Below are 48,844 nucleotides of genomic sequence, written 5' to 3'. Positions count from 1 at the left end.
CCCCCGCCCTCCCCCGAAAGGGGAGGGAGCAGACCCCGATTCAATTCGGCCAGCACCGTCTCCGGCGTGAACGGCGGCGCACGAAACCGCACCCCTGTCGCATCGAAGATCGCATTCGCGATCGCCGCCGTCCCCGGCACCGACGACGACTCCCCCGCGCCCAGCGAAGGCTCACCTGGCCGCGGCATGTGCATCACCTCGATCACCGGCACGTCGCGGAAATTGATGATCGGGTAGCTGCCCCACTCGCGGCTCGCGACCACGCCCGAGGGCAACACGCCCGGCAGCTGCGCGCCGCCCCGGGCTTCGCCCGGCTGCTGCGGCGCGAACTGCACCTGCTCCTTCAGCGCGCGACTCGTGGTCTGGATCACGTTGCCGTGCACCTGATGCTCGACGCCCGCCGGGTTGATCATCAGGCCCGCGTCGTGCCCCACGACCACGCGGCGCACATGCACCTCGCCGGTCTTGCGGTTGACCTCCACGTCGGCCACCCACGCGGCCCATGCGGCGCCGAAGCCCGGCCACTTGCTGTGGATGTAGCGCGCATACGCAAAGCCCTGGCCGAAGAGGATGTCGCCGCCCTCGCCCAGTCCGCCGTCGGCGTTCTCCTGCGGCCCGGTGCGCATGCGCCAGCCGGCCTTCTGCGCAGTGGCCTGCACCAGCTCGACCGCACGCGGATCGTCCAGATGCCGCAGGCGGAACTGCACGGGGTCGACACCGGCGGCCGTCGCCAGCTCGTCGATGTACGACTCGTGCGCGAACGAACTCGGCAGCGCCGACACGCCGCGCAGCCACGAGGCGCGCACGATCGGCGCCATGTCGTTGACCTTCACGCGCAGGTTGTCGTAGCTGTACGGCGGGCGCGCGGTACGGTCGCCCATCTCGTAGGCCTGCGCCACGGGATCGACCGTGCGCGTGAGCAGCAGCGCCAGCGTGGGCGCCCCGTTCGACGGGTACGAAGTCTCGAAGTCGTAGGCGGCAACGCGGCCGTCGGCCATGAGACCGCCGTCGATCTCCATGAGCTGCGCGGCGCCCTTGGGCTCCCAGGCGTGCTCCTGTTCGCGCGAGAGCTGCACGCGCACCGGTGCGCCCACCGCGCGTGCGAGCAACGCGGCATCGGCCGCCACGTCGTCAGCGCCATTGCGGCCATAGCAACCCGCGGCCTCCATGCGCACCACGTCGACCTGCACATCCTCCACGCCCATGAGCTTCGCGAGGTCGGCGCGCAGCACATGCGGGTTCTGCGAACCGGCCCAGCAACGCAGCTGCATGCCGCTGCCGTCGGCCGGCTGCCAGTCGGCCAGCGCGCACGACGGTCCGATGGACGCATGCATCTGGTACGGCCACACGTAGGTGCGCGGCATCGGCTGTGCGACATCCGCGAGGCCGCCATCGACATCGCCTTCGTCGACCAGCAGCCGCTGCGTCGAAGGGTTGTCGCGCAGGGCCTGCGCCACGTCGCTCAGGTCGGGCATGCCCGGCCAGGGCTTCCACGTGACGCGCAGTTCGCGCATCGCCTGCTCGGCGTGCTCCTCGCGCTCGGCGACGATGCCGACGAAGTCGCGCACAACCACCACGGCACGGATGCCGGGAATGTGCGCGATGGACGATTCGTCGACCGCTTCGAGCGTGTTGCCGATGAAGTCGCCATGGTCCGCGCCCGCATACGGCGGGCGCACCACGCGACCGTGCAACATGCCGGGCACGCGCATGTCGTGCACGAACACGAGGTCGCCCGCGAGCTTGGCCGGGATGTCGACACGCGCCTGGCGCGTGCCGACGAGGCGGTAGTCGGCCGGGTCCTTCGGCGTCGCCTGCGGATCGAACCGCAGCACGGTGCGCTGCCCGGCGACAAGGTCCGCGTAGTTGACGTGGCGCTCAGGCGCCTCGGCCACGCGGACCACGCCATGGCGCACCTGCAGTGCCTGGACCGGCGCACCGAGCCGTTCGGCCCCGCGCGCGAGCAGCCAGGCGCGCGCCTGCGCGGCGGCCAGGCGCAGCGGCTGCGAATGGATCTGGATCGACGCGCTCGCGATGGTCGCGCCCTGGTTCGGCGCGCGCGCGGTGTCGCCGAGCATCATGCGCACGCAGGGCATGCCGAGGTCGAGCTCTTCGGCCACGATCTGCGCCAATGCGGTCTGGATGCCGGTGCCGAGGTCGACGTGGCCGTTGAGCGCGGAGACGCTGCCGTCGTCCCACAGCGCGAGCAGCACCTCGTCGCCTTCGATGGGATTGCTGGCGATGAAGGCGGGCTGGCCCTTGACGGGCGGCGGTGGAGGCGGCGCGTCGCGCACGACGAGCAGCACGCCGTTGGCGGCGAGGAATTCGGCGCGCGTCGTCGGCAGGTCGGCGCGACGCGTCATGCAGCCCCGGCGTCCGGCGCCGTCGCGCGCAAGCGCACCGCCGCACGCTGCACCGCATCGAGGATCTCGATGTGCGTGCCGCAGCGGCACAGGTTGCCCGACAGCTCGCTGCGGATGCGCGCCTCGCTGGCGTGCGGATCGCGTGCCAGCAGCGCAGCGGCCTGCATGACCATGCCGTTGAGGCAGTAACCGCACTGCGCGGCCTGTGCGTCTTCGAACGCGGCCTGCACCGGATGCCAGCGCCCACGCATGCCCAGGCCTTCCAGCGTGGTGATGTCGCGCCCCGCGACGCCATGCGCGGGAATCACGCAGGACCGCGCGGCCACGCCGTCGACATGCACCGTGCACGCACCGCACTGCCCGAGCCCGCAGCCGTACTTCGGCCCGTTGAGCCCGAGGTCGTTGCGCAGCAGGTGCAGCAGCGTGGCTTCGCGCGGCACGCCGGCGAGCGCGTGGGCCCGGCCGTTGACCTGCAGATGCAGCGGCTGCTCAGCGCCGCAACTGGCCGTCACGGGTGTACATCTCCAGGTCCACGAAGGTCGAGCCGTTGTGGTTCTTCGCGCTGTAGTCGACGGGGAAATCGCCGAAGCGCGTGCTGCCGATGCTCTCGAGCCCGGCGATGAAGCTGTCGCGGGTGAGCGCCTTGCCCGCGCGGCGCAGGCCCTCGACCATCACGCGCGCGACGATGTAGCCCTCCAGCGCGGTGTAGCTGTCGATCTTCTGGCCGAACTCGGCGCGATCGCGCTGGTAGTCGGCCACGATGGGCACGCGCTGCGCGCTTGGCGGGGGCACGATGCTGGCCGTGACCAGGCCAGCGAGCTTGCCGTCGAGCCGCTTGGCGGAACCGGCGGCGTCGGTGATGCCCACCGAGAGCGTATACAGCGGTGCGCCCGCGCCGCTCGCGCGGTAGTCGCGGATGAAGACCTCGGTCATGCGACCGGCCATGATCATCACGACCGCGCCGGGGCGGCCCTCGGCCAGACCGCCGATCACCTGCTTCGCGTCTTCGGCCGCGATGGCCATGGGCAGCGTCTGCACCACCTTCACCTTGTATTCGGCCGCGAGCTGCTCGCAGGTGGCGAGGTTCGACTTGCCGAAGGCGCTGTCCTGGTAGACCACGGCGATCGACTGGATGCCCAGGGTCGAGAGGTGGCTGATGATCTTGCGCAGCTCCAGGTCGTAGCCCGCGCGCACGTGGAACAGGTAGCGGTTGGTCCTGGTGCGGAACGAGGTCGTGCCCACCAGCGGCGCGAACATCGGCACGCCGGCCTTCTCCGCCAGCGGCATCGCGGCCGCGAGGTTGCCCGTGGCGACGTAGCCGGTGAGCGCGAAGACCTTGTCCTCGTCGATCAGCTTCGCCGTGTTGGCGGCCGTCTTCGCGGGCTCGTAGGCGTCGTCGTAGGTGACGAGTTCGATCTTGCGGCCGCTCACGCCGCCCGACTTGTTGACGCGGTCGAAGTACAGCTGGATGCCCGCGCGGTAGTCGACGCCGAAGTCCTTCGCCGGGCCGCTGAATACGGCCGACTGACCGATGCGGATGGTGGTGTCGGTCACGCCGTTGTCCGCGCGTGCGGGGCGCAGCAGGCCCGGGCCGAGCGCCAGGGCCGCGCCGCCCGCCATCAGGGTGCGCCTTGAGATCGAAAGCTTCATGCGTGTCTGTCTCTTTGTTGTTGTCGTCGTTGTTGCCGCGCTGCCCGGCGGCTTTGTCGTCAGCCGACCTGGATGTCGCCAGACTGGATGCGCTTCACGCCCTTGGCCGTCATCTGCTTCCAGGCGGCGGCCAGCGAGCCGTTGAGGTCGATGCCGCGCGTGGCGTCTTCGATCACATAGGCCTCGAAGCCGGCCTTGCGCGCGTCCATCGCGGTCCAGGCCACGCAGAAGTCGGTGGCCAGGCCCGTGACGAACACGGTCTTGATGCCGCGCGCCTTGAGGTAGCCCGCCAGGCCGGTGGCCGTCTTGTGGTCGGCTTCCTCGAAGGCGGAGTAGCTGTCCATCTCCTTGTGAAAGCCCTTGCGGATGATGAGCTGCGCGGTCGGCACCTTCAGGTCCTTGCCGAGCGCGGCGTCTTCGGTGCCCTGCACGCAGTGGTCGGGCCACAGCACCTGCGTGCCGTAGTTGAGCTTGGTGGTCTCGAAAGGCTTCTTGCCCGAATAGGTGCTCGCGAAGGACGCATGGCCCGCCGTGTGCCAGTCCTGCGTGACGACGATGTTCTCGAACGCGGGCGCCAGCGCGTTGATGACCGGGATCACCTCGTTGCCACCCTTCACCGCCAGCGTGCCGCCGTCGAGAAAGCAGTTCTGCACGTCGACCACGATCAGCGCGGCCTTGCCGCCGGGCCTGATCTTGCCGGCCGCGAAAGCGGAAGAAAGGCCGAAACTCCCAAGACTGCCGACGAGCCCCAGGGCAGCGGCGGACTTCAAGACGGTTCTGCGATGCATGGTGTGGACTCCGGTGGTGGAAGGAAACGGTCAGACGCTGAGGTAGGCTCGCCGCACTTCTTCGTTGGCCGCCAACTCGGCCATCGTCGCGTGATAGCGGATCTGCCCCTTCTCGAGCACGTAGGCGCGGTCGGAAACCAGCTCCGCGAAATGCATGTTCTGCTCCGACAGCAGGATGCTCACGCCCTGCGCCTTGAGCTCCAGGATCATGTTCGCCATCTGCTCGACGATGACCGGGGCCACGCCCTCGGAGGGCTCGTCGAGCAGCACGAGGTAGGGGTTGCCCATCAGCGTGCGCGCCACGGTGAGCATCTGCTGCTCGCCGCCGCTCATGCGACCGCCCGGGCGGTTCGGCATTTCGCCCAGGTTGGGAAACAGCTGGAACAGGCGCTCGGGCGTCCACAGCGGCGCGGCCGTGCCGTCGGCCCACTGGCGCGCGGGCTGCTTGCCGACCTCGAGGTTCTCCATCACCGTGAGGTCGGTGAACACACGGCGGTCTTCGGGCACGAAGCCCAGGCCCAGGCGCGCCGCGTGGTGCGGCTCACTCTTGGAAATATCGTGACCGAGGAAACGCACCGCGCCGCGGCGCTTGGCGAGCATGCCGATCAGCGTCTTCAGCGTGGTCGACTTACCCGCGCCGTTACGGCCCATGAGCGCGACGACTTCGCCGCGCCGCACTTCGAGGTCGACGTCGTAGAGGATCTGCGCGGCGCCGTACCAGGCGCACAAGGCCTTGGCTTGCAAGAGGGGTTCGTGCGTGCTCATGCTGTCACTCCCAACGCTGCGGCTTTCTCCGCGATCTTTTTCTCGAAGGTCTTGCCACTGCCGAAGTACACCTCCTGCACCTTCGGGTGGTCGCGGATTTCGAGCGGCTTGCCCTGCGCGATGAGGCGCCCGCGCGCGAGCACGATCATGCGGTCGGCATACGCGAACACCACGTCCATGCTGTGCTCGGTGAAGAGCACGGCCATGCCGCGCTGGATGACGAGGTCCTTGGTCAGCGCCATGAGCGAGTTGCGCTCCTTGGGCGCCATGCCGGCGGTGGGCTCGTCCATCAGCAGCAGCTTGGGCGAATTGGCCATGGCGATGGCGAGCTCCACACGCTTCACGTCGCCATACGCAAGCACGCTGCAGGGCCGGTCGGCCTGCGCCTTCATGCCGACCTGGTCGAGCAGCGCCAGCGCCTCGTCGCGCTTGTGGTCGGCCGCGCGGCGCCACATCGAGAACAGCTTGTGGTCATGCGAGAGCAGCGCCATCTGCACGTTCTCGACCACGGTGAGCGAAGCGAAGGTTTCGGCGATCTGGAAGGTGCGGCCCACGCCCTTGCGCCAGATCTCGCGCGGCTTGCGGCCCACGAGCTCGTGGCCGTCGAGCGTGATCGAGCCCTGGTCGGCCTTGAGCTGGCCGTTCACCATGTTGAAGGTGGTGGACTTGCCCGCGCCGTTGGGCCCGATGAGCGCGAGCAGTTCGCCGGGCGGCAGCTCGAAGCTGATGCCGTCCACGGCCTTCACGCCGCCGAACGATTTCCCCAGGTTCGTGACTTTGAGGAGGCTCATGCCTTCACCTCCTTGAGCTTGGCATCGGCTTCATCCTTCGGTGCGCGCCACCGGTCGACGAGTTGCTTGATCGATCCGGCAATGCCCTGCGGGAACAGCAGCACCAGGATCAGGATGATGGCGCCGAGCATCGCGCGCCAGTAGTCGGTGTTGCGCGCGACGGTGTCATGCAGCCAGGTGAAGGTGACGGCGCCGACCACCGGCCCCGCCAGCGTCTGGATGCCGCCCAGCAGCACCATCACGAGGCCGTCGACCGACTTGCCGACCGACAGGCTCTCCGGCGAGATGCTGCCCTTCGAGAACGCATAGAGCGCCCCGGCCAGACCCGCCACGGTACCGGCGATGACGAAGGCCGCCCACTGCATGCGCTTGACGTCGATGCCGATGGCGTCGGCACGCAGCACCGAATCGCGCCCCGCGCGCAGCGCATAGCCGAAAGGCGAGAACAACACGCGGCGCAACCACCACACGCCCGCGCCGACGAGCACCAGCGTGAGCCAGTAGTAGACCTGCTTGTTCGACAGCCACTCGGACGGCCACACGCCGGTCAGGCCGTTGCTGCCGCCCGTGAAGCTGTCCCACTGGTAGGTGATGGCCCAGGTGATCTGCGCGAAGGCGAGCGTGAGCATCGCCAGGTACACGCCCGACAGTCGCACCGCGAACCAGCCGTAGACGAAGGCGCCGAGCGCGGCCACCAGCGGCGCGACGACCAGCGCCAGTTCCATCGGCAGGTGCAGCGCGCGCACCAGCAGCGCCGCGCCGTAGGCACCGAGGCCGAAGTACGCGGCGTGGCCGAAGGAGTGCATGCCGGCCGGGCCCATGATGAAGTGCAGGCTGGTCGCGAACAGCGCGGCGATCAGCAGGTCGATCATCAGCACCGTGGTGTAGGGCGAGCCGGCCGTCAGCAGCGGCAGCGCGGCGAGCACCAGCGCAAGCCCGGCGGCGGCCACGACATAGGCGGTGCTCGGACGGCGCAGCGGTTCTTCCTGCATGCCGACGTAGCGGCTCGGCGCCTGCGGCCGGCCGAACAGACCCCACGGGCGCCAAACCAGCACGGCGGCCATCACGAGGAAGTCGACCATCAGCGTGAGCTTGGAGAACGACACGTCGATGCCGAAGATCTGCACCACGCCCAGCCAGATGCACACGGCCTTGATCTCGGCGATGAGCAGCGCGGCCACGTAGGCGCCGGGCAGCGAGCCCATGCCGCCGACCACGACGACGACGAAGGCGGCGCCGATGGTGTTCAGGTCCATCTCGAGCGTGGCGGGTTCGCGCGGCAGCTGCAACGCGCCACCCAGGCCCGCGAGCAACGCGCCGAGCGCGAACACCGCGGTGAACAGCCAGGCCTGGTTGACGCCCAGTGCGCTGACCATCTCGCGGTCTTGCGTGGCGGCGCGCACCAGCGTGCCGAAGCGCGTGCGCGTGAGCAGCAGCCAGACCAGGCCGAGCACCACCGGGCCAACGACGATCAGGAACAGGTCATAGGAAGGAAACTGGCGACCAAGGATCTCGACCGAACCCTTCAGGCCCGGTGCGCGCGGTCCGAGCAATTCGTCAGGCCCCCAGAGCCACAGCACCGCGTCCTTGATGACCAGTACCAGCGCAAAGGTGGCGAGCAGCTGGAACAGCTCGGGCGCCTTGTAGATGCGGCGCAGCAGCAGCACCTCGATGAGCGCGCCCAGCACGCCCACCGCGATCGCCGCGATCAGCAGCGCAGGCCAGAAGCCCACGCTCGGGCCGAGCTTTTCGACCAGCGTGTACGCGACGTAGATGCCCACCATGAAGAACGACCCATGGGCGAAGTTGACGATGCGCGTCACGCCGAAGATCAACGAGAGACCGGCCGCCACCAGGAACAGCGAGGACGCGCCAGCCAACCCGTTGAGCAACTGAACAACGAAGCCTGAAAAGCTCATAAGGACCCTGAGGAAACTGGAGACACCGCGCCTCGCCGCCAACGATCAGTGGCGACAGGCGCGTTGCGGGAGCCGCGCAATCAATCGGCGGGGCGCATCTTCTTCACTTCTTCATCGGTGGGCTGGAACTTCGCGCCATCGAGGTAAACGTAGTCGACCATCACGCCCTTGCCGCCGTCGTTCTTGGTCTTGCCGACGTACGCGCCCATGGTGGACTGGTTGTCCTGCGCGCGGTAGCTGATCTTGCCGAAGGGGGTGTCCAGTTGCAGGCCCTTGAAGGCGGCGACCAGCTTCTCGGTGTCGGTGCTGCCGGCCTTCTTCACGCCGGCCGCGATCGAGTAGATGGCGCTGTAGCCCACCACCGAACCCAGGCGCGGGTAGTCCTTGAACTTGGCCTGGTAGGCGTCGTTGAAGGCCTTGTGCTCGGCCGTCTTCACGCCGTACCAGGGGTAGCCGGTGACGATCCAGCCGTTGGGCGCTTCGTCCTTCAGCGGGTCGAGGTACTCGGGCTCGCCGGTCAGCACGCTCACGACTTCACGGTCCTTGAAGAGACCCCGCGTGTTGCCTTCGCGCACGAACTTCGAAAGGTCGGCGCCGAACAGCACGTTGAAGATCGCATCGGGCTTGGCGTCGGCCAATGCCTGCGCCACGCTGCCCGCATCGACCTTGCCCAGCGGCGGAGCCTGCTCGGCGACGAACTCGACGTCGGGCTGGGCGGCCTTCAGCAGGGTCTTGAAGGTGGCGACCGACGACTGGCCGTACTCGTAGTTGGGGTACACGATGGCCCAGCGCTTCTTCTTGAGCTTGGCAGCCTCGGGCACCAGCATCGCGACCTGCATGTAGGTCGAGGGGCGCAGGCGGTAGGTGTACTTGTTGCCGTTGCTCCAGACGATCTTGTCGGTCAGCGGCTCGGCGGCGAGGTAGAAGAATTTTTTCTGCTTGGCGAAGTCGGTCAGCGCCAGGCCCGTGTTCGAGAGGAAGGCACCGGCCAGCACATCGACCTTCTCGCGCGAGATGAGTTCTTCGGCCACGCGCACGGCATCGCCGGGGTTGGCGTTGTCGTCGCGGCTGATGAGCTCGAGCTTCTTTCCGTTGACGCCGCCCTTGGCGTTGATCTCGTCGACCGCGAGTTCCATGCCCTTCTTGTAGGGCTCGAGGAAGGCGGGTTGCGCCTTGTAGCTGTTGATTTCACCGATCTTGATCACGCCCTGCGCATGCGCGGGGACCAGGGCCGAAGCCAGCGTGACGACGGAAGCGGCGCAGAAAACATGGCGCAAAGGATTCATCGGGAAGCTCCTTGGTTTCGAACAACAATAAAAACGCGATACGGTGACGATGCGAAGACAGCGCGCTCAGCGCAGACCGTCTTCGCCCTTGATCTCGCTGACCTGCAGGCCGCCGATGCGCGGCAGCGGGCGGCCGCTGTCGGTGACGGCCACGGCGACGACGATCTCGTTGGCGCGCGGCGCATCGGCCACGCGGGCCTCGATGGCATCGAAGTGGCTGCGCACGAAGGCCGCATCCTTGTGACCGAGCGGCACGTCGATGGGGGTGCCCAGCGTGCCCTGCTTCTTGGCCGAAGGCACGAGCGCCGCGCCCTTCTCGACCGCCACGCGCAACGGCGCGCCGAGCTTGGGGTGCAGGATCGCGGCGGCATGTTCCAGCTCGCCGCGCTCGCCGACGATGGCGGCCTTGCCGTAGCTCTGCGCCTGGCCGGGTTCGATGCCCAGCGCCTTCACGGCCTTCTGGCCCAGCAACGCGCCGAGCTCCTCGCCGATGGCGATCAGCTCGTCGAGGTTCTCGCTGTAGCGGCCGGCGTAGGGGTTCTCGATGACGGCGATGGCGACGGCGCGGCGCGTGGGCGGCGTGATGTCCTGGCCCATTTCCTTGCGGGTTTCATCGACCTGGATGACGAGCTTGCGGATGTTGGCGGTCATGTTCTGTGAGTCCTTGTCTTGTCTCTTGGTATCTGAGCGTGTGGAATCAGCGCAGGCCGTCCCACTTGCTGATGTCCTTGGCGAGCAGGCCGCCGACGCGCGCATGCACGCGATAGCCCGTACTCATCGCGAGGATGAAGACGATCTCGTCGGCTGCGGGTGCACCGGGCACGCGCACCTCGATGGCATCGAACTGGCCGCGCACGTAGCTGGCGTTGATGTTGGTGAGCGGCACGTCGAGCGTGGTGCCGGGCGCGCCGACCTTCTTGGTGGAGGGCACGATCGACAGCGCGTTGCCAGGCTGGCCGGTCTTCTCCTCGGCCTTGCCGGCCGTGTAGGCCGCGCGGCTGCCTTTCCAGCCGAGCAGTTCGCGCATCGCGTAGCCGCCGGGCACATGCCACAGCGCACCGTGCTCCAGCTCGCCGTCGGCACCGACGATGGCGCCCTTGCCGTAGGTGGCGAGTTGTTCGAGGGGCACGTCCATGGCGGCGTGCAGCCTGTGCGCCATGTCGACGCCCACGGGGTCGAGCAGCGCCATCATCGGCAGGATGTCGGGCTCGTAGCGGCCCGCGAAAGGATTGGTCAGCACCGCGCCGATGGCACCGCGCACCAGCGGCGTTTCGGCACGCGGTCCGAACTCGTGGTGGATGTGCTCGACATGGGTGAAGACGCGACGGATTTCGATCATGAAAAAGAACCTTGCTTTTCGTTAAGCAAATACTGAACCAACTGCTTCGGGCAGCGCGACGTCCAGCGACTTCGAGCATAAGGGTTCCACCAGCCGCCACTGCCCCTGGCAAACGATGAGAACGGCCCACACGAGCCCCCGTTTCCGCAGGACTTCGGCGCACGCCGCGCCCGCATCGAGTGCATGGTGCACCTGCGCGGGCGCAAGCGGTGGCACATCGACGGTGACGAGGGTGTCGCCGAGGTCGCTGTCGTCCTTGCATTCGCTGGCGGGCAGGCGCTGGATGGCGGCGTCGTCGACATCGACCGCGTTGGCGATCACGGTGGCGGCGGCATCGGCCTGCGCCGCGGTGGCGGCCAGCACCGTCACGCTGTCGGCGATGCCCAGCGAGAAGCTGCGGCCGCGCCAACCGCTGGTGGCGACGCCGCGCACGGGCTGGTCGTCGTGCAGCTCGAACTGGCCGTCGGTGGTGAGGATGCCGCCGGCGTCACGCCAGTCGAAACGCGCGAGGTCGGCGAACACGCCCACGCGCGCGGCGTGGCCGGGCGCGAGATGCAGCGCGATGTCGCCGCCGTTGTTGATCCACGCGCGCTCGATGCCGGGCCGGTCGTAGAAGGCGATGAGCTCCTGCGCCACGCTGCCGGCCACGGCCGCCATGGGCGTGATGAACAGCGGCGAGAAGGCATCGCACGCGTCCCACATGCGCCGCGCGACCACGCCGCGTGGTCGCTGGCGCGCGGTCACGGGCAGGCGCAGCTGCGGCAGTTCGCGCACCAGCTCGTCGAGCACATGGCCGAAGCGCGCCCAGGCCGCGTCGTGCGCGGCCGCGACGGCGTACGGGTCGCCGTGCGCCTCGGCCACGATGTCGATCGGGCCGTGGTTGAAGTGCCAGCGGCTCGCGTCGAGCGCCGTGCGTTGGGCAGACATGTTTCAGCCCAGCATCGGGGCATGGCCGAGCGGCCACGGATTCACATCGTCGACGACAAGCCATTGGCGCGCCAACGGTGCGCCGTCTTCCTGCCACGCACCGCGCGCGAGCGCCTGCTCCAGCGGGAAGACATGCTCCATGTGCCCGCCGAGCATCTCGTAGTCGGCCAGCCGCATGCTGAATTCGATGGGCGCGACGATGGCGGGCGTGGGCACGGTGCCGAAGCTGTTGTCGGGCATGCGCATCACGTCAGCCATCACGGTAATGCCGCCGCCGGGCCACACATAGGCCGGCGCGCCGCCGCAGGTGACATTGACCAGCGCGCGCTTGATGGCGCGCGTGAGCAGCACCGGGTTCTCGGTGACGCCCGCGCGCAGGCTGCCGCCCGCGCCGCCAAGGAACAGCACCGTGCACAGCGAAGGCTCGCAGTTCTCGCCGATGCGATCGACGATGCGCTTCACCTCGACGGGCATCTCCTGTTCGACCGGCTTCAGCGCCTCGTCGAGCACGTACCACTGCGCGTGCTCGCCGGTGGTCGAGGTCATGAGCAGGCGCAGGCCGGGGCGGGCGACGCCCTCTTCCCAGCCTTCGATGATCGCGAGCGGATCGGCGATGTCGGTGCCGCCCCAGCCGTTGCCCGGGTTCGCCACCTGGAAGTAGCGCCCCGGCGTGGACTTGCGGCCCAGCATCTGGATGCCCGAGGGCGCCATGTCGAGGCAGCGGCCGGCTTGGTGCTCGGTGAGCACGCCGGTGATGTGGTCGTCGACCACCACCACCTCGTCGGCCACGCCGGCGAACTGGCGCGCGAAGATGCCCACCGCCGCCGAGCCGCAGCCCACGCGCATGCGCTGTTCTTCCACGCCGTTGACGATGGGCGCCTTGCCGGCCTGGATGACGAGGCTGGCGCCGCCGTCGATGGTGCATTCGACGGCCTGCTTGTTGCCCAGCAGCTGCATCAGCTCGGCCGTCATGCGGCCTTCCTTCTTGCTGCCGCCGGTGAGGTGGTGCACGCCGCCCAGCGACAGCATCTGCGAGCCGTACTCGGCCGTGGTGACATGGCCCACGACCTCGCCCCTGTAGCGCACGTTGGCCTGCTCGGCGCCCAGGAAGCGGTCGGTGTCGATCTTCACCTTGAAGCTGCAGTAGCTGAAGATGCCCTCGGTGACGACAGTGACCATGTCGACGCCCTGGGCTTTCGAGGCCACGATGAAAGGCGCGGGCTTGTAGTCGGGGTACGTGGTGGACGAGCCCACGCCGGTGACGAAGACCTCGTCGGCGTGCAGCAGGTCGCCGTTCCAGTCGGGCGCTGCATCGGCTTCGGTCGCTTCGGCGCCGGGGCGGTCGAAGGGCACGAGCGCCGGCTGTTCGCTGGCCAGCGTGCGGCGCAGCAGCACCACGGGGTCGACGCGCACCAGTACGCCCTGGCGGTTGGCGTAGCGGTCGCACGCGCCGGTGCGGCCGTCGGAGATCTGGCACAGCACCGGGCAGGCGTTGCACTCGACCTTGGCGCTGCTCATCTTCTCGTTGCGCAGCGGCGCCTTGCCGAAGCCGGCGGCGCCCGCTTCGGCGACCAGCGGCAGGTCGATGCCGGGCAGGCCATCTGTCTTGGTGTGTTCTGTCATCGGGGCGTTTCTCGTTGTGTGCGGTGCGTTGTTTCGTGCCGGCGCAAAGGCGGGAGGCCCTGCGGGGTTTGCAACAAACGTGCCGTACAGGTGCTTGTGCGCCGGCTTTCGTTTGTGTAGCATCCCCTACACTTTCATGTTGCATTCACTACATCAAAGATCAATGTAGCAAACGGGCCCGATGCTTGCAATGGTGTTTTCTCTCGGGGTTTTTGCCGACCGACGACAATCGGGGGGCTGTAGCCGGTTGACCGCCGCCACGCTGCTGGCGAGCATCCCGGCTCCGTATTCCACTGTTTCCAACCAACTGAGTTCCGTATGAGTGCATTCAGCGAAGAACGCGTCCTGAGCGTCCACCACTGGACCGACCGCCTGTTCACCTTCACCACCACGCGCGATCCGGCGCTGCGCTTCTCGAACGGTCATTTCACGATGATCGGCCTGAAGGTCAACAACAAGCCCCTGCTGCGCGCCTACAGCATCGTGAGCGCGAACTACGAGGAGCACCTCGAGTTTCTGAGCATCAAGGTGGAAGACGGCCCCCTCACCTCGAAGCTGCAGCACATCCAGGTGGGCGACACCATCATCGTGGGCCGCAAGCCCACGGGCACGCTGCTCATCGACTACACGCTGCCGGCCAAGCGCCTGTACCTGGTCGGCACGGGCACCGGCCTGGCACCGTTCATGAGCATCATCCGCGACCCCGAGACCTACGAGAAGTTCGAGAAGGTCATCCTGGTGCACGGCGTGCGCCAGGTCGACGAGCTGGCCTACCACGACCTCGTGCTCGACCACCTGCCCAAGCACGAGATCCTGGGCGAGATGATCGAGAAGCAGCTGCTGTACTACCCCACGGTCACGCGCGAGGAGTTCCGTAACCAGGGCCGCGTCACCGACCTGATCGAGAGCAACAAGCTCACCGACGACCTCGGCCTGCCGCCGATCAACGTCGAGGAAGACCGCGTCATGCTCTGCGGCAGCCCCGGCCTGCTGGTCGACCTGAAGCACATCCTGGAAAAGCGCGGCTTCAAGGAAGGCAACACCTCGACGCCGGGCGACTTCGTCGTCGAGCGCGCCTTCGCCGAGAAGTAAGCAGGACGCCGCGCGCACGATGGCCGACAGCCGCACCGCAGCCAAGCCCCAGCGCCGCACCGGCGTTCGCGAGGCCGCGGCCCAGGCCACGCGCGACAGCATCCTCAAGGCGGCGACCAAGGTGTTCGCCAAGTACGGCTACGACGGCGGCAGCGTGGAGAAGATCTCCAAGGCCGCCAAGTCGTACGACCGGATGATCTACTACTACTTCGGCAGCAAAGAGGGCCTGTTCATCGCGGTGCTCGAGGGCATCTACCAGCGCATGGACGACGCCGAGGCCGCCATCGCACTCGACGCCTCGCGGCCCGTGGAGGCACTCACCGAAGTCATCCGCTTCGTGCTGGGCTACTACCGCCGCAACCCCGAGTTCGTCACGCTGCTGAACACCGAGAACCTGCACAAGGGCCGGCACATCTCGAAGTCGCTGCGGGCGCGTGAGTACTCGTCGCGGGCGGTGGCCATCATTTCCGAAATTCTTGCCAGCGGCGCGGCCCAGGGCCTGTTCCGCACCGACCTCGTGGCGCGCGACATCTACCTGCTGATCGCGTCCACCGGCTATTTCTACACCTCGAACCGGCACACGCTCACCGCCTTCCTCGGCGAGCCGATGGAATCGCCGGAAGCGGTCGCGCACTGGGAAGACTTCGTGATCGAGACCGTGCTGCGCACCGTGCGCGCGGACGAGGCGAGCGACAACACATCTTCCCCACCCCACGACGAGGACAACACGAAATGGCAGAAATCGCAGCCGGCGCAAAGTCGGGCAAGGTCGTCATCAAGAACATAGGGCTGCTGCTCTCGGGCGACATCGACAAGCCCATCCTCGACGCCGACACCCTCGTCGTGAACGATGGCCTGATCGTCGCGGTCGGCAAGGAAAAGGACTGCGACCTCGAAGGCGCGCAGACCGTCATCGACGCAAGGAAGACCTGCGTCGCGCCCGGCCTGATCGACAGCCACGTGCACCCGGTGTTCGGCGACTGGACCCCGCGCCAGGGCCAGATCGGCTGGATCGACTCCACCATGCACGGCGGCGTGACCACCATGATTTCCGCGGGCGAAGTGCACCTGCCGGGCCGCCCCAAGGACATCGTCGGCCTGAAGGCGCTGGCCATCACCGCGCAGCGCGCCTTCGACAACTTCCGCCCCGGCGGCGTGAAGGTGCTGGCGGGCGCGCCGGTCATCGAGAAAGGCATGGTCGAGAGCGACTTCAAGGAACTCGCCGAAGCCGGCGTGGGCCTGCTCGGCGAGGTCGGCCTGGGCTCGGTGAAGGCCGGCTACGAGGCCAAGGAGATGGTGGCCTGGGCGCGCAAGTACGGCATCCAGAGCACGATCCACACGGGCGGCCCGTCGATCCCCGGTTCGGGCCTGATCGACAAGGACGTGGTGCTGGAGGCCGACGCCGACGTCATCGGCCACATCAACGGCGGCCACACCTCGCTGCCCGAGGCGCATGTGTGCGAGCTGTGCGAGAAGAGCTCCCGCGCCATCGAGATCGTGCACAACGGCAACGAGAAGGTCGCCATCGCGGCGGCCCGTGCGGCGCTGGAACTGAAGTGCCCGCACCGCGTGATCCTGGGCACCGACGGGCCGGCCGGCTCGGGCGTGCAGCCACTGGGCATCCTGCGCATGGTGGCGATGCTGTCGTCCATCGCGAACATCCCGGCCGAGCTGGTGTTCTGCTTCGCCACCGGCAACACCGCGAAGATCCGCAAGCTCAACTGCGGCCTCATCGAAGTGGGTCGCGCGGCCGACTTCGTCTTCATGGACCGCGCCCAGCATTCGCCCGCGCCGGGCCTGCTCGAGAGCGTGCAACTGGGCGACATCCCGGGCGTGGGCATGGTGATGATCGACGGCCTCGTGCGCTGCGGCCGCAGCCGCAACACCCCGCCGGCGACCGAGATCCCGGTGGTGGTGTCAGGCGCACACTGAACGTGCCTGAGCGCGTCCGGCGGCGGCGTCAGCCGCCGTTGCGGTGCGAGCGAAAGACCAAGTAGCGCGCCGAGAGAAAGTTGGCGCCCAGGCCCGCGATGCTGCCCAGCGCCACGCCGAGCGCGGCAGCCCAGCGGCCTTCCACCCAGTGCAAGGTGAGCACATAGGCGCTGTAGTTCAGCACCGCACCGACCAGCATGGTCGTGAGGTATCCCAGGTATTCGCGCCAGACCGAGCGCCCCGTGGCGGCACCGGCCGCGCTCGCCGCGAAGGTGTAGCGGCGGTTGTAGAGCCAGGTGGTGGTGGCGGCAGCCAGGAACGACACGACGCGCGCGCCGTACCAGCCCAGCAGCGGCGCCAGCAGGTAGAGCACCGTCACGTCCACCACGAAGCCGATCACGCCGGCCACGGCGAACGACAGAAACTCGCGCCCGATCTTCATCGCTGCATCAACGCGCGCGCAGGCTCTCGCGAACGCAGGGCTGCGCCAGGTAGCGCAGCCGCTTGGCCTCCTGCCGACCGAGCGTGACGGTGTGCATCACCACGCCGCAGACGAAGGACAGCAGCGCCGCCAGCATCGCCCCCGTGGCGAGCACCGCCGTGGGGAGCCGCGGCACCAGGCCGGTGTGCGCGTAGGTCATGAACAGCGGCACGGCCAGTGCCAGCGAGCCGAGCGCGAGCACCGCCGCGACGATCGAGAAGAACTGCAGCGGCCGTTCGCTCACGAACAGCTTGCCGATGGTCTTCAGGATGCGCCAGCCGTCGCGGTAGGTCGAGAGCTTGCTGTGCGAGCCTTCGGGGCGCGTGCTGTAGGCCGTGGATTCCTCGGCGTAGGGCATGCGCAGTTCGAGCGCGTGCACGGTGAGTTCGGTCTCGATCTCGAAGCCTTGCGACAGTGCGGGGAACGACTTGGCGTAGCGGCGCGAGAACACGCGGTAGCCCGAGAGCATGTCGGTCAGGCCGCCGCCGAACAGCTGCGCCACGGTGCCCGTGAGCAGCCGGTTGCCGAAGCGGTGGCCGGCGCGGTAGGTGAGCGCGTCCTGGCCGTCGTCCACGCGGCTGCCGACCACCATGTCGAGGTTGCCTTCGACCAGCCGCGCGATGAGGCGCGGCGCGGCGGTGGTGTCGTAGGTGGCGTCGCCGTCGACCATCACGTAGATGTCGGCCTCGACGTCGGCGAACATGCGCCGCACCACGTTGCCCTTGCCGCGCGCGGCCACGTGCGTGACGATCGCGCCGGCCGCGCGGGCCACGGCGGCCGTGTCGTCGGTGGAGTTGTTGTCGAAGACGTGGATCTCGGCACCGGGCAGGGCCGCGCGAAAGCCCTCGATCACCTGGGTGATGGCCAGGGCCTCGTTGAAGCAGGGAATGACGGCGGCAATGCGCGGCATGGCGGACAGGGAGGCAGATCGGTCGTCGGTCATGGTGCGGTCGTCGGAAGGAGTCGGTAGGCCCGGCTGCCGTCTTGTTCGTGCAGCAGGCCATAGTACTGGTCGAAGCCGGGCCGCACGCTGAGCACTTTCACCATCTCGGGCGACATGACCACGGTGGTGAAGCCCTCGGCGGCCAGCTTGCGCGCGGTGTCGCCGGGCGACAGCAGCAGGTAGTCGCGGTAGCGCCAGCGCCCGAGCGTGTCGCCCCAGATCGGGTTGGGGCCGTAGTAGATCGCCTCGTTCAGCGCGATCTGGTAGACGCGGCCGGTCACGTTGCGGCGCACATAGTCCATCACGCCGTAGCCCGGCACGTGCTTGCGCAGGAAGGCCTCGCGCGCCTCGGGCGTGAGCGAGATCATCGACACCTTGGTGGCCGTCTGGCCGACCGAGACGGCAGCCAGCACGGCCAGCAGCAGCACCACGACCCAGTCGCCGATGCCGGCTCCGCTGCGTGGACCCACGGGTGCGGCGGCCTTGGCTCCGCGCAGGCGGCGCACGCCCGCTGCGATGCCGCTGAACAGCGCCTGCCAGCCCACGGCCGCCGTCACCGCGAGCAGCGGGAACGAGGCCATGAGGTAGCGCGGGTAGCGCGAGGTCACGACCCACACGGCCACCGAGTACAGGCAGAACCAGCCTGCGGCGCGCACAGCGGCGGAGCGCTTCCAGAGCACGCTGAAAGGCGCGAGGAACACGGACCAGATCAGCGCGTTGGGCATCTCGGCGTGGTCGCGCACGTCGGCCACCTGCTGCACGTAGTCGGCCGGCACCCACTCGCTGAAGCCGAACACGCGCGCGCCGATCGGGTTGAAGGGATCGCCCGTCATGATCGCGTTGCGTGCGTACCAGTAGATGCACGGGATCAGGAAGCACAGCAGCGCCGGCGCCCAGGCCCGCAGCACGCGGCGCTCGTGGCGCACCACGAACACCGCCACCAGCGGCAGGAAGATCAGCGCCTGGTACTTCGAGCCTGCCGCCACGCCGAGGCAGAACGCCGCCAGCGAAAGCCAGCGCGTGCCGTCGCGCAGCGGCTCGGATTCACGCCACCACCACAGCGCCACGAAGGCCGACAGCACGAACAGCGCCACGCCCATATCGATCAGCGCGTTGGCGTAGTCGCCCATGCCCAGCCAGATGGCCGCGCCGATGCAGGCGGTGAGCCGGTTGGCGTGCAGGATGCCCAGGCGGAAGATCATCAGCACCGACAGCGCGCCCGCCAGGCCGTTGAGGAAGTGCGGCAGCACGTCGTCGCCTACCTGCAGCGCGGCGGCGTACAGCAGGTTGTAGTTGTACGGGAACCAGGGGTAGCGCAGCCAGTCGTGGATGCCCAGCGTGCCCTGCTGCGCCACCAGCCGTGCATAGGGCAGGTGGTACATCAGCTCGTCGAAGGCGGCCGGCGGTGCAAGTGGCGCCACCAGCGCGGGCAACACGACCAGCGCCAGCGCGATGGCGGCGATGCGCTCGTAGCGGGTCCATGGTGCGGCGGCAGGCGCGGCCGCGCGCAGCGCGCGCACGTCGGCGCGCCAGCCGCGCCACTGCCACGCGGCGGCCACGACGCCCGCGCCGATCAGGCCCAGCGTCGCCTCGCGGCGGAAGAGCCCGAAGATGGCCAGCGCCTGGAACGCACAGATGTAGAGGCCGACGCCGAGCGCAGCGGCCATGGCCGCTTCGAGCCAGGCATCGCGGCGCGAGGGCGGGCGCAGCCATGCGAGCACCGTGCGACCGAGGCCCCAGCAGGCCATCACGAAGACCGCGAACTGGGCGTAGTGCGCGGCGGCAAAGATCAGCTTCTGAATATCAACTCCCGTGGCCGGTCACACCGGAGGGCCGGCCAACCGGCAGGTTCAAAGGTTCGGCGCCAAGAGGCGCTCGAGCTCCGATTCGCTCGTATGGCGCCGCGCGGCCTGGTCCTGCAACTGGTCGTGTCCGATCTTGCCGACGTTGAAGTACGTCGCATCGGGGTGACCGAGGTAGAAGCCGCTCACGCTGGCGGCGGGCATCATAGCGAGGCTCTCCGTCAGGGTCATGCCAATGTCCGCGCAGTTCAGAAGGTCGAACATCGGGCCCTTCACGCTGTGGTCGGGGCAGGCCGGATAGCCGGGCGCGGGGCGGATGCCGCGGTACTTCTCGGCAATCATGTCGTCGTTGCTCAGGCCTTCGTCGGGCGCGTAGCCCCACAGGTCGGTGCGCACGCGGTGGTGCATGGCCTCGGCGAAGGCCTCGGCCAGCCGGTCGGCCAGGGCCTTGAGCATGATGGCCGAGTAGTCGTCGAGGTCGTCGATGAAGAACTTCTCTTTCTTCTCCACGCCCAGGCCGGCCGTGACGGCGAACATGCCGACGTAGTCCTTCACGCCGCTGTCCTTGGGCGCGACGAAGTCGGCCAGGCAGCGGCTCGGGCGCATCACGCCGTCGATCATCTGCTTCTCGGTCTGCTGGCGCATGCCGTACCAGGTGAGCGCGACCTCGCTGCGCGACTCGTCGGTGTACAGCTCGATGTCGTCGTCATTCACGGTGTTGGCGGGCCAGAAGCCGATCACGCCGCTGGCGCTGAGCCAGCGGCCTTCGATCAGGCGCTTGAGCATGCGCTGGCCGTCGGCGTACACGCGCACGGCCTCGGTGCCGACGATCTCGTCCTTCAGGATCGCGGGGAACGGGCCGGCCAGGTCCCAGGTCTGGAAGAACGGGCCCCAGTCGATGTACTTGGCCAGCTCGGTGAGGTCGAAGTTCTTGAACACGCGCCGGCCGATGAACTTGGGCACCGTGGGCACGAAGCGCGCGAAATCGACGGGCGTCTTGTTGGCGCGCGCCTTGGTCAGCGGCCACATCGGCACCTGCTTCTTGTTGGCGTGCTGCGCGCGCACCTTGTCGTAGTCGGCGTTGATCTCGTCGATGTACGCGGTGGCCTGGTCGCTCAGCAGGCTCTGCGCCACGCTCACGCTGCGCGAGGCGTCGGGCACGTAGACCACGGGGCCTTCGTAGTGCGGCGCGATCTTCACGGCGGTGTGCACGCGGCTGGTGGTGGCGCCGCCGATGAGCAGGGGGATCTTCTTGATGCGGAAGTGGTCGTCCTTCTGCATTTCGCCGGCCACGTACTGCATCTCTTCGAGGCTGGGCGTGATGAGGCCCGACAGGCCCACGATGTCCGCGCCCTCGACCTTCGCCTTGGCCAGAATTTCGTGGCACGGGACCATCACGCCCATGTTCACCACTTCGAAGTTGTTGCACTGGAGCACGACGGTGACGATGTTCTTGCCGATGTCGTGCACGTCGCCCTTCACGGTGGCGATGATGATCTTGCCCTTGGTGCGCACGTCGCGGCCCGCGGCCTCGTCCTGGCGCTTTTCTTCCTCGATGTAGGGAATGAGGTGGGCCACGGCCGACTTCATCACGCGCGCCGACTTCACCACCTGCGGCAGGAACATCTTGCCCTGGCCGAACAGGTCGCCCACGATGTTCATGCCGTCCATGAGCGGGCCTTCGATCACGTGCAGTGGACGCCCGCCGGTGGCGAGGATGGCCTGGTAGGCCTCTTCCGTGTCTTCCACGATGAAGTCCGTGATGCCGTGCACCATGGCATGCGACAGGCGCTGGTTGACCGGCACCGGGTGCTCCGGCGTGCCGCGCCATTCGAGCTTCTTGCTGTCGTCCTTGGCGCCGCTCTTGGCGGTCTCGGCCACTTCGACCAGGCGCTCGCCCGCGTCGGGACGGCGGTTGAGCACCACGTCTTCCACGCGCTCGCGCAGCGTCGGCTCCAAGTCGTCGTACACGCCGACCATGCCGGCGTTGACGATGCCCATGTCCATGCCCGCCTGGATCGCGTGGTACAGGAACACGGTGTGGATGGCTTCGCGCACCGGGTCGTTGCCGCGGAAGCTGAAGCTCACGTTGCTCACGCCGCCCGAGACCTTCGCGCCCGGCAGGTTCTGCTTGATCCAGCGCACGGCGTTGATGAAGTCGACCGCGTAGTTGTCGTGCTCCTCGATGCCGGTAGCAATGGCGAAGATGTTCGGGTCGAAGATGATGTCTTCGGGCGGAAAGCCCACCTCGTCGACCAGCACGCGGTAGGCGCGCTCGCAGATCTCGATCTTGCGTGCGTAGGTATCGGCCTGGCCCTTCTCGTCGAAGGCCATGACCACCGCGGCGGCGCCGTAGCGCTTCACCAGCTTGGCCTCGTGCTTGAACTTGTCGACGCCCTCCTTCATGGAGATGGAGTTGACGATGCCCTTGCCCTGGATGCAGCGCAGGCCGGCTTCGATCACGTCCCACTTCGAGCTGTCGACCATCACCGGCACGCGCGCGATGTCGGGCTCGCTGGCAATGAGGTTCAGGAAACGCACCATGGCGGCCTTGCTGTCGAGCATGGCCTCGTCCATGTTGATGTCGATCACCTGCGCGCCGTTTTCCACCTGCTGGCGCGCGACGGCCAGGGCGTCCTCGAACTGGCCGTTGAGGATCATGCGCGCGAAGGCCTTGGAGCCGGTGACGTTGGTGCGCTCGCCGATATTGACGAACAGCGACCCTTCGCCGATGGCGACCGGCTCCAGGCCGGACAGCTTCATGGGAGGGGGAGCAACGGGAGCGGAAACGGATGCGGGAATCTGGGACATGGCCTCACCTGCGGAAGAGTCGAACAGGCGAGCGTCGTTGTCGCCCCAAGCCTGACGATTCGCCTCTGTGGCGAACCGCTGCAACGCTCCTTGGGAAGTCGCGCATTTTAGGTCGATTCGATGGCGCCCTGGGAAAACCCCAGTTTTCATTCCCGCCCGTGTCCACAGAATGCGCCCACCGTTTCTGAACGAACGTTCGTGTTTTTAACCAAACGTAAGGGAGAGCGCCAGATGGCCAGGAAGTGGAATGTCCGGTTGCAGCATGCAGCCACCCCGATGCGCGCCGTGGCCTTGAGCTGCGGTTTCCTGGCCGCCGCGGCCACCGTCGTTCTTGCGCCGCCGGCCCACGCCGCCGCCAGCGACACCGCCACGCGGGTCGAGGCCCGCGTCACCTCCGACACGGCGAAGACCCGCTACCCGATCGTGCTGGTTCACGGCCTGCTGGGCTTCGACAACCTGCTGGGCGTCGACTACTTCTACGACATCCCCGGCAAGCTGGCCGGCGCGGGCGCCAAGGTGTACGTGGCGCAGGTGTCGGGCACCAACACCTCCGAGATCCGCGGCGAGCAGCTGCTGCAGGAGCTCAAGACCATCCGCGCGATGGAGCAGAACCCCACGCTCAAGTTCAACCTGATCGGCCATTCGCAGGGCTCGCCCACGGTGCGCTACGTGGCGGCGGTGGCGCCGGACATGGTGGCCTCGGTCACGTCGGTGGGCGGCGCCAACGGCGGCTCGAAGGTGGCCGACCTGCTCGCGAAGCTGCCCGAAGGCGGCATCGCCCAGACCCTGGTGGTGAAGGCCGTCGGCCTGCTGACGGGGCTGATCGGTTTTCTCTCGGGCAAGGACCCGAGCCAGCTGCCCGAGGTGCCGCTGAACGCGCTGGCCTCACTGACCACGGCGGGCGGCGCGGCCTTCGACGCCAAGTTTCCGCAGGGGCGCCCCGCCGCGGGCTCGTCGTGCGACGTGAAGAGCGGCGCGGCCGTGGTCAACAACGTGCGCTACTACTCGTGGTCGGGCGTGTCGACCGGCTTCAACCTGTTCGACCCGAGCGACACGGCACTGTCGACACTGGGCGGCCTGTTCTTCTTCGGCGAGGCCAACGACGGCCTGCTCGCGGTCTGCACCACGCGCCTGGGCACCCACCTGGGCGACTACCGCCAGAACCACCTGGACGAGGTGAACCAGGCCTTCGGCAACACCTACGGCAGCCAATTCCCGTACTACGAAAAGAAGGTGCCGGAGCTGTTCAGGGAACAGGCCGCGCGGCTGAAGAGCGCCGGGCTCTGAGGAGGCGAAGCAGGCATGCGCGGCGTGGCCGTGACCCTCGGCGCGATCGCGCTGGTGGCCGTGGGGGCCGGCTGGCTGGCGCTGGGCCCGAGTGCGGTCGATGCGCCACGGACCACCGCGCCTGCAGCGGCGACCACGGCCGTCGCTCCGTTGTCTCCCGCACCGCGCCCGCCCGCCACCGCCGCGGCCCCCGATGCCCTGCTCACCAGCGACCTGATCGCCCTCTTCGACCAGGTGCTCGCCGAAGCACAAGCCGACAGCAAGGCCACGCTGATGGCCCGCGCGCCGGCCTTGCTTGCCAAGCACCTGCGCGAAGACTGGCGCGTGCGTGCGCTGGGCCTGCTGGAGCGCTACGTCGACATGCAGGAGGCCCTGCGCACCCTGCAACCGCCCGCGGCCAACGACCCGGCCTTCCTGCGCCGCAGCCTGGAAGCGCGCGAGGCGGTGCGCCGGCAGTATTTCGCGCCCGAGGAAATCGAAGGCCTGTTCGGCGACCAGATCCGGCAGGACCAGTTCATGGCCGAGAAGATGGAGCTGCTGTCCAACCCCGGCCTCACGCCCGAGCAGCGCGCGGCGGCGCTCGCGCAGAGCGAGCAGGCCTGGCTGTCGCCCGCGCAGCGCGAAGTGCGCAAGGACGCGGTGGCCCACCTCGACGTGATGCGCCAGACCGAGGCACTGCAGGCGCGCGGCGCGAGCCCCCAGGAGCGCTTTGCCGCGCGCAGCGAGGCCTACGGCTACGAGGTGGCGCGCGGCCTGGCCACGCTCGACCAGGAAACCCAGGAATGGAACGCGCGGCTCGACCGCTACGCGAGCGCGCCCGAATCCGAGCAGGCCCGTCTGCGCGAGACGCTCTTCAACGAGAGCGAGCGCCTGCGCCTGAGCGGCGCCCTGGCGATGCGCTCGGCCGCCGCACCCAAGCCGGCGCGGTGAACTGATTAAGTAAGCGCAGGCTTACGCAGGCTGCGCTTCACCCATCGCCGAGGCCGGCAGGCCGAACACGCGATCGAAGGCCCAGTTGAAGATGAAGGTGTAGACCAGGAAGAACACCACCAGGCCCAGGTCCATCACCAGCGCCTGCCAGAGCGACACGCCCAGGCCCCAGGCCAGCATCGGCACCAGGAAGGCGATCAAGCCGCCCTCGAAGCCGATGGCGTGGGCGATGCGGCGCTTCAGGCTGCGCCCGCGCACCGCCTGGCGCGACTCCCAGCGCTCGAACAGGGCGTTGAAGGTCAGGTTCCAGATCACCGCGATGACCGAGGCGCCCACCGCCAGGAGGCCCGAGTGGCCGAGCCCCGCATCCGACATCAGGGCCAGACCGGCGCTGGCCGCCACGATGGCGATGCCCTCGTAGAGGGAGATGTAAACGATCCGACGCTGAATGCCCTGCATGACTTTTCTCTGTGTGTTTGACTGCGATGGGTGGACTTTATTTGTGTTTTACTGATATAAAAAGTTAACTTATTTCAGTTTTATTGATAGGTCAGACCAGTCGAGGTGCCATGGCTTTCTCCAGCGACAACGTCGAAGTCTTCCTGGCCGTGATCGACCACGGCTCCTTTTCGGCCGCCGCCCGGGCGCTGCACAAGGTGCCCTCGGCCGTGAGCATGGCCATCGCCAACCTGGAGGCCGAGCTGGCGCTGTCGCTGTTCGACCGCAGCGGGCGCGAGCCCCAGCCCACCGCCGCCGCGCGCTCGCTCGAACCCCAGGCGCGGCTGCTCGCGGCCCAGCTGCGGCAGTTGCAGGTGCAGGCACTGGCGCTCACGCAGGGGCTGGAAGACCGGCTCACGCTGGCCATCGCGCCCGAACTGCTGGCCGCGCCTTGGAGCGGACCGCTGGCCGCGCTGGCCGACGATTACCCGCTGCTGCAGGTCGAGGTGCTGGCCGCGCCGCAGGCCGACGCGCTCGCGCTGCTGCACAGCGGCCGGGCCCAGCTCGCGCTGGTGTTCGAACGGCCCAGCCTCGACGGCCGCGAGGGCTTCCAGGAGGTCGGAAGCGACATCATGGTGGCGGTGATGGCGCCCGACCACCCCGTGCTGCGCGCGGCGGTCGGCGGGCGCCTGCGCGAGGAGCACCTGACCAACACCCGCCAGATCGTGGTCGCCGGGCGCGACCTGGGCACCAGCGACCCACGCTTCGTGTTCGCACGGCATGTCTGGCGCACCGACAACGCGCTGGCCGCGCTGAGCCTGATCACCGCCGGGCTGGGCTGGGGCTGGTTGCCGCGCACCTTTGCGCGGCCGCACGTGGCGGCGGGCGCGCTGGTGGAGATCCCGTTCGAGAACCTCAGCAACGGGCTCGACCTGTGGGTCGACGTGGTGTGGTCGCGCGAACGGCCGCTGGGCCTGGGCGCGCAACGCTTCGTGGATCTGATCGCGCGCGACCGGCAGGCGGCGGCCGGTATCGAGACGCCGGCCGCGTAGGCTCGTTCAGGGCCGGCCGTGGCCGTGCCCACCTCCGCCGCCGTGCCCTCCGCCTCCACCGCCGCCATGCGGACGCCCGCCACCACCGCCGGGCCGACCCCCGCCCGGATGGGGATGCGACACGCCCGGCGGCGGCCCGGGACGGAAACCCGGCTGGGGTCGCGGTGGACGGAAGCCGGGGTCCACAGGCGGCCGATAGCCCGGTCCGCCGGGCGGACGGACACCGGGTCCGTGCGGCGGACGCACGCCGTGCCCCGGCGGCCAGGGCCGAGGCTGCCAGCCCGGGCGCACGGGCGGCGGCGGACGCCAGCCCGCGATCGGTGGTGGCGGTGGCCGCTGGCCCCACCAGCGCCGGTCGCCGTACCAGGGACGGTCGCGGTAGTAGTCGGCCCAGTAGCTGCCGATCACGAAGCTCACGATGGGCACGCCGATGATGGCGCCGTAGGTGGCCAGCGGCACGCGCTGCTGCTGGTAGGCGTAGTCGAGGTTCTTCGACCAGAGCCAGCCGCGTCCGCCATCGGGCAGCACCACGTCGCACCAGCCGTAGCCGCTGGTACAGCCGACCACGTCGACCGGCTGCCCCGGCCCGAGCCGCGCCACCAGCGGGTAGTCGCCCGAAGGCCCGGCCCGCAGGTTGACCGCGCCGCGTGTGAAGGCCTGCTGCGCCGCCGCCGCGAGCGGCAGCAACACGACGATCGCGCCCAAGGCGGCGCGACGCAAGAAGGAGGATGTGGCGTTCATGAGGGGCTCCTGTGCGCCCCAGCGTAGGCGCGGGGCGTGGAGCCGTCAATCAGCCGAAGGCGCGCGCGGCGCCCGGCTTCATGCAGCCTCTTGGTAGAAACCGTTGCTGTTGAGCAGGCGGCCCTTGGCCGGCGCCACGGCCTTGCCGATCGCCGCGATGTGGTCCGGCGTGGTGCCGCAGCAGCCGCCCACGATGTTCACCAGCCCCTCGGCCGCGAACTCGTGCAGCAGGCGCGAGGTGACGTCGGGCGTCTCGTCGAAGCCGGTGTCGCTCATCGGGTTGGGCAGGCCGGCGTTCGGGTAGCAGCTGATGTAGGTGTCGCCCGCCACGCGCGCCAGTTCCTGGATGTAGGGGCGCATCAGCGTCGCGCCGAGCGCGCAGTTCAGGCCGATGGCCAGCGGCTGCGCGTGGCGCACGCTGTGCCAGAAGGCGGTGACGGTCTGGCCGCTGAGGATGCGGCCCGAGGCGTCGGTGACCGTGCCGCTGATGATCAGCGGCAGGCGCTGCCCGCTCTTGTCGAAGTACTCGTCCACCGCGAACAGCGCGGCCTTGGCGTTGAGCGTGTCGAAGATCGTCTCGACCAGGATCACGTCGGCGCCGCCTTCGACCAGTGCCTCGGTCTGCTCGTAGTACGCGGCGCGCAGCGCCTCGAAATCGACATTGCGCGCGCCGGGGTCGTTCACGTCGGGGCTGATGCTCGCGGTCTTGGGCGTCGGGCCGAGGGCGCCGGCCACGAAGCGCGGCTTTTCGGGCGTGCTGTACTTGTCGCAAGCCGCGCGCGCCAGCTTGGCCGATTCGAGGTTCATCTCGCGCGCCAGATGGGCCATCTTGTAGTCCTCCTGCGCGATGGTGGTGGCGCCGAAGGTGTTGGTCTCGATGAGGTCGGCACCGGCCGCGAGGTAGGCCTCGTGGATGTCGGTGATGACGTCGGGGCGCGTGAGCGACAGCAGCTCGTTGTTGCCCTTCACGTCGCGCTCGAAATCCTTGAAGCGCTCGCCGCGGTATTGCTCCTCGGTGAGCTTGAAGCGCTGGATCATCGTGCCCATCGCGCCGTCGAGGATGGCAATGCGCTGGGCGAGGATGCCAGGCAGGGCCTGGCCGCGGGTGTAAACGAGAGGCTTCATAGCCCCCGATTGTAGAAACCGGGGCCCGGCCCTGATGCCCGTCAGCCCTTTCGCTGGCCTTCGACGAAAGCCAGCACCGCTTCCAGCATCCGGCGCACGTGCGGCTTCACGCCCGCGGCCACCTCGGGCAGGTAGTCGAAGGGCAGTGCTTCCTGCATGTAGCTCGACTGCGTCATCTCCAGCTGCACCGCGTGCACGCCGCCGGCGGGGTTGCCGTACTGGCGCGTGATGTGGCCGCCCTTGAAGCGGCCGTTGAGCACGCCGGTGTAGCCCGGGGCCGAGGTCGCGATGCCCTGCAGCGTGGCGGCCAGCGCGGGGTCGCAGCTCTTGCCGTCGGCGGTGCCCAGGTTCAGGTCAGGCAGCTTGCCTTCGAAGAAGCGCGGCAGCACCGAGCGGATCGAGTGCGCGTCCCACAAGGCAACAGTGCCATGCACGGCCTTCAGGCGATCGAGTTCGGCCTGCAGCTGCTGGTGGTAGGGCCGCCAGACGGCTTCGCGGCGTTCGGCGATCTCGGCGTCGGACGGCTGTTCGGCGGCGTTCGCATAGACCGGCGTGTCGTCGAAGGTGTCGACCGGGCACAGGCCGGTGACGCTCTGGCCCGGGTACAGGCTGGCGCCGTCCGGCGGACGGTTCAGGTCGACCACATAGCGCGAGTGCGTGGCCACGAGCACCGAGGCGCCGAGTTCATCGGCGAAGTCGTAGAGCTGTTCGAGATGCCAGTCGGTGTCGGGCACGTGGCGCGCCTCGTCGGTGAAGCGCGCGGCCAGCGCGGGCGGCACGTGCGTGCCGACGTGCGGCATGGAGATCAGCAGCGGGCGCGTGCCCTGGCGGAAGCGGAACGCCGGTTCGGTGGTGGTGAAGAGAGCCATGGGGTGAATTCTCAGTCTTGCAGAAGGCGGGTACGCGCGGCCACGAATGCCGAGGCGGCCTCGTCATGCAGCGCGTGGCGGCCGGCGGCGACGCGCGCGCGGCCCGCCACCCAGACCGCATCGATGGCCGAGGTGCGGTGGCTCGCGAACACGTGGGCCGAGAGCATGTCGGGGGCCGACAGCCCCTGCAGCGCGACATGCGCCGCATCGAGCACCACGAAGTCGGCCTGCTGGCCCGCGACGAGCCCGCCCACCGCGCGCGCCGAAGCCTGCGCCCCGCCCTGCACGGCCTCGAGCGTGAGCGCGGTGGCCACATGCGGCTGCGCCGCGCTGGCGCCGACGTTGCGCTGGCGCTTGCCCAGCCGCTGGCTGTATTCGAGCATCAGCAGTTCCTCGGCCGCGTTGACGCTTGCGTGGCTGTCGGAGCCCACGCCCCAGGCGCCGCCATGGCTGCGCCATTTCGCGAAGTCGAAGATGCCGTCGCCCAGGTTCGCCTCGGTCGTCGGGCACAGCCCTGCGACCGCGCCGCTCCTGGCCGCGTATTCGTACTCGGCGTCGTTCATGTGCGTGGCGTGCACGAGGCACCAGCGCGCATCGACGCTCGCGTGGTCCAGCAGCCATTCGACCGGGCGCAGGCCGCTCCATTCGACGCAGTCGTCGACCTCCTTGGTCTGCTCGGCGATGTGGATGTGGACCGGCGCGGTGCGGTCGATGGCGTCGAGGCCGGCCAGCGCTTCACGCAGCGCCTCGGGCGGCACGGCGCGCAGCGAATGCGGCGCCAGGCCCAGGCGCGCGCCCTGCGCATCGCAGTCGGGCTTGAGCGTGTCGAGCAGGCGCAACATCGACTCGGTCGAGCGGATGAAGCGGCGCTGCCCCTCGGTGGGCGGCTGGTCGCCGAAACCGCTGGTCTGGTAGAGCACCGGCAGCAGCGTGAAGCCGATGCCGGTGTTCTGTGCGGCACGCAGCAGCGCGCGGCTCAAGGCGGCGTCGTCGGCGTAGGGGCGGCCATCGGTGTCGTGGTGCACGTACTGAAACTCGCACACGCTGGTGTAGCCGGCCTCGAGCATCTCGGCATAGAGCCAGGTCGCGATGGCCTCCATGTGCTGCGGGCCAAGGCGCGCGGCAAAGCGGTACATCAGCGTGCGCCAGCTCCAGAAGCTGTCGTGCTGTTCGGCGCGGTGCTCGGTGAGGCCCGCGAAGGCGCGTTGGAAGGCGTGCGAATGCAGGTTGGGCATGCCGGGGATCACCGGGCCCTGAGTGGCTTGCGTGTCGGCGGGTCTTTGTGCGCCGGCTTGTACCTGCGTGAGCTGGCCCGCGTCGTTCCACGTCAGCAGGACGTTTTGGGCCCAGCCCTGGGGCAGCAGCGCATCGGCCGCGAAAAGCGTGTGTGTCATTCAGTGGCTCCGATGGCGATGCGTCCCTGGCGCACCACGGTGCGCACCGGCTGCTGGCCGAACCAGTAGGCCAGCTCGGCCGCGTCGTTCAGGTTCCAGAGCACGAAGTTGGCGGGCATGCCGGGCGCGATCGCGCCGTGCGTGTCCTGCAGGCCCAATGCGCGCGCCGCGTGCAGCGTGACGCCGGCCAGCGCCTCGGGCACCGTGAGACGGAACAGCGTGCAGGCCATGTTGACCATGAGCAGCAGGCTCAGCGTGGGCGAGGTGCCGGGGTTGTGATCGGTCGACACGGCCATCGGCACGCCCGCGGCGCGCAGCGCGGCGATGGGCGGCAGGTGCGTGTCGCGCAGCGTGTAGTAGGCGCCCGGCAGCAGCACGGCCACGGTGCCCGACTGGCGCATGGCGGCGATGCCCTCGTCCGACAGGTGTTCGATGTGGTCGCACGACAGCGCGCCGTAGCGCGCGGCCAGCGCGGCGCCGCCCATGTCCGACAGCTGCTCGGCATGCAGCTTGACCGGCAGGCCCAGCGCCTTGGCGGCCTGGAAGACCTGTTCGGTTTCTTCGAGCGAGAAGGCGATGCGTTCGCAGAACACATCGACCGCATCGACCAGCCCCTCGGCGGCGAGCGCGGGCAGCATCTCGTTGCAGACGAGGTCGATGTAGTCGCCGCTGCGGCCTGCGTACTCGGGCGGCAGCGCATGCGCGCCGAGGAAGGTGGTGCGCACGGTGACGCCGTAGGCTTCGCCCAGGCGACGCGCCACGCGCAGCTGCTTGCGCTCGTGTTCGAGCGCCAGGCCGTAGCCCGACTTGATCTCGATGGCGCAGACGCCGTCGGCCAGCAGTTGTTCGAGACGCGGCGCGGCCTGCGCGAACAGCGTGTCCTCGTCGGCCTCGCGCGTGGCACGCACCGAAGACACGATGCCGCCGCCGGCCTTCGCCACTTCTTCGTACGTGGCGCCCGCGAGCCGCATCGCGAACTCGTTGGCGCGCTGGCCGCCGTAGACCAGGTGCGTGTGGCAATCGACGAGCCCCGGCGTCACGAGCGCGCCGCCGCCGTCGTGCGACGGCAGCCCCGCGAACTCGGCGGGCAACTCGCTGCGCGCGCCGACCCAGCGGATCGTGCCCTGCGTAACCACAAGGGCCGCTTCTGCGTCAGCCGCCAGTGCCACGCCCGGCGCCGCACCGGGGGCGAGGCGCAGACCGGTCCACAGGCCATCGGCCGAGGGGAATTCGCTTGTCGAGGGGTTCATCGTCATCCTTGTTCTGGCGCCAGTCAGGCCGGCACGAAGCGAACGGCCACCAGACGGGCGTCACCGCCCTGGGGCGCGGCTTGCCACGCTTGCGCGGCGTCGGTCCAGTACAGGCCTTCGCCTTCGCCGCAGGCCTCGTCATTCAAGCGCCAATCGCCGCGCAATGCCAGCAGCAGGCCGTGCGGCGCGGGTGCGATGTCAGTGGCGTGGTTCAGCACTTGCACATCGGCACGCCACTGGCCGTGGCGCGTCATCACGTTGAAGTCGTTCGAGGCACTGCCGAGCAGCGTGCAGTCGATGGGGTCGTCGCCGGCGAAGGCGAAGGGCTGGTGCGGCACGTCGAGCCGGTGCGACACGCGGCCGTCGTGCGTGAAGAGGCGCACCCCGTCGCCTTCGAGCAGCATGATCTGCCGGTCGACGCCCGGGAACACCGAGAACGGGCCCGGCGACGCGATGGTCGCGATGCTCACGCGCCAGCCGAAGCTGTCGAGCCCCGCACCGGTCGGCCAGCTGGCGATTTCCTGCGTGGTGCCACCGCCGTTCTTCCAGGGCGTGGCGCGCAGGGTGGCGCGCGAAAAGCGTTGCACGCTCATCGCATCAACCCGCCCTGGCGCAGCCTCTGCTCGAAGTGGCGCAGCACCAGCGTCATCGTGCCCGTGAGCACGAAGTAGACGACCGCGATCGCCAGGTACACCTCCAGCGAGCGGTACGACACGCTGATGATCTTCTGGCCTTCGTGCATCACGTCGTGAATGGTGAGCAGCGACACCAGCGCCGAGTTCTTGATGAGCGCGATGAACTCGTTGCCCAGCGGCGGGATCATGCGCACCACGGCCTGCGGCAACACGATCTCGCGCATCGCGGTGGCCGGCGTCATGCCCAGCGACTGCGCCGCCATGGTCTGGCCCTTGTCGATCGACTGGATCGCGCCGCGCACGATCTCGGACACGTAGGCGCCCGAGTACACGCCGAGCCCCAGCACGCCGCACAGGAAGGCCGGCAGCAGGATGCCGAAGTGCGGCAGGCCGAAGAACAGGATGAACAGCTGCACCAGCAGCGGCGTGCCGCGAATCGCCGCCACGTAGGCGGTGCACACGCCGTAGATCCAGCGCCGCTTCGGGTTCAGCCGGCCGATGCCGACCAGCAGGCCCAGCACGCAACCGAGCGCCAGCGCGCAGGCGGTGATCTCCACCGTGACCAGCGCGCCGCGCAAGAGGGCCGGCCAGCCTTCCCAGACGGGCGAGAAATCGAGATCCATGGCTCGCTTACTTGGCGTTCGCGCTGAACCACTTCTTCACGATCGCGGCGTAGGTGCCATCGGCCTTCAGCTTCTCGATCGCACCGTTCACGGCCTTGGTCAGCTCGGGCGTGTCCTTGCGGATGGCCATGCCGTATTCCTCGGTGGTGATCTGCTCGTCGAGCACCTTCAGGCCGCCACGCGTGCGCACGTACTGGAAGGCGGCGGGCTTGCCGGTGACGGCGGCGTCGGCGCGACCGATGTCCACGAGGTTGAACATCTCCTGGTTCTTCTCGACTTCCATCAGCTGCACCTGCGGGAATTTCTCCTTCGTGTACGACACCGACTTGGTGCCCACCTGCACGCTGACCTTCTTGCCGTTGATGTCGGCCGGCTTCTTGATGGTCGTGTTGTTGTCCTTCACCATGACCACGAGGCCGCCCGCGTAGTAGGGCACGGTGAAGTCGACGACCTTCTTGCGCTCGTCGGTGATGTAGATGCCCGACACGGCCATGTCGAAGCGCTTCGAAATCAGGCCCGGCACGAGGCCCTTGAAGTCGATGTCGATCCACTCGATCTTGCGGCCCAGCGTCTTGCCGATGGCCTCGACCAGCTCGACGTCGAAGCCGGTGCGCTTGCCGTTTTCCACGAACTCCATCGGCGGGAAGGTGGCGTCGGTGGCCACGCGCAGCGGCTCGCCCTGGGCTTGCGCGGCGCCAGCGAAACCGAGGAAGGCAAGGCCGGACAGGGCGGCGGCGACGAGGGTGCGACGGGTGTTCATGGGAGGGCTTTCGTGGAGGTGAGAGAAGAAAGAGGAAAGAAAAGAAGACGCGGCGCGGCTACTGCAGTGCGCGCGAGATGCGGGCCGCCGTGACGACGGTCATGTGGACCAATGCAGCTTCCATGCCTTCGACGCGCGTGAGCGGCGCCATCAGCGTGATCGCGCCGCGCAGGCGGCGCCCGGCGGCCAGCACCGGCGCGCTCGCGCCCCACACGCCGGCATCGACCTCGCCGTGCGTCACGGCATGGCCGGCGGCGCGGATGGTGTCGAGTTCGGCGGCGCGCTCGGCGCGGCGTTCGGGGGCTTCGTCCAGGCCGTCGAGCAGCAGGTCGCGCGTGTCGTCGGGCGCATGCGCCAGCAGGCACTTGGCGCTGGCGCCGTCGCGCGCAGGCACGCTGCGGCCGCGGTCGAAGGAGCAGCGCAGCGACTGTTCGCTGTCGATCATCTCCAGGCACACGACGCGCTCGTTCACGAGGGTGACGAGCGCCACGCTCTCGTGGCTTTGCTGCGCCAGCGCGCGCATGTCGGCGCGCGCGGCCATCACGAGGTCGGAGTTGCCGTCGAAGCCGCTGGCCAGTTGCACGCTCACGGGCCCCGGCGAGTAGCGGCCCTCGGACTCCATCACGAAGCCCCAGCGGCGCAGCGTGGCGACCTGCCGGTACAGCGTGCTCTGCGACAGGCCGGTGGCCTGCACCAGTTCGGCCGCCGTCATCGCCACCTTGCTTTGCGCCAGCACCGACAGCACGAACAGCGCGCGGTCGTTGTGGGCAGGAGCGTCAACGGGGGTCGTCATCGGGGGCAATCGCGGGGCGGTCGGGAGTGGATGCGGCGTGCAGTATCTTGCTCGCCGTTCCCACATCCAAGCCCGAATTCCCACTCGATGGGAATGAACGCGTTTTTTCTTTCTACCTTCGTCTTACCAAGCTCAGCCCACGAGCATCGGAAAGAGCGCGTCGTCCATCGGCGCGCCGGCCGGCAGGCGTTCGGCCAGGCCCGGGAAATCGGGCGAGGTCTTCCAGCTGCGCGGCGCGTGGCGGATGTCGTCGCCCAGGAATCGCACCGAGAACACGCGGCGCCGGTTCGGCCCCTCGACGCCGGCCGCCGCATGCAGCGTGAGCATGTGGAAGCAGACGAAGTCGCCGGGCTCGATGTCCCAGCCCACGATGGGAAAGCGCTCGCGCGCGCCCTCGATGTCGGGCAGGTCGTCCAGGCTGCCTTCGGGGAACCACTTGGCGTGGTTGTCCATGAAGGTGCGCGGCATCAGCCACGGCCCCTTGTGGGAGCCGGCCACGAATTCGAGCGTGGCACCGCGCGAGACCGGATCGACCGGAATCCACATGCTGATGTTCTGCATGCCCTCGATGTTGTAGTAGGGCTGGTCCTGGTGCCACGGCGTGCGCTGGCGCGTGCCGGGCTCCTTCACGAGCAGGTGGTCGTGGTACAGCCGAACGGTCTGCGAGCCCATGAGCCGCTGCGCCAGGGGCGCGAGCGGCGTCTCGGTGATGAAGCGGCCGAAGGCGCCGATCTCCTGCCAGTTGCAGAAGTCCTCGAAGAAGCGGCCCGGATCATCGGGCCGGCTCGCGACCTTGGCGCGCGGGCTGGGCGCCGCGAGGTTGGTCTCGATGCCCTCGCGCAGCAGCGCGAGTTCGTCGGCCGTGAGCAGCTGGCGTATGCAGACCGCGCCGTCGCGCTGAAACTGCGCCACCAGCGCGTCGTCCACGCGTTCGCGCACGCGGCGCTGCAGGTCGGAAGCATCGAGGGCCATCGTCGGGTCTCCTTTTTCTTCGGGGTGTCGGTGACCCGCTTTTTTACTTCACCTGCGGCGCCTGCCGCGCGTTACTTGATCATCGGCAGCTTGAGGCCCTGCTTCTTCGCCGTGGCGACCGCGATGTCGTAGCCCGCGTCGGCATGGCGCATCACGCCGGTGGCCGGGTCGTTGAAGAGCACGCGCCCGATGCGCTTGGCCGCCGCGTCTGTGCCGTCGCACACGATCACCACGCCCGAGTGCTGCGAGTAGCCCATGCCCACGCCGCCGCCGTGGTGCAGGCTGACCCAGGTCGCGCCGCCGGCCGTGTTGAGCAGCGCGTTGAGCAGCGGCCAGTCGGAGACGGCGTCGGTGCCGTCCTTCATGGCCTCGGTCTCGCGGTTGGGGCTGGCGACCGAGCCGGTGTCCAGGTGGTCGCGGCCGATGACGATCGGGCCCTTCAGTTCGCCGTTCTTCACCATCTCGTTGAAGGCCAGGCCGGCGATGTGGCGCTCGCCCAGGCCGAGCCAGCAGATGCGCGCGGGCAGGCCCTGGAAGGCGATGCGCTCGCGCGCCATGTCGAGCCAGCGATGGGTGTGCTTGTTCTCGGGGAACAGCTCCTTGATCTTGGCGTCGGTCTTGTAGATGTCTTCCGGATCGCCCGACAGCGCCACCCAGCGGAACGGGCCCTTGCCTTCGCAGAACAGCGGGCGGATGTAGGCCGGCACGAAACCGGGGAAATCGAAGGCGTTCTTCACGCCTTCGTCGAACGCGACCTGGCGGATGTTGTTGCCGTAGTCCACGGTGGGAATGCCCATGGCCTGGAAGTCGAGCATGGCCTGCACGTGCACGGCGCACGACTTCGCGGCGGCGGTCTTGAGCGCGTCGTGCTGCGACGGGTCTTTCTGCGCGGCCTGCCACTGCGCCACGCTCCAGCCCGAGGGCAGGTAGCCGTTGATGAGGTCGTGCGCGGAGGTCTGGTCGGTCACGAGGTCGGGCTTGAGGCCACCGGCCTTGGCGCGCTTGACCAGTTCAGGAAGGATGTCGGCCGCATTGCCCAGCAGCGCGATCGACACGGCGTCCTTGGCGTCGCAGTGCTGCTTGATGAGTTCGAAGGCATGGTCGATGTCGCGCGCCTGCTTGTCGACGTAGCGCGTGCGCAGGCGGAAGTCGATGCTCGACTGCTGGCACTCGATGTTGAGCGACACGGCGCCCGCCAGCGTGGCCGCCAGCGGCTGCGCGCCGCCCATGCCGCCCAGGCCGGCCGTGAGGATCCACTTGCCCGCGAGGCTGTTGTTGTAGTGCTGGCGGCCGGCTTCGACGAAGGTCTCGAAGGTGCCCTGCACGATGCCCTGGCTTCCGATGTAGATCCAGCTGCCAGCCGTCATCTGGCCGTACATGAAGAGGCCCTGGCGGTCGAGCTCGTTGAAGTGCTCCCAGTTGGCCCACTTCGGTACGAGGTTGGAGTTGGCGAGCAGCACGCGCGGTGCGTCCGCATGCGTCTTGAACACGCCCACGGGCTTGCCCGACTGGATGAGCAGCGTCTCGTCGTCTTCCAGTTCCTTCAGCGACGCGAGGATCTGGTCGTAGCAGGCCCAGTCGCGCGCGGCGCGGCCGATGCCGCCGTAGACCACGAGGTCCTGCGGGCGCTCCGCGACCTCGGCGTCGAGGTTGTTCTGCAGCATGCGGAACGGCGCTTCGGTGAGCCAGCTCTTGCAGTTCAGCTCGGTACCGCGCGGCGCGCGGATTACGCGCGTGGGGTCGTGGCGCGGATCGGCGCCGGTGGTCTTGTTCAGGTCGATCTTGTCGGGTGCGTTCATGGTGTGGCTCCTGTCTGTCGTTCGGACGTTGATTCGGTGAAGGGGTGCTCAGGCGCGGCTGGGCAGGATGTCGAGCAGCGCGGCCGGCAGGTCGGCCGCGAGCGCCCACTGGCGCATGGCTTCGATGTCGGGTGCGAGGTAGCGGTCGGTCTCCAGGAACGCGACCTTCTGGCGGATGCGGGCGAACTCCGCCTCGACCAGCGGCGAACTCTTCAGCTTGCGCTTGAGTTCGATGCCTTGTGCGGCGGCCATCGCTTCGATGCCCACCACCACGGCGGTGTTGTTGACCATGTCGCCCAGGCGGCGACCTGCGTAGGTGGCCATCGACACGTGGTCTTCCTGGTTGGCCGAGGTCGGCAGGCTGTCGACGCTGGCGGGGTGCGCGTGCGACTTGTTTTCCGACGCGAGCGCGGCGGCCGTGACCTGCGCGATCATGAAGCCGGAGTTCAGGCCGCCGTCGCGCACCAGGAAGGGCGGCAGGCCCGACAGGCCGCTGTCCAGCAGCAGCGCGAGGCGGCGCTCGGCGATGGCGCCGACTTCGCTCACGGCCAGCGCGATGATGTCGGCCGCGAAGGCGACCGGCTCGGCGTGGAAGTTGCCGCCCGAGATCACCTCGCCGGTGTCGACGAACACGAGCGGGTTGTCCGATGCGGCGTTGGCTTCGATGACCAGCACGCGCGAAGCGTGGGCCAGGTTGTCGAGGCAGGCGCCCATCACCTGCGGGATGCAGCGCACGGAATACGGGTCCTGCACGCGGCCGCAGTCGGCGTGCGAGGGGACGATCTCGCTGCCGTCGAGCAGCGTGCGCACGGCGCCGGCCACAGCGATCTGGCCCGGCTGGCCGCGCGCGGCGTGGATGCGCGCGTCGAAGGGCTTGATCGAGCCCTGGACGGCTTCGAGCGACAGCGCGCCCGACATCAGCGCGGCGGCGAACACGTCTTCGGCGCCGAACAGGCCGGCCAGCGCGAGCGCGGTCGACACCTGCGTGCCGTTGAGCAGCGCCAGGCCTTCCTTGGGGCCGAGCACGAAGGGTTCGAGGCCGATGCTGCGCATGGCGTCGGCGCCGCTGACCTTCTTGCCGTCGGCCAGCGTCGCTTCGCCTTCGCCGATCAGCACGCAGGCCATGTGCGCGAGCGGTGCCAGGTCGCCCGAGGCGCCGACCGAGCCCTTGCACGGGATGCTCGGCGTGACGCCCGCATTGAACAGCGCCAGCAGCGCATCGACCAGCGCAGGCCGCACGCCCGAGTGGCCGCGCGCCAGGCTCACGGCCTTGGTCGCGAGGATCATGCGCACGACCGGCGCGGCCAGCGGCTCGCCCGTGCCCACGCTGTGCGACAGCACGAGGTTGCGCTGCAGCTCGGCCAGGTGGTCGTTGCCGATGCGCGTGCTTGCGAGCTTGCCGAAGCCGGTGTTGATGCCGTAGACCACCTCGTCGTTCTCGACGATGTGGCGCACCGCGGCTTCGGCGCTCAGCATGCCGTCGCGCACCGACGCATCGAGCACGAGTTGCACGCCGCCGGCCTGGATGCGTCGAAGCATCGCAAGGTCGACCTTGCCGGGCGTGAGGGTCAGGGTGGCTTCGGGGGTGGCGGTGTGATTGCTTGGCATGTGAACCTGTCTATACAAGTGGTTGCGAGAGAAAACGTGGGCCTCTGAGGGTCGAAAAAAAGCTACCCGAAGGTCGGGTTGCCGTCGGACTTGAAGCGGCTGCCCAGGCTGTAGCGCGAGGCCGGATGCAGGCAGCGCACCCAGGTCACGGGCGTGTTGCGGATCCAGGTGCGGCGCGTCAGCAGCAGGCAGGGGTCGGTGGGCGTCATCGCGAGCCGCTCGGCCTGTTCGGCGCTGGGCAGCACGGCATCGACGACGTGTTCGATCTGGTCGAAGGGCACGTGGCGCACGAGGTATTCGCTGGGCGGCACGGCGGCGAAGTCCTGCTCGAGAAAGTCGGGCACGACCTGCGGGTTGACGTAGCGTTCCTCGAGCTGCACGGGCGTGTCGTTGTCCAGGTGCAGGCAGGCGCTGTGGAACACCGAGTCGCCCGCGCGCAGGTCGAGCCAGGCGGCCACGTCGGGCGAGGCGGCCAGGCGCTCGACCACCAGCATCTCGCAGCGGTAGTCGTGGCCGCGCTGGCGGATTTCGCTGGCGATGTTGGCGATCTGCAGCAGGGTGGATTGCGGCTTGTTCTCGGCCACGAAGCTGCCGACGCCGGCCACGCGCACGATGCGGCCCTGCTCCATGAGCTCGCGCAGCGCGCGGTTCACGGTCATGCGCGCCATGCCGAACTGCGCGACCAGCTCGTTCTCGGAAGGCAGGCGGTGGCCGGGCGGCCACGTGCCGTCCTGGATCTTGCGGGAGATGTGATCCTTGACTTGCGCATAGAGCGCGAGGGACGGCAGGTCGCGTTTCATCAAACCTTCTCAGTGCTCGGCCGCAGCCATCGACTCGGCGCGGATTTCTTCGGTCAGGCGCGCCTTGATGTCCATGAACTCGGGTGAGGTCTTGATGGTGTAGCTGCGCGGATGCGGAAAGTCGACCGCGATCTCGGTCTTGATGCGCCCGGGGCGCGCACTGAACACCGCCACGCGGTTGGCCATGAAGATCGCCTCGTCGATGTCGTGCGTGACGAACAGCACCGTCTTCTGCGCCGATTCCCAGATGCCCAACAGCAGTTCCTGCATGAGCACGCGGGTCTGGTTGTCGAGCGCGCCGAAGGGCTCGTCGAGCAGCAGCATCTTGGGGTCGTTGGCCAGCGCGCGCGCGATGGCGGTGCGCTGCTGCATGCCGCCCGAGAGCTGCTTGGGAAAGTGGTGCTCGAAACCGCGCAGGCCGACCTTGGCGATGAAGAACTCGCTGCGTTCCTTCTGCTGCGCCTCGCTCATGCCGCGCTCGCGCAGGCCGAAGCGGATGTTCTGCGCCACGGTGAGCCACGGGAACAGCGTGTAGCTCTGGAACACCACGCCGCGGTCGGCGCCGGGGCCTTCGATGCGCTCACCGTCGAGCATCACCTGGCCGGTGGTCGGAAAGTCGAGCCCCGCCACGATGCGCAGCAGCGTCGACTTGCCGCAGCCCGAGGGGCCGAGGATGGTGACGAAGTCGTTCTCCTTCACCTCGAAGTCGATCGGCTGCAGGGCCTGCGTGCGCTGGCCCTTGGTGCCGGTGAAGACGCGCGAGACGCCCTGGATGGAAAGTTGGTTCATCACAATGCAGCCCAGGCAAACAGACGGCGGTTGAGCGCCTTGAAAGCGAAGTCGGACAGGAGACCGATGACGCCGATCACGATGATCCCGAAGATGATCTGGCCGGTGTTCAGGAGCGCCTGGCTGTCGGTGATCATGTGGCCGATGCCCGAGGAGGAGCCGATCAGCTCCGCCACGATCACGTAAGTCCATGCCCAGCCGAGCACGAGGCGCAGCGTTTCGGCGATGCCCGGTGCGGCGCCCGGAATGAGCACCCGCGCCACGATGCCGCGGCTGTTGGCGCCCAGCGTGTAGGCGGCCTCGACGAGGTCGCGTCGCGCGCCGCCCACGGTGACGGCCACCATCAGCACGATCTGGAAGAACGAGCCGATGAAGATCACCAGCAGCTTCTGCATCTCGCCCAGGCCCGCCCACAAAATGAGCAGCGGAATGAAGGCCGAGGCCGGCAGGTAGCGGCAGAACGACACGAAGGGCTCGAAGAAGGCCTCGACCGTCTTCCAGGTGCCCATGGCCACGCCCAGCGGCACCGCGATGACGGCCGCCAGCAGGAAGCCGCCGAACACGCGCCACACGGTCATGCCGATGTCGCCGATGAAGCCGTACTCGGTGAAGAGCAGCCAGCCCTCCTTGACCATGGTGATCGGGCTCGCCAGGAAGGTGGGCGACACGAAGCCGCCCAGCGTGGCAATGCCCCACACCACCACGAAGAGCACGAAGAAGCCCAGCCCCAGCATCGTGCGCGCGGACGCGCTGATGGGCTCGAGCGGCGCGAACGCGCGGCGCCGCACGGGGGCTGCGGGCGGCGGCGAGCCGGCGCGCGCCGAAGCGGTCATCGGTTGCATCTGGGGCAAGGCCTTACTTGACATAGCTGGCGTCGAAAGTGGCGGCGTAGTCGTCCGGCGCCTTGCGGATCACGCCGGCTTCCAGAAGGATGGCCGCGGCTTCCTTCATGAAGGTCGTGAGTTCGCCGGCGAAGAACTTCTGGTTGGCAGCCTTGTCCTGCCAGCGCAGGTAGGCCGACGACTTGGCGAACTGCTCGCCGCTTTGCTTCACGGCCGCGCCCATGAGCTCGTTCGACTTGGCCGGGTCGGCCTTGATCATGTCCAGCGCGTCGAAGTACGACTTGGTGAGCGCGGCGGCGGCCTTGGGGTTGGCCTTGAGCCAGGTGGGCGCGCAGCCGACGGTGTCCATCACCATCGGGTAGTCGAGCGTGGTGGCCAGGATCTTGCCGGCGGCCGGGTTGGCGCGCACGGTCGACAGGTACGGCTCGTAGGTCATGGCGGCGTCGTTCTGGCCGGCCACGAAGGCCTGGGCGGCGGGCTGCGGCTCGAGCGAGACGGTCTTCACGTCCTTCAGGCTCATGCCGTTCTTGCTGAGCATCCAGGCCAGGCCGAAGTACGGCGCGGTGCCGGGGGCGCTCACGCCGATGGTCTTGCCCTTGAGGTCGGAAAAGCTCTTCACGTCGTTGCGCACCGCGATGCCGTCGGCGCCGTAGGACTTGTCCATCTGGAAGATCTGCACGATCGGCACGCCGTTGGCGTTCCAGGCCACGTGCGTCTCGACGGTGGTGGCCGCGCACTGGATCGCGCCGGAGGCCAGCGCCAGGTGGCGGTCCTTCTGCGGGATCATCTTCAGCTCCACGTCGAGCCCGTTCTTCTTGAAGATGCCGGCCTTGTCGGCCAGCGACAGCGGCGCGAAGCCGGTCCAGCCGGACATGCCCAGCGAAATCTTCGTTTCCTGGGCGGCGGCCGTTCCGGCCATGCCCGCTGCACATGCACCTGCTGCCAGCAGCGAAGCGACTTTCACAACTACCTTGACCATGGGGACTCCTGGTTCCATTTCTTGAGAGAGGTGACTCGGCGATACATGCCCGGAGGAGGTGGGCAGCACGCCTCGCATTGTTGCCAAGCGCCCCAACTTGTATATACAGGATAACCCGAAAGTCCTGTTTTGGTGCATCTCAGAGAGAAATGCCCCAGTTTGCTGTCTAGACAAGAGGGGTGCCGGGACGGCGCTCACCATTGCAAACGCCGTGCCACAGTCATATCCGGGCCGCTGGGGGACAATCGGCGTCCGCCTCGGCTCCGGCCCTTTTTCTCCCCTCCCCGCCTTCGCACCCGCTGCCCGTGTCCTCCCTCGCTCCCAGTCCCTTCGACGCCTCCGACGACGGCAGCAGCAGCTACGGCAGCGCGGCCCCCGCCGACATCCTTCACGACGTGTTCGGCTATTCGCAGTTCCGCGGCGCCCAGCAGGACATCGTGGAGCACGTGGTGGGCGGCGGCGACGCGCTGGTGCTGATGCCCACGGGCGGCGGCAAGTCGCTGTGCTACCAGATCCCGGCGATCGCGCGCCGGCGCTCGGGACGCGGCGTGACGGTGGTGGTGTCGCCGCTGATCGCACTGATGCACGACCAGGTGGGCGCGCTGCACGAGGCCGGCGTGAGCGCCGCCTTCCTGAACTCGACGCTCGACTGGGAAGAGACGCAGGACGTCGAGCGCCGCATGCTGCGCGGCGAGATCACGCTGCTGTACGCGGCGCCCGAGCGGCTGAACACGCCGCGTTTTCTCTCGCAGCTCGATTCGCTCAAGGAGCGCGGCAAGCTCTCGCTGTTCGCCATCGACGAGGCGCATTGCGTGAGCCAGTGGGGCCACGACTTCCGCCCCGAATACCGCGCGCTCACCGTGCTGCACGAGCGCTACCCGGGCGTGCCGCGCATCGCGCTCACGGCCACGGCCGACGACCTCACGCGCGCCGACATCGTCGAGCGCCTGCAACTCGAGGACGCGCGCCAGTTCGTCTCCAGCTTCGACCGTCCGAACATCCGCTACACCATCGTCGAGAAGAAAGACGCCACCACGCAGCTGCTGCGCTTCATCGAGCGCGAGCACGAAGGCGATGCGGGCGTGGTCTATTGCCAGTCGCGCAAGCGCGTGGAAGATCTCGCGACCACGCTGCAGGGCGCCGGCATCAACGCGCTGCCGTACCACGCGGGCCTGGACGCCGCGGTGCGCCAGAAGCACCAGGACCGCTTCCTGCGCGAGGAAGGCATCGTGATGGTCGCGACCATCGCCTTCGGCATGGGCATCGACAAGCCCGACGTACGCTTCGTCGGTCACGTCGACATGCCCAAGAACATCGAGGGCTACTACCAGGAAACCGGCCGCGCGGGCCGCGACGGCGCCCCCGCCGACGCCTGGATGGCCTACGGCCTGAACGACGTGGTGAACCAGCGCCGCATGATCGACGAGAGCCCCGCTGGCGAGGAGTTCAAGCAGGTCATGCGCGGCAAGCTCGACGCACTGCTCTCCCTGGCCGAGGCCAGCGACTGCCGTCGCGTGCGCCTGCTGGGCTACTTCGGCGAGAAGAGCACGCCCTGCGGCAACTGCGACAACTGCCTGAACCCGCCGCAGGTGTGGGACGGCACCGATGCGGCGCGCAAGCTGCTCAGCACCATCTACCGCGTGCAGCAGCTCAGCGGCATCAGCTTCGGCGCGGGCCACATCATGGACATCCTGCGCGGCAAGGCGACCGAGAAGGTCAAGCAGTTCGGACACGAGCGCGTCAGCACCTTCGGCATCGGCGCGGAGTTCAGCGAAGTGGCGCTGCGCGGCGTGCTGCGCCAGCTGATCGCGACCGGCGCGCTGGCCGTGGATGCCGAGGCCTTCAACACACTGAAGCTCACCGAGGGCTCGCGCGCGGTGCTCAAGGGCGAGACCACGGTGTCGCTGCGCGAGTCGGTGTCGTCACCGGCCGAGCGCAAGCCCCGGCGCGAAAAGGTCGCCAAGGGCGCACCGTCGCCGGCAGCCGCCACGCTGGACGAGATCGGCAAGAAGCGCTTCGAGGCGCTCAAGGCCTGGCGCGCCGAAGTGGCGAAGGAACACAACCTGCCGGCCTACGTGATCTTCCACGACGCCACGCTGGCCGCCATTGCCGAGCGCGCGCCCGCGACGCTCGAAGACCTGCAGGGCATCAGCGGGATCGGCACGAAGAAGCTCGAAGCCTACGGCTCCGAAGTGCTTCGCGTCTGTGAAGCTTTCTAGCTTCGGCTCAGGCCACTGACGCCCAGACCGGCGCCATCGCGCGATAGAGCGCCCGGAAAGCCTCCAGCCGGGGCTGGTAGGCCGCATGCAATGCGGCGTCCGGCGCCAGCACCTGACGCACGGCGGGCGCGACCACCACACCCGCCGGGTCTTCGCCCGTGACCGCCAGCCGCGCGAGCCGCGCCGCACCGAAGGCGGGGCCGCGGTCGGCGGATTCGTACAGCACCAGCGGCACATCGAGCACCGAGGCGATCAGCTGCGCCAGGAACGCGGAGCGCGCGCCGCCGCCGATCAGCGCCAGGCGCTCGGGCCGCGCCGTGTGGGCGCTCAACGCTGCCAGGCCGTCCGCGAGCGAGAAGGCGATGCCCTCGCAGACCGCCTGCATGAGGTCGGCGCGCGTGGTGGCGCCCGACAGGCCCACGATCGCGCCGCGCGCGAAGGGGTTGTTGTGCGGTGTGCGCTCGCCGAACAGGTAAGGCAGCGCGAGCAGGCGCGAGGGCCCGGCGTAGGCCGCCTCGACCTCGGCCAGCAGCTCGCCGACCGACGCCCCACCGGTGCACGACGCCAGCGCCGCGAGCGGGCTCGCGCCGTTGAGCAGCGCCGCCATGCGGTACCAGCGCTGCGGCAGCGCGTGGCAGAAGGCATGCACCAGCCGCTCGGGGTCGGGGCGGTGCGCGGTGTCAGCCACCAGGATCTGCGCAGAGGTGCCGAGCGACACGAAGCCGTCGCCCGGCCCGACCACGCCGATGCCGACACCGCCCGCCGCGGCATCGCCCGCGCCGCCGGCAATCGGCACGCCGCGCGGAAGGCCCCAGCGCGCGGCCAGCGCATCGCGCACGGTGGCGCAGGGCTCGCACGACTCGACCACGCGCGGCAGCCAGGCGGGATCGACACCGCAGGCGGCCAGCGCCTGCGGCGACCAGCGGCGCTGCGCCTGGTCGAACAGCCAGGTGCCGGCCGCGTCGGTGACGTCGGTGACTTTCTCGCCCGACAGCTGCAGGCGCACGTAGTCCTTGGTCAGCAGCAGCGAACGGGCGCGCGCCACGGCCTCGGGCTCGTGGGTGCGCAGCCAGCGCAGCTTGGGACCGGTGAAACCCGCCATCGGCTGCACGCCGACGGCGCGGCGCAGCGCGATGTCGGTCTGCATGAGTTCGGCGGCCTCGGCGGCGGCGCGGCCGTCGTTCCAGAGGATGGCGGGGCGCACGGGACGGTCGGCCTCGTCGAGCAGCACCAGCGAGTGCATCTGGCCCGACAGGCCGATGCCTTGCACGCCGGCCATCGCCGTGGGGTGGGCCCGCGCCAGTTCGTCGAGGCCATCCGACACGGCAGCCCACCACTGGTCGGGGTCGTGCTCGCACCACAGCGGCTGCGGGTACTGCGAGCTGAGCGGCCGGTCGACCGTGGCCACGACCTGCAGCTGCAGGTCGGTCAGGACGATCTTGACCGCGGAGGTTCCGATATCGATGCCGATGAGCATGCGTGTTTCCTGTTCGAGAGAGCCGGAGTATCTGCGCCCCGGTCGCACGCTCGGCTGGCTGACGATCGGTTGTCTACGGATTGGTCGCCGGCAGCGTGACCGGCACCGGCCGCGTGAGCAGATCGACGTAGAGCTCGAAGAAGCGCGCGTTGTCGAACTTCTTCACCACCGTCATCTTCTGCAACGGCGCGCCCGCGGGCGGCGAGGTGTAGCCGATGGAGCGGCCGTTGTCGGCGGCGCCGGGCCGGGCGACCACGTCGACGTAACGTTCGACGGTCTGCGTGGCGTAGCGCGGGTCGATCAGGTAGGCCAGCACCAGCGTGTCCCAAATGTTCTGCGTGTAGTCGGGGTTGTTCTCGAAGCCGTTGGTGCCGCTGAAGCCGTAGCCGTTGAGCTTGCGGAACACCTCGGTCACGGCCGTGGGTCTGGCCGGGTGCGCGATGCGGTCGTAGATGGGCTTGGTGAGGAACACGGTGTCGGTCACGTCCAGCGGTACCACCACCTGCGGGATCGGCAGGCGCACCACGAACTGCGCGGCCTCGGGGTCGAACCACCAGTTGAACTCGGCGGCCTTGGTGGTGTTGCCGGGCACGTCGACGGCGCCGCCCATGTAGATGATCTTCTTGATCAGCGGCACGATCTCGGGGTTCTTCTTCACGGCCAGCGCGATGTTGGTGAGCGGGCCGATGGCCAGGATGGTGATCTCGTTCGGATTCGCCTTGACGGTGTCGACGATGAAGTCGACCGCGCTCTTGCGCTGCACCACCGTGCGGGTGGCAAAGCCGTCGGGCGAGGGCTTGAGGTCGGCGTCGGTCTTGGGCTCGGGGCCGCTCCAGGCGCCCAGGTAGCCGTCACCGCCCGCGCCGGCCTTCATCTCGGCCTCGATGGTCGCGTAGTCGTGGTTGAAGGCGTAGTTGGCCCCCACGTAGACGCCGATGCGCTGGCCCACGCCGAGCCGCTCGACCGACATCAGCGCGTCGGCCACGCCCTGCTTGAGCCACTGGTTGCCCGAGACGACGCTGATGCCCATCACCTGCACCTTGCCCTCGGCCTGCAGCTGCGCGGCCATGACGCCCAGCTGGCCGTCGTCGCTCATGGTGTTGTAGTCGCTGTCGATGATGACCTTCTGCGCCACCGGCGCCGCCCCGAACCCGGGCGCCAGGCCGATGCCGTCATTGCCGCCTCCGCCACCGCCGCATGCCGTGAGCACGGCCACGACGACGAGCCAGAAGGTCGTCGCTGTCCATTTGCGCATCTCGTTCTCCTAAGTGTTTGGTTTTCAGCCCGGTCTTCAGAGGGAAGTCAGGGAGTGAAAACGTTTGCGCAAACCTTTGCGCAAACGTTTGCCAAACTCTAAGTGGCGTGCCACGGGTGTGGCAATGGGGTGCGGCTAGGGGTTTTCCGCGAGGCCGGGGCGCCGGCCTCGCGCGGGGGTCAGGCGGTCGTCACGCCGGGTCAGGCACGGGGTCGAGCAGCCGGATTTCGCGCAGCGGCGAACGATGGCGCAGGTAGGGCTCTTCTTCCGCCGGCGTGACGGCCTTGTCCAGGCCCGGGGTGCCGGGCACGGCCTTGGCGGACGCGGTCGGCACTGCGCACGAACCGCTGCTGCGCAACCTCAGGGCCGCGGCCAGACGGCCTTCGGCGGCGTCGCCCAGGGGATGGTCGAAGTCGTCGGTCACGACGCAGCTGGCGTCGGGCGCGAAGCCGTCGCCGTAGTCCCCGTAGCCGGCCTGGTTGACGCCCTTGAAATTGACCGCGAAGTAGGTCGTGCCGCAGTTGTCCTGCGGAATGAAGCCGTAGGGCTTGCCGCAGGTGGTGGCGCCCACGAGGTTGACCGTGACGCCCACGCCGCGCAGGCTGTTGATGACCGACTCGCTGGCTGAGCAGGTGTCGCGGCCGGTCAGCACCGTGACGCGCGACAGGCCCAGCGTGGGCAGCGGCTGGCCGGCGCGGGTGGTCGTGACGAAAGGCGTGAGGTTCTGGGCCAGCGTGCGGTGGTACGGGTTCTTGTCGTTGAAGGTCAGCAGCTCGAAGGTCTTCCCGTTCGTCGGGCCCGGCCCGGCCACCATGTAGGCCAGCTGGCTCGCGATGCGCAGCTGGCCGCCGCCGTTGTAGCGCATGTCGATCACCAGGTCCTGGATGCCACCGTTCTGATTGAGCGTGTTCACGGCCGAGACGAGCTGTGCCTCGGCCGTCGTGATGTGGGCGTTGAACAGCAGGTAGCCCACGCGGTTGCCGGCCGGCCCGATGGTGTGCGTGTTCTGCACCGGCGTGCTCGTGACACGCTGGGCCGTGAGTTCGATGGGGCTGCCGCGCGTGCCGTCCACTTCGAAGGTGAAGGTGTGCTTCTCGCCGAGGGCCTGCGGCGAGATCGCGCGGTTGATGATGTCGACGTTGGCCTGCCCGGTGCTGGACACCACGTCGACGCCGTCGACCACGACCAGCTTGGCCCCGCGCGCCAGGCCAGCCGAAGCGGCCGGCGAGCCCGGCTCGACGAGCGCGATACGGATGTTGCGCGGCGGCGAACTGCGCACGGCCGCCGTCTCCATGCCGTAGCCCGCCGACACGCCGCCTTCCGACTGCTGGCGGTACACCTCGGTGTTGTAGGTGAAGTGGAAGCGGTCCTTGGCCCGGCCCGACGGCGTGGTGGCCGGCGTCTTGAGCACGTTGAACCAGGCCACCGGCGTGGCGTAGTCCGACGCCTTGAGGGTGGTGGGCACCTCGTTGTACCAAAGGTAGGTTTCGTCGATCCAGCTGCGCACCCAGCTCTTTTCGTTGTCGACGGTGCCGGTGCTGTCGGGGTAGGCGCGCCCGGTTTCGGGGTTGATGCCCGGGCGCGGCGCGGCGCACTGGCCGGCGACGGTCGAGGACGCGACGAGGCCGCCCTCGCCCCCGTTGTTGCCGCCGCCTCCGGGGTTGGGCGTCGGCACCACGCCGATCGGGAACCCAC

General features: G+C 68.7%; 43 protein-coding genes and 1 riboswitch. Of the genes, 7 read left to right on the top strand and 36 right to left on the bottom strand.

Features of this window, described 5'->3' with window-relative positions:
- The 12 genes from D3H34_RS26675 to D3H34_RS26620 form a co-directional block, all read right to left on the bottom strand.
- Nucleotides 1-2,363 (bottom strand): xanthine dehydrogenase family protein molybdopterin-binding subunit (locus D3H34_RS26675; protein WP_147400490.1); only part of this gene is annotated, 2,363 nt, incomplete at its 3' end.
- Nucleotides 2,360-2,875, bottom strand: coding sequence for a (2Fe-2S)-binding protein (locus tag D3H34_RS26670; protein ID WP_119557398.1), 516 nt, complete (start codon nucleotides 2,873-2,875; stop codon nucleotides 2,360-2,362). The genes D3H34_RS26675 and D3H34_RS26670, both read right to left, overlap by 4 nt.
- Entirely contained in the window at nucleotides 2,853-4,013 is a 1,161-nt protein-coding gene (locus D3H34_RS26665; RefSeq protein WP_205736816.1) for an ABC transporter substrate-binding protein, read from the bottom strand. Before D3H34_RS26665 ends, D3H34_RS26670 begins: the two co-directional genes overlap by 23 nt.
- A gap of 59 nt (nucleotides 4,014-4,072) precedes the next feature.
- Entirely contained in the window at nucleotides 4,073-4,801 is a 729-nt protein-coding gene (gene pncA / locus D3H34_RS26660; protein ID WP_119557396.1) for a bifunctional nicotinamidase/pyrazinamidase, read from the bottom strand.
- Nucleotides 4,802-4,831: 30 nt separating this feature from the next.
- Nucleotides 4,832-5,566, bottom strand: coding sequence for an ABC transporter ATP-binding protein (locus D3H34_RS26655; RefSeq protein WP_119557394.1), 735 nt, complete (start codon nucleotides 5,564-5,566; stop codon nucleotides 4,832-4,834).
- Nucleotides 5,563-6,357 (bottom strand): ABC transporter ATP-binding protein, encoded by a 795-nt coding sequence (locus tag D3H34_RS26650; protein ID WP_119557392.1) that lies wholly within the window; start codon nucleotides 6,355-6,357, stop codon nucleotides 5,563-5,565. Before D3H34_RS26650 ends, D3H34_RS26655 begins: the two co-directional genes overlap by 4 nt.
- Nucleotides 6,354-8,276: an ABC transporter permease gene (locus D3H34_RS26645; protein ID WP_119557390.1), complete on the bottom strand. Its 1,923-nt coding sequence runs from the start codon at nucleotides 8,274-8,276 to the stop codon at nucleotides 6,354-6,356. Before D3H34_RS26645 ends, D3H34_RS26650 begins: the two co-directional genes overlap by 4 nt.
- 80 nt (nucleotides 8,277-8,356) lie before the next feature.
- Nucleotides 8,357-9,562 carry an ABC transporter substrate-binding protein gene (locus D3H34_RS26640; RefSeq protein WP_119557388.1) on the bottom strand — a complete coding sequence of 402 codons (1,206 nt, stop codon included), beginning with the start codon at nucleotides 9,560-9,562 and terminating at the stop codon, nucleotides 8,357-8,359.
- A gap of 66 nt (nucleotides 9,563-9,628) precedes the next feature.
- The gene (locus tag D3H34_RS26635) at nucleotides 9,629-10,213 is read right to left on the bottom strand and encodes an amino acid synthesis family protein (protein WP_119557386.1); all 585 of its coding nucleotides are present in this window, start codon (nucleotides 10,211-10,213) and stop codon (nucleotides 9,629-9,631) included.
- Between the two features lie 46 nt (nucleotides 10,214-10,259).
- Nucleotides 10,260-10,901 carry an amino acid synthesis family protein gene (locus tag D3H34_RS26630; RefSeq protein WP_119557384.1) on the bottom strand — a complete coding sequence of 214 codons (642 nt, stop codon included), beginning with the start codon at nucleotides 10,899-10,901 and terminating at the stop codon, nucleotides 10,260-10,262.
- Nucleotides 10,902-10,922: 21 nt separating this feature from the next.
- Nucleotides 10,923-11,828 (bottom strand): UPF0280 family protein, encoded by a 906-nt coding sequence (locus D3H34_RS26625; protein ID WP_119557381.1) that lies wholly within the window; start codon nucleotides 11,826-11,828, stop codon nucleotides 10,923-10,925.
- A 3-nt stretch (nucleotides 11,829-11,831) separates the two neighbouring features.
- Nucleotides 11,832-13,451, bottom strand: a complete 1,620-nt coding sequence (locus tag D3H34_RS26620) for a 6-hydroxynicotinate reductase (RefSeq protein WP_119557379.1) — start codon at nucleotides 13,449-13,451, stop codon at nucleotides 11,832-11,834.
- Nucleotides 13,452-13,769: 318 nt separating this feature from the next.
- Between D3H34_RS26620 and D3H34_RS26615 the strand changes: the two genes are divergently transcribed.
- The 3 genes from D3H34_RS26615 to D3H34_RS26605 are packed head-to-tail and all read left to right on the top strand — an operon-like array spanning nucleotide 13,770 to nucleotide 16,475.
- Nucleotides 13,770-14,543 (top strand): ferredoxin--NADP reductase, encoded by a 774-nt coding sequence (locus tag D3H34_RS26615; RefSeq protein WP_119557377.1) that lies wholly within the window; start codon nucleotides 13,770-13,772, stop codon nucleotides 14,541-14,543.
- A gap of 19 nt (nucleotides 14,544-14,562) precedes the next feature.
- The gene (locus D3H34_RS26610) at nucleotides 14,563-15,330 is read left to right on the top strand and encodes a TetR/AcrR family transcriptional regulator (protein WP_119557375.1); all 768 of its coding nucleotides are present in this window, start codon (nucleotides 14,563-14,565) and stop codon (nucleotides 15,328-15,330) included.
- Complete coding sequence (locus D3H34_RS26605; protein WP_119557373.1) at nucleotides 15,276-16,475, top strand: amidohydrolase family protein; 1,200 nt, start codon at nucleotides 15,276-15,278, stop codon at nucleotides 16,473-16,475. The genes D3H34_RS26610 and D3H34_RS26605 overlap by 55 nt, the downstream gene beginning before the upstream one ends.
- Nucleotides 16,476-16,503: 28 nt before the next feature.
- Here D3H34_RS26605 and D3H34_RS26600 read toward each other — a convergent pair whose 3' ends face one another.
- The 4 genes from D3H34_RS26600 to metH form a co-directional block, all read right to left on the bottom strand.
- On the bottom strand, nucleotides 16,504-16,917 hold the full coding sequence (locus D3H34_RS26600; protein WP_119557371.1) for a GtrA family protein: 414 nt from the start codon (nucleotides 16,915-16,917) through the stop codon (nucleotides 16,504-16,506).
- Nucleotides 16,918-16,924: 7 nt separating this feature from the next.
- Nucleotides 16,925-17,899: a glycosyltransferase family 2 protein gene (locus D3H34_RS26595; protein WP_119557369.1), complete on the bottom strand. Its 975-nt coding sequence runs from the start codon at nucleotides 17,897-17,899 to the stop codon at nucleotides 16,925-16,927.
- Nucleotides 17,896-19,647, bottom strand: a complete 1,752-nt coding sequence (locus D3H34_RS26590) for an ArnT family glycosyltransferase (protein WP_286186261.1) — start codon at nucleotides 19,645-19,647, stop codon at nucleotides 17,896-17,898. Before D3H34_RS26590 ends, D3H34_RS26595 begins: the two co-directional genes overlap by 4 nt.
- A 102-nt stretch (nucleotides 19,648-19,749) precedes the next feature.
- On the bottom strand, nucleotides 19,750-22,512 hold the full coding sequence (gene metH / locus D3H34_RS26585; protein ID WP_119557365.1) for a methionine synthase: 2,763 nt from the start codon (nucleotides 22,510-22,512) through the stop codon (nucleotides 19,750-19,752).
- A 22-nt stretch (nucleotides 22,513-22,534) separates the two neighbouring features.
- A riboswitch (S-adenosyl-L-homocysteine riboswitch) is annotated at nucleotides 22,535-22,610 on the bottom strand.
- A gap of 133 nt (nucleotides 22,611-22,743) precedes the next feature.
- Between metH and D3H34_RS26580 the strand changes: the two genes are divergently transcribed.
- Together D3H34_RS26580 and D3H34_RS26575 are read left to right on the top strand one after the other, a co-directional pair.
- Complete coding sequence (locus D3H34_RS26580) at nucleotides 22,744-23,799, top strand: esterase/lipase family protein (protein WP_119557363.1); 1,056 nt, start codon at nucleotides 22,744-22,746, stop codon at nucleotides 23,797-23,799.
- A gap of 15 nt (nucleotides 23,800-23,814) precedes the next feature.
- Nucleotides 23,815-24,729, top strand: coding sequence for a lipase secretion chaperone (locus D3H34_RS26575; protein ID WP_119557361.1), 915 nt, complete (start codon nucleotides 23,815-23,817; stop codon nucleotides 24,727-24,729).
- Between the two features lie 21 nt (nucleotides 24,730-24,750).
- Here D3H34_RS26575 and D3H34_RS26570 read toward each other — a convergent pair whose 3' ends face one another.
- On the bottom strand, nucleotides 24,751-25,188 hold the full coding sequence (locus tag D3H34_RS26570) for a PACE efflux transporter (RefSeq protein WP_119557359.1): 438 nt from the start codon (nucleotides 25,186-25,188) through the stop codon (nucleotides 24,751-24,753).
- A 110-nt stretch (nucleotides 25,189-25,298) separates the two neighbouring features.
- Here D3H34_RS26570 and D3H34_RS26565 point away from each other — a divergent pair, with 110 nt between their 5' ends.
- Nucleotides 25,299-26,219 carry a LysR family transcriptional regulator gene (locus D3H34_RS26565; RefSeq protein ID WP_119557358.1) on the top strand — a complete coding sequence of 307 codons (921 nt, stop codon included), beginning with the start codon at nucleotides 25,299-25,301 and terminating at the stop codon, nucleotides 26,217-26,219.
- 6 nt (nucleotides 26,220-26,225) lie between these two features.
- On the opposite strand, the gene D3H34_RS26560 is transcribed toward D3H34_RS26565, so the two are convergent.
- The 16 genes from D3H34_RS26560 to D3H34_RS26485 all read right to left on the bottom strand — a co-directional run bounded on the left by D3H34_RS26560 (nucleotide 26,226) and on the right by D3H34_RS26485 (nucleotide 42,198).
- A complete protein-coding gene (locus tag D3H34_RS26560; RefSeq protein WP_119557356.1) occupies nucleotides 26,226-26,960 on the bottom strand; it encodes an SH3 domain-containing protein in 735 nt (244 codons plus the stop codon).
- A gap of 78 nt (nucleotides 26,961-27,038) precedes the next feature.
- Nucleotides 27,039-28,085, bottom strand: a complete 1,047-nt coding sequence (locus D3H34_RS26555; RefSeq protein WP_119557354.1) for a homocysteine S-methyltransferase family protein — start codon at nucleotides 28,083-28,085, stop codon at nucleotides 27,039-27,041.
- A 41-nt stretch (nucleotides 28,086-28,126) separates the two neighbouring features.
- Complete coding sequence (hutG, locus tag D3H34_RS26550) at nucleotides 28,127-28,954, bottom strand: N-formylglutamate deformylase (protein ID WP_119557352.1); 828 nt, start codon at nucleotides 28,952-28,954, stop codon at nucleotides 28,127-28,129.
- An 11-nt stretch (nucleotides 28,955-28,965) separates the two neighbouring features.
- Nucleotides 28,966-30,348, bottom strand: a complete 1,383-nt coding sequence (locus D3H34_RS26545; RefSeq protein WP_119557350.1) for a formimidoylglutamate deiminase — start codon at nucleotides 30,346-30,348, stop codon at nucleotides 28,966-28,968.
- A complete protein-coding gene (gene hutI, locus D3H34_RS26540) occupies nucleotides 30,345-31,598 on the bottom strand; it encodes an imidazolonepropionase (protein ID WP_119557404.1) in 1,254 nt (417 codons plus the stop codon). Before hutI ends, D3H34_RS26545 begins: the two co-directional genes overlap by 4 nt.
- A 23-nt stretch (nucleotides 31,599-31,621) precedes the next feature.
- Entirely contained in the window at nucleotides 31,622-32,191 is a 570-nt protein-coding gene (locus tag D3H34_RS26535) for a HutD/Ves family protein (protein WP_119557348.1), read from the bottom strand.
- A complete protein-coding gene (locus tag D3H34_RS26530) occupies nucleotides 32,188-32,856 on the bottom strand; it encodes an amino acid ABC transporter permease (RefSeq protein WP_119557346.1) in 669 nt (222 codons plus the stop codon). The genes D3H34_RS26535 and D3H34_RS26530 overlap by 4 nt, the downstream gene beginning before the upstream one ends.
- 7 nt (nucleotides 32,857-32,863) lie before the next feature.
- On the bottom strand, nucleotides 32,864-33,616 hold the full coding sequence (locus D3H34_RS26525; protein WP_119557344.1) for a transporter substrate-binding domain-containing protein: 753 nt from the start codon (nucleotides 33,614-33,616) through the stop codon (nucleotides 32,864-32,866).
- Nucleotides 33,617-33,674: 58 nt separating this feature from the next.
- Complete coding sequence (locus tag D3H34_RS26520) at nucleotides 33,675-34,409, bottom strand: IclR family transcriptional regulator (protein WP_119557342.1); 735 nt, start codon at nucleotides 34,407-34,409, stop codon at nucleotides 33,675-33,677.
- 132 nt (nucleotides 34,410-34,541) lie between these two features.
- A complete protein-coding gene (locus D3H34_RS26515; RefSeq protein ID WP_119557340.1) occupies nucleotides 34,542-35,381 on the bottom strand; it encodes a phytanoyl-CoA dioxygenase family protein in 840 nt (279 codons plus the stop codon).
- 71 nt (nucleotides 35,382-35,452) lie between these two features.
- Nucleotides 35,453-37,180 (bottom strand): urocanate hydratase, encoded by a 1,728-nt coding sequence (gene hutU, locus D3H34_RS26510; protein ID WP_119557338.1) that lies wholly within the window; start codon nucleotides 37,178-37,180, stop codon nucleotides 35,453-35,455.
- A 48-nt stretch (nucleotides 37,181-37,228) separates the two neighbouring features.
- Nucleotides 37,229-38,788 (bottom strand): histidine ammonia-lyase, encoded by a 1,560-nt coding sequence (hutH, locus tag D3H34_RS26505; RefSeq protein WP_119557336.1) that lies wholly within the window; start codon nucleotides 38,786-38,788, stop codon nucleotides 37,229-37,231.
- Nucleotides 38,789-38,850: 62 nt separating this feature from the next.
- Nucleotides 38,851-39,588, bottom strand: a complete 738-nt coding sequence (gene hutC / locus D3H34_RS26500; RefSeq protein WP_119557335.1) for a histidine utilization transcriptional repressor HutC — start codon at nucleotides 39,586-39,588, stop codon at nucleotides 38,851-38,853.
- Nucleotides 39,589-39,597: 9 nt separating this feature from the next.
- Nucleotides 39,598-40,377 (bottom strand): ABC transporter ATP-binding protein, encoded by a 780-nt coding sequence (locus D3H34_RS26495; RefSeq protein WP_119557402.1) that lies wholly within the window; start codon nucleotides 40,375-40,377, stop codon nucleotides 39,598-39,600.
- The gene (locus D3H34_RS26490) at nucleotides 40,377-41,210 is read right to left on the bottom strand and encodes an ABC transporter permease (RefSeq protein WP_119557333.1); all 834 of its coding nucleotides are present in this window, start codon (nucleotides 41,208-41,210) and stop codon (nucleotides 40,377-40,379) included. The genes D3H34_RS26495 and D3H34_RS26490 overlap by 1 nt, the downstream gene beginning before the upstream one ends.
- Nucleotides 41,211-41,232: 22 nt before the next feature.
- On the bottom strand, nucleotides 41,233-42,198 hold the full coding sequence (locus tag D3H34_RS26485) for an ABC transporter substrate-binding protein (protein WP_119557331.1): 966 nt from the start codon (nucleotides 42,196-42,198) through the stop codon (nucleotides 41,233-41,235).
- A gap of 305 nt (nucleotides 42,199-42,503) precedes the next feature.
- Between D3H34_RS26485 and recQ the strand changes: the two genes are divergently transcribed.
- Nucleotides 42,504-44,417 (top strand): DNA helicase RecQ, encoded by a 1,914-nt coding sequence (gene recQ, locus D3H34_RS26480; protein ID WP_205736814.1) that lies wholly within the window; start codon nucleotides 42,504-42,506, stop codon nucleotides 44,415-44,417.
- 7 nt (nucleotides 44,418-44,424) lie between these two features.
- On the opposite strand, the gene xylB is transcribed toward recQ, so the two are convergent.
- The 3 genes from xylB to D3H34_RS26465 all read right to left on the bottom strand — a co-directional run.
- A complete protein-coding gene (xylB, locus tag D3H34_RS26475) occupies nucleotides 44,425-45,894 on the bottom strand; it encodes a xylulokinase (RefSeq protein ID WP_119557329.1) in 1,470 nt (489 codons plus the stop codon).
- A gap of 73 nt (nucleotides 45,895-45,967) precedes the next feature.
- Nucleotides 45,968-47,149: a nucleoside hydrolase gene (locus tag D3H34_RS26470; RefSeq protein WP_119557327.1), complete on the bottom strand. Its 1,182-nt coding sequence runs from the start codon at nucleotides 47,147-47,149 to the stop codon at nucleotides 45,968-45,970.
- Between the two features lie 190 nt (nucleotides 47,150-47,339).
- A partial coding sequence (locus tag D3H34_RS26465; protein ID WP_119557325.1) for a S41 family peptidase occupies nucleotides 47,340-48,844 on the bottom strand: 1,505 nt, incomplete at its 5' end.

The sequence above is a fragment of the Acidovorax cavernicola genome, assembly GCF_003581445.1.
The sequence above is the reverse complement of the archived record's forward strand: the minus strand, read 5'-3'. Positions and strand labels throughout refer to the sequence as shown.

Excerpts from the sequence above, each read along its gene's own strand:
- D3H34_RS26665 (WP_205736816.1), bottom strand. The coding sequence starts at position 4,013 with ATGAAGCTTTCGATCTCAAGGCGCACCCTGATGGCGGGCGGCGCGGCC.
- pncA (WP_119557396.1), bottom strand. The coding sequence starts at position 4,801 with ATGCATCGCAGAACCGTCTTGAAGTCCGCCGCTGCCCTGGGGCTCGTC.
- D3H34_RS26655 (WP_119557394.1), bottom strand. The coding sequence starts at position 5,566 with ATGAGCACGCACGAACCCCTCTTGCAAGCCAAGGCCTTGTGCGCCTGG.
- D3H34_RS26650 (WP_119557392.1), bottom strand. The coding sequence starts at position 6,357 with ATGAGCCTCCTCAAAGTCACGAACCTGGGGAAATCGTTCGGCGGCGTG.
- D3H34_RS26645 (WP_119557390.1), bottom strand. The coding sequence starts at position 8,276 with ATGAGCTTTTCAGGCTTCGTTGTTCAGTTGCTCAACGGGTTGGCTGGC.
- D3H34_RS26640 (WP_119557388.1), bottom strand. The coding sequence starts at position 9,562 with ATGAATCCTTTGCGCCATGTTTTCTGCGCCGCTTCCGTCGTCACGCTG.
- D3H34_RS26635 (WP_119557386.1), bottom strand. The coding sequence starts at position 10,213 with ATGACCGCCAACATCCGCAAGCTCGTCATCCAGGTCGATGAAACCCGC.
- D3H34_RS26630 (WP_119557384.1), bottom strand. The coding sequence starts at position 10,901 with ATGATCGAAATCCGTCGCGTCTTCACCCATGTCGAGCACATCCACCAC.
- D3H34_RS26625 (WP_119557381.1), bottom strand. The coding sequence starts at position 11,828 with ATGTCTGCCCAACGCACGGCGCTCGACGCGAGCCGCTGGCACTTCAAC.
- D3H34_RS26620 (WP_119557379.1), bottom strand. The coding sequence starts at position 13,451 with ATGACAGAACACACCAAGACAGATGGCCTGCCCGGCATCGACCTGCCG.
- D3H34_RS26615 (WP_119557377.1), top strand. The coding sequence starts at position 13,770 with ATGAGTGCATTCAGCGAAGAACGCGTCCTGAGCGTCCACCACTGGACC.
- D3H34_RS26610 (WP_119557375.1), top strand. The coding sequence starts at position 14,563 with ATGGCCGACAGCCGCACCGCAGCCAAGCCCCAGCGCCGCACCGGCGTT.
- D3H34_RS26605 (WP_119557373.1), top strand. The coding sequence starts at position 15,276 with ATGGCAGAAATCGCAGCCGGCGCAAAGTCGGGCAAGGTCGTCATCAAG.
- D3H34_RS26600 (WP_119557371.1), bottom strand. The coding sequence starts at position 16,917 with ATGAAGATCGGGCGCGAGTTTCTGTCGTTCGCCGTGGCCGGCGTGATC.
- D3H34_RS26595 (WP_119557369.1), bottom strand. The coding sequence starts at position 17,899 with ATGACCGACGACCGATCTGCCTCCCTGTCCGCCATGCCGCGCATTGCC.
- D3H34_RS26590 (WP_286186261.1), bottom strand. The coding sequence starts at position 19,647 with ATGGCCTGCTGGGGCCTCGGTCGCACGGTGCTCGCATGGCTGCGCCCG.
- metH (WP_119557365.1), bottom strand. The coding sequence starts at position 22,512 with ATGTCCCAGATTCCCGCATCCGTTTCCGCTCCCGTTGCTCCCCCTCCC.
- D3H34_RS26580 (WP_119557363.1), top strand. The coding sequence starts at position 22,744 with ATGGCCAGGAAGTGGAATGTCCGGTTGCAGCATGCAGCCACCCCGATG.
- D3H34_RS26575 (WP_119557361.1), top strand. The coding sequence starts at position 23,815 with ATGCGCGGCGTGGCCGTGACCCTCGGCGCGATCGCGCTGGTGGCCGTG.
- D3H34_RS26570 (WP_119557359.1), bottom strand. The coding sequence starts at position 25,188 with ATGCAGGGCATTCAGCGTCGGATCGTTTACATCTCCCTCTACGAGGGC.
- D3H34_RS26565 (WP_119557358.1), top strand. The coding sequence starts at position 25,299 with ATGGCTTTCTCCAGCGACAACGTCGAAGTCTTCCTGGCCGTGATCGAC.
- D3H34_RS26560 (WP_119557356.1), bottom strand. The coding sequence starts at position 26,960 with ATGAACGCCACATCCTCCTTCTTGCGTCGCGCCGCCTTGGGCGCGATC.
- D3H34_RS26555 (WP_119557354.1), bottom strand. The coding sequence starts at position 28,085 with ATGAAGCCTCTCGTTTACACCCGCGGCCAGGCCCTGCCTGGCATCCTC.
- hutG (WP_119557352.1), bottom strand. The coding sequence starts at position 28,954 with ATGGCTCTCTTCACCACCACCGAACCGGCGTTCCGCTTCCGCCAGGGC.
- D3H34_RS26545 (WP_119557350.1), bottom strand. The coding sequence starts at position 30,348 with ATGACACACACGCTTTTCGCGGCCGATGCGCTGCTGCCCCAGGGCTGG.
- hutI (WP_119557404.1), bottom strand. The coding sequence starts at position 31,598 with ATGAACCCCTCGACAAGCGAATTCCCCTCGGCCGATGGCCTGTGGACC.
- D3H34_RS26535 (WP_119557348.1), bottom strand. The coding sequence starts at position 32,191 with ATGAGCGTGCAACGCTTTTCGCGCGCCACCCTGCGCGCCACGCCCTGG.
- D3H34_RS26530 (WP_119557346.1), bottom strand. The coding sequence starts at position 32,856 with ATGGATCTCGATTTCTCGCCCGTCTGGGAAGGCTGGCCGGCCCTCTTG.
- D3H34_RS26525 (WP_119557344.1), bottom strand. The coding sequence starts at position 33,616 with ATGAACACCCGTCGCACCCTCGTCGCCGCCGCCCTGTCCGGCCTTGCC.
- D3H34_RS26520 (WP_119557342.1), bottom strand. The coding sequence starts at position 34,409 with ATGACGACCCCCGTTGACGCTCCTGCCCACAACGACCGCGCGCTGTTC.
- D3H34_RS26515 (WP_119557340.1), bottom strand. The coding sequence starts at position 35,381 with ATGGCCCTCGATGCTTCCGACCTGCAGCGCCGCGTGCGCGAACGCGTG.
- hutU (WP_119557338.1), bottom strand. The coding sequence starts at position 37,180 with ATGAACGCACCCGACAAGATCGACCTGAACAAGACCACCGGCGCCGAT.
- hutH (WP_119557336.1), bottom strand. The coding sequence starts at position 38,788 with ATGCCAAGCAATCACACCGCCACCCCCGAAGCCACCCTGACCCTCACG.
- hutC (WP_119557335.1), bottom strand. The coding sequence starts at position 39,588 with ATGAAACGCGACCTGCCGTCCCTCGCGCTCTATGCGCAAGTCAAGGAT.
- D3H34_RS26495 (WP_119557402.1), bottom strand. The coding sequence starts at position 40,377 with ATGAACCAACTTTCCATCCAGGGCGTCTCGCGCGTCTTCACCGGCACC.
- D3H34_RS26490 (WP_119557333.1), bottom strand. The coding sequence starts at position 41,210 with ATGACCGCTTCGGCGCGCGCCGGCTCGCCGCCGCCCGCAGCCCCCGTG.
- D3H34_RS26485 (WP_119557331.1), bottom strand. The coding sequence starts at position 42,198 with ATGGTCAAGGTAGTTGTGAAAGTCGCTTCGCTGCTGGCAGCAGGTGCA.
- xylB (WP_119557329.1), bottom strand. The coding sequence starts at position 45,894 with ATGCTCATCGGCATCGATATCGGAACCTCCGCGGTCAAGATCGTCCTG.
- D3H34_RS26470 (WP_119557327.1), bottom strand. The coding sequence starts at position 47,149 with ATGCGCAAATGGACAGCGACGACCTTCTGGCTCGTCGTCGTGGCCGTG.